Raw genomic sequence first — 57671 nt, 5'->3', positions numbered from 1 at the left:
TCCTCCTGTCTCTCAAGATAGCTGATCAATTCTAAAATTGCTTTTTCTCCATCTACTTTATGATAATCATGGGCAGATGTGAGGATATTGTCATGGAGTTGGATTGCTGGTAGTGGGTTTTCTTCTGCCGACACCTCCAACTCTGCTTCTTCCTCTGTAGGTGCAGGGCCTGTGAAAAGCCCCAATTGTTCACTGACTTTTATCTTCGGTTTTTTGATGGCTTCGCCAAAAACTCTTTGAGTCAAGGATCTGAATTCCAGTTCTGCAAAGAGTGCTTTTAATTGTTCCTCTTTTGGGCCGTTATACTTTAGGGCTACTTCGTCAAATTCAACTGGCACATCGAGACTAATAGTTGCCAACTCTTTGGAAAGCAAACCTTGTTGTCCGAAATTTTCTACATTTTCCTTTTGCTTCCCTTTCAGTTCGTGGGTGTTTTTCAACAATTCCTCAATCGACCCATAAGCCTTCAGGAGTTTTACGGCAGTTTTTTCTCCAATTCCGGGGATTCCAGGAATATTATCCACAGCATCTCCCATAAGTCCTAAGATATCTCTTACCTGGTCTACATTTTCAATATCCCACTTTGCACAGACTTCCTTAGGTCCCATGATGTCCACGGCGTTCCCCATAAATGCAGGCTTGTAAAGAAAAATATGTTCTTCTACTAATTGCCCGTAATCCTTGTCTGGAGTCATCATAAAGACCTGGAAACTTGTTCTTTCTGCTTTTTTGGCAATGGTACCGATGATGTCATCAGCTTCAAAGCCATCCAATTCCAAAATTGGAATATCAAAAGCTTCTACAATTTGCTTCACCCAAGGGATACCAATTTCAATATCTTCCGGTTGTGCCTGCCTATTTGCCTTGTAAGCTTCAAACTGTACGTGTCTGAAAGTTGGCGCTTTGGTGTCGAAAGCAACAGCTATGTGTGTTGGGTTCTCTTTTTCAAGCACTTCCAAAAGTGTGTTTGTGAAACCAAGCATAATGCCTGTATTGAGTCCTTTGGAATTTATTCTTGGGTTTTTGCTAAATGCAAAATGTGCTCTATATATAAGTGCCATTGCATCAAGCAGAAAAAGCTTTTTATCTCCTTTTGAGGACATGTGAAGGTGGATTTTGAGTTGAAAATGTATTCAAGTTAATGGGAAAGCCCAGGTCAGTATAGAAGGCTAAATTACAAATAATAATGAAAAGGAAAGGTGCAATTTATTATCATTTCAGGAATTAAATTATTACATTTCTCTTCAATTTATTTCCTCTGGTCTAATTTTTGGAAGTAAAACAGGTGACGGTGACATTTGGACCCGTATTTCTAAATTATTTATCAACTTAAACAAATCAACATGAAAAAGATCGCGTATTTTTTATCAATTGTATTTCTGTTTATGGCTTTTGCTCCAACAGCAATCGCTAAAGATTCGAAAAAAGAAAAAGAGGTACTTACTGCTGAACAGCAGGAAAGGCTAGATGAAATCAACCTTAGGGTTGAAGAGATTAAATCTTTGGACTTTGCTGATATGACTAAGGCCGAGAGAAAAGAAGTCAGAAAAGAGTTGAAAGAAATGAAAGTTGAGGCAAAAGAAATGGGAAATGGAGTTTACCTTTCTGTAGGTGCCATCATCATTATACTATTGATTCTGATTTTATTGACATAGGATAGAATTCTACATAAAAAAAAGCCTCACAGTGATGTGGGGCTTTTTTATTGTGAAAAGTTTGAATGAATCAAGACGACTTTCCATTAAGGGCATCGACCAATTCTCTTTTAAGCTTTCGTTCACGATCCAGTGTGTTTTTTCTGTGTTGCTCAAATTCTTCAACAGTTTCTTCAAGATTTTTTCGCGCTATTGAGATGACTTTGTGGCTTTTGCTGTATTTATATAAGAAAAATAAGAAGGCAATCAGCAGTCCAAAGACGATTGTCCACATGATCGTATTGTATGCGTTTTTGTGGATTGGGATTCCAAGAAAGAAAAAACTATCTCTTGCCTCCAATGCAGCATCCAAATCATCATGAGTGCTTTTTATGTCCTCCTCAAGCTCATTGATTTTTGCTTGTTGATCTTTGACTGTAGCATGAATATCAATCAATTCCTTCTTGAACACTTGCAAAGAATCCAGAACATTGGATTTGATTTTATCAAGATTTGTTTTTTTGACTACTTTATATTCTTGAAAATTATTTGAAATACTGTTGATATAATCAAATTGGCTTGAAATAGTTCCGCTGTTTAATGAACCCGTTTCTTCTACATTACTTTCCTGGGCTTGACTGGAATTAATAAAAAATGAAGTTGCGATCAATACAAGTAGAATGGTTTTATTCATGAGGTGATTGGTGTTTTATACGAAATAAAGTTAATATAAATAATTTAGGTTTCTTGATTTTGATGACGAATCAATAACTGTGCCTTTCTACACTCAAAATCAGATTAAAAAACTCAAACGAAAATAGAACGGAATGTTATATGTTAATTTATAAATATCTAAAATTTCAACATTAACAGAAATTCCTATTTTAAAAGATTGAGCTTAAAATTTTCTATAATTGACTTATTCTAAAAGTGGTGTAAATAATGTGTGCTTGCTTTTTTTGAAACAACAGTAAATCTGACAAATGCAGAAAGATTCGGCAAAATAATATTTAACCTTTTTTCGAATTTTTCCGTAGAATAGTACAAAAAAAACAAAAACAAACTATATGCTTTGTTATAGGCTTATGAATAAATTATTAATAACTGTATTTCTAGTCTTTTCCCTTTCAGAAAATTTATTCGCTCAAACAGAACAAGGCATTTGGATGGTAGGTGGTCAGTACACTTTCAACTCCGAAAATACACTCAGACTTGGTTCACAGATTACACCTGACACAAAAATTTCACGCAACGCTTATGGCATTTTGCCACAAGTTGGATATTTCTTTAAAAAAAATTGGGTAATCGGTGTGGATTTCGGCTATCATCATTCAAGGTCCTCCATAACGAATCACCAAACAGGGGAATTAGTAAATAGACAAAATCAATGGACGGGTCGAGGTGGAGTATTTTTGAGGCGTTATTTACCGATCAATGAACAAGTGTATTTTCATTTGCAAGGAGGATTAGCTTACACATTCGGTGATATAAAAACCATTCATCTACAAAATGATGCAATCGTACGGAACACTAGAGCACTCAACATGCATACTCAAGCGGGAATTACTTACTTTCCAAAAAGATGGATAGCCATAGAAGGAAATATTAACCCTATCTCTTATAGCTTTAGCCAATCAAAAACCCCTCAAATAAACGGAGAACAAAAAGAACTTGACCATTCCTTTTCTACGGGCTTAAATGGTGATTTTTTATCTTTAGGGTTTAACTTATTCATAAGTAAACCAAGATGAGGCATATTTTATTCACACTCGCTTTTTTTGTTTTATGGAGTTCCTCCTTGGCACAGGTTGAAAAAGGATTATGGTTTATTAGTGGTCAAGTGAATTTAGACCTTAATAATACCGAAAGATCTGATATTATTTACAATTCAGGATCAAACTATGAAAGCTCCCAGTTTACTCATGCGATAGATTTTTCTCCAAGAATGGGGTATATGTTAAGTAATCATTGGCTTATTGGGGCTGACATCAATTTGGGTAAATTAAAATACTCATCGGATCAATTTCATATTGGATCTTCACCTTCGAACATTAAGCAATGGATAGATTCATATGGATTTGGTTTATTCACCCGAAGGTTTTTTGACATGGATGAAAACTTGCAGATTTTTGCAGAAGGGAGAATAGGATATTATTGGCTCGAAGAACGATCTGGAGTTAATAGCTCACAAATACAAACTAACCGAACTCTTGAAAATTATGGTGGCCATTTGTCTGTAGGACTACATTACTGGATGCTTCCTAATTTATCCTTAGAAATAAACACTCGCTTTTTATCAGTGTCTAACCAAGAAATTGATTTCCCTGAGATTGATTCGCGTCCAATACCTATAAAAGAAATAAATCGGGGTCTCAGATTTTCTTTTGGTCAATCAATCGGTATAGGATTCAATTTTATCTTCTAAAAACTTAAATACCTTTGAAGATAGCTTTTTTGATTTCACTCAAACTTTTGAGGTTTTGCATGCTAAAAAAGTGAAATCTGATTAAACCTACATTGTCAATTTAAGAAAAGAGACAAGGAGTTGGCCAAGGCCAACATCCTTACTTATCTTTAAATCAGGTATTGATAGAGATCGACATTATAAAATTTTAAAATGACCGATAGATAAAAAGCTAAGAAAAAATATGATTTTGAAAACCCCAATTGCATGAGGATGTCGCAGTTGAACTTGATAATGGGGTTAGTCCATTATAGGAATTTTTACAGAGCCGTACCCGATTGACATTTCGCAGAGCCCCATTTTTTTTAAGAGACCTTTTGAAGGTTGAGAAAAAAAGGCAATACGATCCTCCATTGCTGATTTAGAAGAACTCTACCACCGGAACTACAATCACCTTTTTAGTAATCCCCCCATGAACTATTCCAAGATGTTTCATGAGATATCTTCAAGCACTTCGTCGCTTCTTTGAAGCCAGGGAGAAACTACCTTCTCATCGACATAGTAAGATTCCTGAAGAAAGAAAGGAATTCCACATGCGCTGGAAGGTAGTATCTTGGCTGTCTAGGGAAACAGAATAATGATATTTACTGCACTATGAAAATAGCATTGGCCATGATTAGTTTCCCTGCTTCCCAAAAGCTTCTAAACATTGGGTTGTCCACAAGATAGACTATCTTTCCTCTACCTTGATATTCCATTCCATATACCATAGATTGATTCATTTGAGGCTTCAGTTTATTTCCAATAAATCCAAATCTATATTGATCTAAACTCTGAATCGTACCTACATTCACACCGTTTGTCAAGTATGCATAACGTCTTCCATTATTTTTCAAAGTGTAATAGTTTTCCCCAACTCCAAATGAAAGCGGGTGGGTTTGATCCATTTTGACTTCAAAGATAGCACCTGCTGCTGAAGTAGATATTCCCATTCTCTCACGATCTTGGAAGGAGCTTAATCGCTCAATTTTCTGAATTTCTGCATCTGCTTTTTGCTGCGCTTTTTTCTCTTCTTCAGTATCGAATCTGCTCAAGTTAAATCCTTCTTTATCAGAAAACATTCCTACAGATCCTTCGATGGCAATAGCTTTTCCGCCTGCTTTTACCCAATCCATTACTTTTGTGAAGTTCCCTCCATTCAGGTAATTGCCAGATGGCAATATCAACACATCATATTTGCTCAGATCGTATCTACCCAACATATCTGCCTCAAGTATGGTAACAGGATAATCTAGCTCCTGCTCAAAGAAATACCAGATTTCCCCGAAATTCAATGATGATGTTCCAGAACCTCCTACTACAGCGACATTTGGTGCTTTGATCACTTTCACGTCCGATGAGCCAAAGTCTTTCCCTTTGTCAACATAAGATGTATTGGAAGTAGTAAGTTTGATTTCAAACTTATTGGCCAGATCGACTACTTTTTTATCATAATCAGCTACCCACTGATTGCCATTTCTCATGATCAAAAGTGTTCCGGCATTGTAAGACTGCCCATTGATTTCAAAAGGATATTCCGCAACTCTTGCTCTAATACCAGCCTTTAATAATGCCCCAAGATACTTTGCATGTTTGGTAGCATTCCAAGGTGCAATATATGCCAATGGCGTACCTTCCACAATATTTACCTCAAAAGCAGATTTCTCAAAAGACTTTGCAGCATCTAGCTTCGTCTCCAAAGCGTAAGCCTGAAGTCCATAAGCATAAGGTAATGCCCAACTTGTAATATCATAAGTGATGCTGTCCTCCAAAGTAGCTTCAGGTTCAAATAAAACCTGAGTAAGGACTGATTTTGGCTGATATGCATTGACAATGATGTCTTTGTCAGTGGTGGAAAAAGATGCAGATTTACCAGTATTATAATCCAAGCCTCTCAGTCCGGACCTGTTTCCAGCAAATCCATAGCTAATTTTATTTTTATCCAAAAGTTTCAACAAAGCAGCCAATCTATCAGGTTGACCTTCTCCTTTGATTACAAAGCTTTTATACTTTGCACGTGGGTTTGTACTATTGCTTTTGAAGTAGTTTGTGAATTCCTCGGCTAATCTTTCTGCATTCTTTGAGGTAACTTCTACAGCGGAAATACCCGCAGTATGCTGATGGATGATCCTTTCTTCCAAAGTAACTGTGTCGCCCAGTGCATTGAGCATCCCTAGACCCGCACGACCTGAACCGCCTTTTTCGATGGTCATACCAATGGCACCATTGTACATCGGGTAGGTATCCCCATAAGATGGATACAGTAAATCAAATCTTTCTCTTGTGAAATACTGCCAGTTATTTGCATCAAACTTCGCGGCAGTATTTCTTCCATAAATCTCTTGGAACTCATGCTGAAATGGTGAAACTTGCTCGTGAACTGGCTTGGCAGCAGGTGCAAAGTAAAATGGTTCGTTGATACCTTGTTCGTGATAATCTACGAATAAATGTGGCATCCATTCGTGATAGAGCTTGATTCTTTGTTCTGTTTCAGCTTGCGTTTGCCAAGCCCAATCCCTGTTGAGGTCCATCATGTAATGATTTGGTCGACCTCCAGGCCATGGCTCAGAATGTTCTGTTGACTGCGGATCCGGCTGAAGGATCTTATTGGCTTTTTGGTTGTACCATACTGTATATCTATCTTTTCCATCTGGATTTGCACATGGATCCACGATTAGAACTTGATTTTTCAACCATTCTTTGGCTTCAGAATTGTTTGGATTTGCCACTTCCCAAAAAGTCATCATAGCAGCTTCTGTTGCTACGGCTTCATTGCCATGAACATTGTACTGCATCCAATTGATCGCCACTTTGGTGCTTGGACTACCTTCCAACATTCCTGTTCTCTTGAGGTTGTCAGTCCTGATTTGGTCAAGGTTTTGAATATTCTCTGCAGAGGAGACGATCGCTACAAACAAAGGTCTGTGTTCTACCGATTCTCCATAATATTTTATTTGTACATTAGGTAAAGTACTTGCCAAATGTTCGAAATAATCTACTACTCTGTGATGAGGAGTAAATCTTTCTCCTGCTTTATAGCCCAAAAATTCATCTGGACTTTGTTGGGCCAATGCAAACCCGGATATCAAAAGCGATAAGAATAGGGCGTAAATTTTTCTCATAAATAAAGAATTAAGCTGAATTAAATTTGTGGACGGTAATTTACACTCTTTGGATTAAGGATTCAAACCGTCCTTGGAAATCTATTACTGTTACTTTCTGATTCTGCTCCAAAGTTTGGTAGTAAACCTTGGCCTGTCTTCCATTACGTTCAACTCGTCTTCGCTAACTCTTTTGACACTTTCTATGGTATAGAATGCTTTGTCATTAAAGGATTTTACTTTTCCGACGAATTCAGTAAGAGCATCTCTTTTCATTACTGTAAAAAGTAGATTTACTTTTCCAAACCTTCCCTCAGCACCAACAGAAGTGAATCTAAAATTCTTTTCTTTCATATATTCTATCAATTCCGGCATTGGAGTAGGAGTAATGACACGAACCAAAACCCTTCCAAGAGCCAATTTCTCCTCAATAGTCATCCCTACAAAAGTCCCCATCGCAAAACCTCCTGCATATGCAAGGTAAGACATTGGATTGTTGATGTTTTGAAAAATTTGCCCAATTGCCAAAAGCCATATCAAGGCTTCAAAAAAACCTAAAATTGGAGCAATTTTCTTTTTGCCATTAAGCATAAACATAATCCTAAGGGTATTGATGGACACATCCATGACTCTTGCGAAAAAGATCATAAGCGGCATTATGACATAATTGAAGATTTCTACGGATATTCCAAATGACTCTAAGTATTCCTGCATCTTGGTGATTTTTTTTTTAATTTATCACAAAGGTAATGAAAAAGCCCTCAGGACGTAGGAGAATTTGGTTATTCAAATACCGATTATCTTATATGATAGACTTATTTTTAATTTATTTATTTTTGAAAAAGCAGTTAAAAATTGTAGTTTGACTCAATAATTGATTTTTAGATTTTTAACTATAATCCTACAAGCTAACAAGTTTTATGTATTCAATACTCAAATAATTTAACCATGAAAAACTTAATTATTATCTATTTAGTGGGTTTTATTCTCTTTTCCTGTAGCCCAAAGGACAAAACCCCATTCAAAAACATCAGTACTGAATACCCTGTACTAAAAAGCGTATTAGAAAATAGTGACACTTATCAAGTGCAAATTATCTACTCTCAGATCGACCGTGATAGCCTAGGGAAACCTGTTTTAAAAGATTATGAATTCAATTTGGATGACACAAAATATTATTACCCTGCAAGCACGGTAAAGCTTCCTGTAGCAATTTTAGCTTTGGAGTGGTTGCATAAGCAAAAAACGGAAGGGCTTTCTGCAAATACAATTATGCTTACAGATTCTGTTCGAGAATCCCAAATCCCTGCTTTGTATGACAGCACTTCACAAAACTTGATGCCAAGTATTGCTCATTACATCAAAAAAATTCTGTTGGTTTCAGACAATGATGCCTATAACCGTTTGTATGAATTGCTTGGGCAGGAGTACATCAATGAAAAACTAAAAGAAAAAGGACTGAAAAAAACAATTATCAATCATAGGTTGAGCATTTTTATGAGTCCCGAAGAAAACAGAAACTTAAATCCTATTAGATTTATTGGGGACAATGGAGAAATGGTGTTGGAAATCCCGGCAAGAGTCACTACCAAAATCTATCAAAACGAAGATAAGCCTAGCTTGGCAAAAGCTTATAAAAACAGCGGAGAATTGATCTCTGAGCCTATGGATTTCACGTTCAAAAACAGGTTTCCTTTGTCAGATTTTCATGGGGTAGTAAAGAGGATAGTATTTCCAGAGCTTTTTGCAGAATCAGAGAGATTTCAGATTTCTGAAGAAGACCGGGAATTTATTCTAAGATATATGTCAATGTTGCCGGGTCAAAGTGATTATCCAAAATACGAGCTTCCGGAGTATTATGATAGTTATTCCAAATTTTATATGTTTGGAACAAGTAAAGAACCAATACCTGATGAATTTGTGATCTATAACAAAACGGGGCAAGCATATGGACACCTTCTTGATGGTTCCTATTTTGTCAATACATCAGTAGGAATAGAGTTTTTTGTGTCTGCGGTGATCTATGTAAATAAAAACAATACTCTCAATGACAATAACTATGAATTCGATGAAGTTGGATTTCCTTTTTACAAAGAGTTGGGAGAATATTTGTACGATTTAGAAAAAACCAGAAAACAATAAAAAAACAAGAGGCTATCATTCAAAAATGACAGCCTCTTGTTTTTTTGTATCCAAATTAAAGGAACCACAAATAACTTTTTATTCATTACTGGAAATCTCTAATCTTTCTTCGCTGTTTTGAAAATAGATTTTACCTGAAAGTCTAAGCAACTCGATTTCCATTTCTTTTATATTAAAAAGTGCAGAAATCAACCTGTCTTCCGCTGTGAGCAAATTGACTTGGGCATCCCTAAACTCAAGATAATTGGCAATCCCAAGCCTAAATCTTTCCAAAGCAATATCTGTATTTTCAACAGCTACCTCGTAATTTTTCCTTTCGATTTCCAACAGCCTCTTATTGTTTTCATATGAAGTAAATGCCCGATGTAGATCTGATTGCATTTGAATTTCATATTGCTGAAGGGCAAGCTCAGAGTTGTATCGTTGTACTTTTGCAGCCTGAATGCGCTTGTTCAAAGTAAAGCCACTGAATAAATTCAATGTCACACCAGCACCATAATTGTATCCTTTTCTTTGATTAAAGAGAAGAAAGCCAGCCTGAGAAGTCAATGTATTATTGACATATGCTGCATTTAAATTAACTGAAGGTAACCGCTGAGCTTGTAGCTCTCTCATTTGAAGAAACGCAACATTTTCCTGCCTCTGAGTCACCAAAAATTGTTTATTGTTCAAATATGCATTTTCAATCAAATCTTCCAACCTCAAGTTATCTGTAATGACGATTGTGTCCTTTACAGTAAATTGTTCTGAGGGTGATAGTGCAAGTAGCTCATTTAGATTGATTCGTGCTGTCCTGATAATTTGCTCTTGATTTACCGTAAGTGACAAATCAGTGTTGTAATCGACTTGAGCTGTCAAGAAATCCCTTTTCCCTGCCCCTCCAAGTTCATACCTAGCCTCAGCTATTTCAAGCCTTGATTTGGAGAACTCTAATGTTTTTTCCAAAACCTTCTGCCTTTGTAGCTCTAAAACCAGTCTATAATACGAAGAAGAAACTGCTGCTACCAAATTTTCAACAGCTACCTTTGCATCCAACTCACTAATCTCCGCTAATTTTCCCAATCGCCTCATAGTTACGATTACCTCTGGATTGAATCCATAAATAGCAGTAACAGTAAAGTTTTCAGTATCGGAGGTAGCGCCAAGGATCTCATTTGGAGCTGATGATGTAGCAAATAACTGCTCCACATCTTCGATACTATAATTTTGAGCATAGATAGCATCAATTACAGGTAGGTATGAAGTTCCAAAACCAATTTCCTTGTCATAATTTGCCAACTGCACATTATTGACTGCTATTTTTACATCATAATTTTTCTCAAGACTAATCATTATAGCCTTTTCCAAATTCAGCATTTCACTCTCCTGAGCAATCGTGAATAAAGAAAATTGAGATAAAAAGAATATTGTTAAAAGATATTTTTTCATTGCACTCTTGCTAATCTTCCTTTTTTGGATGTAAGGAAAGTATAAATTGCCGGAATAATAAATAATGTAAGCACTGTAGAGAAAGCCAATCCTCCAATCACTGCCACACCCATAGGAACCCTGCCTTCAGATCCTGCTCCCAAAGCCAAAGCAATAGGAAGAATGCCGAGAATAGTGGATAAACTTGTCATCAAAATCGGTCTAAACCTCGCACTTGCAGCTCCTATGATGGCCTCATCTACTGACATCCCCTGTGCTTTTCTTTGGTTGGCAAACTCTACAATCAGGATACCGTTTTTCGTCACCAATCCAATCAACATAATAATACCAATCTGACTGAAAATATTCAATGTAAAATCAAATATCCACAAAGAAGCCAAAGCTCCAAACAATGCCAAAGGCACCGTAAACATAATCGTCAAGGGGTCCAAGAAACTTTCAAATTGAGCTGAAAGTACTAGATAAATCAAAACCAAGGCAAAAATAAATGCAAAGATCAAACTATTGGAGCTTTCTCTATACTCTTTGGAAAGTCCTGCTACATCAGTGCTGAATGATTCATCCAAAACATCCGCTGCAATCCTATCCATCTCTTCCAATCCTGAACCAATAGTATATCCTGGAGCAAGGTTTGCAGAAACTGTAGCACTTACAAATCTATTGAATCTGTAGAGTTGCGGTGGTGTACTGTTTTCCCTTATTGTTACCAAGTTATCCAATTGCACCAAACTTCCATTTTCAGCCCTGACGTAAAGAGTCCGAAGGTTAATCGGTTCATTTCGATCCTGAATCTGCATTTCACCGACAACTTGATACTGCTTCCCATTCATGATAAAATAGGCAAAGCGCTGACCTGAATAAGAAAGCTGTAAGGTTCTTGCTATTTCCTGAACCGACACACCTACATTTCTGGCTTTTTCACGATCGATTTCTACCTCTATTTCAGGCTTTGTGAATTTCAAATTGATATCTGCATAGCTAAATATTGAACTTTGATTTGCCTGCTCCATGAATTTTGGAATGACTTCTTTCAGCTTGTCCAAAGTAGGTGCTTGTAGTACATATTGGACAGGCAATCCTGCCCTTCTATCTCCTATCGAAGGAGCTTGGGTAGCAAAAGCCCTCACTGAAGTGAATTTCGTCAATCTCTTCGATACCTCATCATAAATCTCCTGCTGCGTACGCTCTCGGTCTGCTGCATCTGTCAAGATCAATCTTAAGAATCCTGAATTGGTACTTGCCGTTCCAAAGCCAGGAGAGGTAACGGTGATGATCCCTACTCTTTCTTCATCAGGGATCTCTGTCATGAATTCCTCTGTCATGTCATCCAAAACCCTATCCATAAACTCAAAAGTAGCTCCTTCAGGCCCACTTAGATTGACCCTCATCTCTCCTCGATCCTCTATCGGCGAAAGTTCTGTTGGGATGATTTGAAACAGTTGATAAATCCCAAAAGCCACCAAAACTACAACCAAAAAGCCAACCCATCTTATTTTCATAAATGACTCTAATGCAATGCTGTATTTATCATTCATCCAAAGGAAAATCGGTTCTGTCTTATTATAAAACCAATTCTGCTTTTCTCTCTTCTTCAACAACTTGGAACTCAACATAGGAGTCATCGTCAATGCAACGAAAGACGAAATAATAACTGCACCAGCTACAACAACACCAAACTCTCTAAACAACCTACCAGTCGTGCCTGTCAGGAAAATCACAGGGAGAAACACTGCAGCCAAAGCTACTGTAGTAGCGATAACAGCAAAGAATATTTCTTCTGCACCTTTTTCTGCTGCCGTATCAGGGTTTTCTCCCTTTTCAATCCTAGAATAGATATTTTCCAATACTACAATGGCGTCATCCACAACAAGACCAATGGACAATACGATCCCTAGTAAGGTCAGGACATTGATGGAAAAATCCATCAAATACATGATAAAGAACACCCCAATCAGAGAAATAGGAATTGTCAAAACAGGAATAAATGTGGTTCTCCAATCTCTCAAAAAGAGAAAAATGATAATGACAACTAGGAAAAAAGCAAGTACAATCGTCTCTTGAACCTCTGCTATCGAAGAACGAATAAAACTTGTAGAATCAAAACCTATATCCAAAAGTATATCATCAGGAAGGTCCTTCTTGATAGATTCTAATCTTTTGTAGAATTCATCTACGATTTCAATATTGTTGGACCCAGGCAAAGGAATAAGTACTACACCCACCATAGGGATGCCGTCTCTTTTTAATACAGTCCTTTCATTGAGTGCTGCAAGTTCAGCTTTTCCTATATCTTGAAATTTGACAATATTATTTTGATCATCTTTGATAATCAAATCATTGAATTCCTGAGGTGAACTCAACCTACTCTTTGTCCTTACAGACAATTCTATGGTGGATCCTTCTATTCTTCCCGAAGGCAATTCTACGTTTTCACTTTGTACTTTATTCAATACATCCAATGGAGTCACTCCATAGGAAGCCATTCTCAAGGGATCCATCCTAAGCCGGATTGCATACTCTTTTTCACCCCAAATCTGAACCGTACTTACTCCAGGGATTGTTTGAAGCCTTTCTTTGAAAATGTTGTTTGCCAATTCTGAAAGCTCTAGCAGCGTCCTTCTATCACTTTGTACATTCAAAAATACAATTGGCTGAGAGTCAGAGTCTGCTTTTGCAACCACTGGAGGATCAGTATCTGGAGGCAAATTTCGCTGTGCACCAGCTACTTTATCTCTCACATCATTTGCTGCTGCTTCCAAATCAGCCCCTACATCAAATTCTACGGTAATATTACTAGTACCATCATTACTCGTTGAAGTCAATGACTTGATACCGGCAATCCCATTGATTGCTTCTTCTAATGGCTCGGTGATTTGCGCTTCAATCACATCCGCATTTGCTCCTACGTAAGTGGTCCTTACATTGATAATCGGCGGATCAACACTTGGAAACTCCCTAACACCCAAAAAACTAATACCGATAATCCCAAACAAAGTAATTGTAAGGGACATCACTATTGCCAAAACTGGCCTTCTGATACTTATGGTAGATAAACTCGCCATGCTTAATTAATTTTGGTAGGCTTCAATGCTGATCCTATCCTTACTTGCAAAATTCCCGTAGTCAATACAAGATCACCTACTTCGACACCTTCCAAAATCTGGACTTCTTTCTCTGTACGGGTCCCGATTCGCACTACCCTTTCTTCTGCTTGATTTTTTTCATTTACAACATAAACTTTATACCCATTTAGTTCAGGAATTACAGATTCAGAAGGAACCATCAGCGCATTTTCTTCTATTCCTAAGGTATACTTTATCCTGATAAACATGCCTGGGAGGAATCTTCTTTCTTTGTTTGGACTGGTAGCCCTAAGTTTTAGAGTTCTTGTAGAAGCATCAATGGTAGGCTCGTATGCGTATACAACACCCACTCCATTTTCTCCTCCACCATCATTGGAGAAAGAAATCTTCGAGCCGATTTCTACTGAATTCGCGTACCTTTCAGGTATAGAAAATTCGATTTTGATGGGATCAATATTCACTACATTGGCGATGACATCCCCAGTTCCGATTACAGAACCTTCCGAAATCTGCCTTAGTCCAACTACCCCATCAAAAGGAGCTCTAATGACTGTCTTATTCAATTGTGCTTCGACCAATTTCAAATCGGAAAGATTTGTGTTAAATTGATTGAGAGATATATCGTATTCTTCCTGACTGATTGCCTCTCGCTCCAAAAGTTGCTTTTGACGATTCTCTTGGCTCTCGTATAATTTTTTGGTATAATCCAATCTCTGGTATTGTGCTTCCAATTCATCATCATTGAGATATAGAAGTGGCGTTCCCTTTTTGACAAATTCACCTTCTTTGAAAGTAATTCTCTCTACCAAGCCAGATATTTCAGATCGAAGGCTTACCTCTTCGTTTGGAATTACAGTCCCTGTGATATTCAGATTGTTTTCCAATCTTTCTGACTTGACTTCTATGACATTTACAGGTATCTCGTTCGATTGAGCTTGGGCTCCTGAAGTGCTTGGTGTTTCAGCCTCTTTTGAAACAAATAAATCAAGTCTTGGGTAGATAAAAATGACTGCAACCACTACTAATATGGCTACGATTAAAATTGTTTTGGTTTGCTTTTTCATTACGATTGCTCCAAGGAATTTTGAAGTTGATTATTTTGGCTCTTGAGCCATTCTAAAGAAAGTTTATTAAAGATTTCAGGTTGTTCTACATTCACAACATGACCACAGGCATCAATTACTTTGAGAAAAGATTGCTTATGTGATTTCACTATATTTTTGACTGATTCCAAAAACATCACATCTTCCTCTCCCATAATGTACAAAGTAGGAATGGAAAGATCCTTTTCTTTGAAATACCTCAACAAGGGATTGATGTCTTTGGTAAGCTTGAACCAACGGATAAATTCCTTTTGACATAGTCTTTTCGCTTCCCTAATAAATAGGTTTCTGGATTCGGCGTGATGTCCTCTTGGCATAATGATAAATGCAAAAAGGCTATAAAGCCACATATAAGGCAATACACTTTTGAATGCATTTCCCAAAAAGACCAATATTTGGGAAGTAAAGTTTAGTCTTGTAATAGCTCCTGCCATTACCATTGATTTCACTCGCTGCGGTTCCATTTCCGCTAATTGTCTTGCCAATATTGTCCCGAGAGATACCCCCATGATGTGTGCAGGCGGGATTTTCAAGTGATCCAAAACTTCAATGATGTCTTTCGTCACATTAGGAAATGTGTATTTTTCATTCCAAAGATTTTTGATTGAATTGGCTGATCGGCCATGCCCTCTCAGATCAATCAAAAGCAAGTTAAAATCCTCCTTGAACTCACGGATTTGCTTATACCAGATGGACGAAGAACCGCCAGCTCCATGTATAAATACAACCCACTCCTCACTACTCGAGTGCTTATAGGTTTTGTAATACAACATTTCTTGTTTCGCCATAGTCTTGGTATAACCGAAAAGAATCAAATAAAGTTACCCGATTCAAAATTAAAACTAATTGCCCCTGAAAAAAATGAAATAAGATATAGATGGTGACTGTAATCTATCAGTGGTTTTTCATCATCTCCATCCAAAAAATAAATTCAGAAGGTGAGGTATTTGAAACTTTACCTCTCAACTATAAATACATCTTTTTTAAACTCTAAAAAAAGCTCAATAAAAATCATTGTAAAGTTTTATGTGTCTGTTTTTTTCTCTTTTTTCCAAAAATAGCAATGATCAAAATTCCCACTCCTAACCCGAAACATATTCCGGTGAAGAATTTGATCATTTCAATGTCAAAAAGAGGTTTTGAGGCTGACATGAAATTATTAATAATTATGGCAGAAAGGATCAATAAGACACCACTGAAAATAACGATTGAATTTTTCATAGCAAATATTTTATTTGGCGAAGATCTGACTTGGATCTTGAAATGACTTGAACTCCAGTGCGTTTCCAGAAGGATCCAAAAAGAACATGGTAGCCTGTTCACCAACTTCTCCTTGAAATCTAATATAAGGATCTATAACAAATTCAGTCCCATTCTCTTTGAGCTTATCTGCCAACTCATGCCACTCTTCCCAAGGTAAAATCGCCCCAAAATGCCTAACAGGGACATTTTTGCCATCTACTTCATTCTTATGGGCAGCAGCAAGTTCATCTGGCTTGACATGTGCAGAAAGCTGATGACCAAAAAAATTAAAATCTATCCACTTTTCTGTACTCCTACCAATCTCGCATCCAAGAAGTTCTCCATAAAACGCCCTCGTTTCTTCAATATCTCTGATTGGAAAAGCAAGGTGGAAAGGCTTAAATTGATTCATGGTATTTGACTATTTTTGTTGAAGTTAATTTACAAATATAAAAATTTATGTCACTTTTATATTATGCGCAAAAAAACAGTATCATTGGTTCTTTCGAGTGGTGGAGCTAGAGGGATGGCACACATTGGCGTAATCGAGGCTGTAGAAGAGGCTGGTTATGAAATCGTCTCAATTGCTGGATCATCTGCTGGCGCATTGATCGGGGGAATCCATGCTGCAGGACACCTGCCGGTTTTCAAGGACTGGATTTGCAACCTTGACAAGATTGATGTGTTTTCTTTGATGGATTTCACTTTGTCAAGCAAAGGGTTTATAAAAGGAGACAAAGTATTCAATGAAATCAAAAAGTTTATCCCCGATTGCCAAATCGAGGAACTTCAAGTTCCATTTATTTGCAATGCTGTAGAAATCCCGCTTGGAAAGGAAAAAATATTTGACAAAGGTTCTCTTTTTGATGCCATCAGGGCATCGGTTTCGATCCCAACTGTCCTTACTCCTGCCAAGATTAATGGGAAGGAATTTGTGGACGGTGGAATCATCAACCCTATCCCTTTAAGCTTACTGCCAAAAAGAAAAAGGGGAGATTTGGTAATTGCAGTAGACTTAAATGCTTCTAAAGACAAACTTGTAACTCCTGTACCGGAAATAAACTTCAAAAAAGAATCTGAAAGCAGAATCAAAATTCCGCAATGGGTCATCGAGTATCGCTCAAAATTCTCCAAATATTTTGATTCGGAAGAAAAACAGGAGAAATACAAAGGAATGAGTTCCTTGGAATTGATGAATTTTTCCTTTGATTTGCTTCAAGACAAACTTTCTTCCATCACGATCAATCAAAACAAGATCGATGTTTTGATTGAAGTTTCTAGAATTCAGGCTAAGACGCTTGAGTTTCATAGAGCTTCTGAATTGATCGAAATAGGCAAAAGCAAAACTATCGATGCGCTTAAAAAACTAGAAAATGGAAATCAATAAGCTGAATCAACTTTTGGGAAATATTGACATTTATTTGTTGGACCAAATCCTCAAAGGAAGATTTACCAAAGAGATGAAAATCCTTGACGCAGGATGTGGAGAAGGCAGAAACTGCATTTATTTTTTGAACCAAGGCTACCAAATTTTTGGAGTAGATGCCAATCCCATTGCTGTGCAAATGGCAAGGATTTATGCACAGACGATTCAGCCGGACTACGATGTTTTCAGATTCCAGACAGCTACTGTACAAGACATGCCTTTCCATAAGGAGGCATTTGATGCAATTATCAGTTCAGCAGTATTACATTTCGCCAATGATGAAGCTCATTTCTTCAAGATGATGGATGAAATGATGAAAGTGCTGAAAGTCGGCGGGATATTTTTCTTGAGAATGACAACAGGGTTTGGAGGAATTCAGGATATATCTCCAAATCTAGGTGATGGAGTGTACGCTCTTCCTGATGGAAGTGAGCGGTTTATACTAACTAAGGAGTTGATGGAAAAAATTCAGTTAAAATATGGCCTAACGAACCTTGAAGCCCCTAAAAGTGTGTTGGTTCATGACCAAAGAGCTATGGGAGTATTTGTGTGGAAGAAAGCTGAAAATTAGGAATTAGAAAATTGCAGATTTTAAAATTAGAAAATTACGGATGGGGAGTTCGCTTTTAAAATTGAATTAAAAGTTTGAAAGGTTGGAAAGTTGGAAGGTTTTGGAATATCTATGAAAATCACATCTATTTGGCAAATAGCCAATTTTTTTGGTTTTATATTGACAAAAAAAAGTCCGATATCAATTGTATATCAATTAATATCGGACTTTGGGTTAAATAATTGACCCTGAAAATTCAAAAGAGTTAGATCACTTTATCTCAATAACCTTAAACTCAGTCCTTCTGTTGACTTGGTGCTCTTCTTCTGTCGTTGCATTTGTTATGATCAACTGACGCTTACCATATCCTTTGGCCACCAATCTCTCAGCATCTATGCCTTTGGACACGATATAAGCTACCGCAGATTCAGCTCTTCTTTGTGAAAGCGCATCGTTGTAGGCATCTGTAGCACGTGCATCCGTATGTGAACTCAGTTCTATTGAGATGGTAGGGTTGTCTTTCAAAATTGTCACCAATTTATCCAACTCCTCCGCTGCATCCGGCCTGATATCAGCCTTGTCCAGGTCATAGTAGATGTTATCCAAGACAATGGATTTTTCCAAAATCAATGCATCCAACACGATTGTGGTATCCAAAGTAATATTTGTGACTTCTTGAATCAAATCTTCTTGCCTTGGCGTTTTCCCTCTCGTATCATAGGTGATACTTTTAGAGAAATATCCGCTTTTGGAAGCTATCATAGAGAAATTTTGGTCTGGAGCTAAAGTAAATCTCACACGCCCATTTTGGTTTGTAAAGTCTCCTCCAGTCATTTTATTGGCAGAGTCATATAATGCAACCCTTGTCTGTGGCAAAATCTCCTCGGTGCCATCGTCTTTCTTCTCTTTGGTGGTCACATTTAGGAATACATTGACAACTTTTGGCTTTGGAGTTTTATCCTCAAAATAATAAATATCATCATCACCTTGTCCGCCTTCCCTGTTGGAAGTGATGAAACCATCTTGTGGATATCTTGTAAAATAAATCCCAAAATCATCGGCTACTGAATTGATTTTTGGCCCAAGATTTTTGATAACCAAGCCATCTTCTGATGGTTCGGCTACAAACAAATCGAGCTTACCAAACCCAGGATGACCATCGGAAGCAAAGAAAAATTTACCATCTGACATCATTCGAGGGAACATTTCATTGCCTGATGTATTGATTTGGGGACCCAGATTGACAGGATTTCCAAAATCTCCGTTAGCAAGTTTTGTAGCTTTATAAAGATCGATTCCTCCATACCCTCCAGGCCTGTTGGAAGCAAAATAAAGCTCTGATCCATCTGGGCTAAAGGCAGGCGTACTATTCCACCAAAATTCATCTTCATTCAAAGGCATCCAAATAGGTTGCGTGAACCCACCTCCCCTAAAATAGGAAGCAAATAAATGAACATCAGGAAGGTCTTTACTTGAAGTAGAATTTCCCCTTGCATAGATTATTGTGTTCCCATCAGGACTTATCGCTATCGAACCTTGGTTCAAACCTTCCTCATTTTTGAATTCTGGCAATGCTTGAATATTCTGCACATCCACTTTGATCCCGTCGGCTCTTGTTCTGAAAAGCTTCGTGTAAGGCACTCCAGTAGCTGAATATATCCCTGTAGCTTGCCGGGAACTGGTAAAATAGAAAAAACCTTCATTGACAATCGGAGCATAATCAGGCCCCGGTGTATTCAGCAAGGTGAAATTTTCCAATTCAATGTAAGGCCAATAATCTTCTATTTGATCGATTTTCTGAAGGTTTGAAATTTCCCTATCCAATTCATTCAAATTCCCATCTTCCAATGTAAGCCCTTTGGCTTGCTTGAATGCCTCAAGTGCTTCATCTGACCTTCCTTGATTCCTGTAGCTTTGTCCAAGGCGGTAATAATTCTCAAAAGTCCCATCTTCTTCAACCAATTTCTCATAATATGCTGAGGACTTCTCTATTCTGTTGGAAAGTCTATAGCTTTCGGCCACATAAAAATTCGCCTCTTTGTTATCTGGATCTTTTTCCAAAACTTTAGAAAAAGTACTGATAGCGTATTGATATTCACCAGAAGAGAACTGCTTTTGGCCCTTTTTGAATAAACTCGTACAAGAAACGCCGAGTAGTCCAATAAAAATGATAAATATGAAACTTCGCTTCATTTGCTATTATTAGTCGAATTAGGTCTTGAATCTTAAATATAGGATAATTATAATAATTAATTTTGAAAGTATTTGTTTAACCAACTCTCTTTAGCTGGAATTAGCCAATTATTCTCCAAATCTGCCTTTTCCCTAACGAGTGGATTGAGTATTCGCGTTTCTGGCCTCACGATACCTGATTGTACACTTTCTTTGATACCAAAGACGGAATTAATAGCCAAGTTGTCCTCTGAGTTCAGAAAACCAACTTTTCCTTGATCTAGCAAATTCACACCAAATTTTTGCTCAATATCCCTAAGCGTACGAACCGAGCTATCAATCGAGCAACCACTGGCACCCAAGTTGCTTTCATCCACAGAAAGGATGATAACCTGATCAAATTTGATCTCAAAAGAAGTAGGCATCAAAGCTCCATGGGTATTCCATTGCTCACAGAAGGATTTCAAATGTGATTTGATCCAGGTCAGCTCTTCAGAATCAAATTTCCTATCAGATTGATAAACCCAAACTCGTGAATGAGCCGCTATATTTTCAAATTCTAGATACATCTCAATGTGATTTTATTGTTCCTAAGGATAAGGACTTTCATCATACTTTAGTTCTTTTCCTTAACGGAAAAATATAATATTTGGGTATATAAAAATATCTTTCTGTAATATTTAAATTTGATCCTCCACGAACATCTGAGCGTAAACTCCAATTTTTGATCCTAAGTAATACGGAAGGTTCAGCAGTATGTATGGCTTTCCACTTGGCGTAACTGCCTCTTCTTTCAATAATTTTCCACCATAAACCCTGATGGCAAAATGATGGTCAGCAGCATCGATAAATTGATGCAATGACCTCAACGAACCTGTCGGGCCAGACTTGATTTCAACTGGAATCAACTTATCCTCAAAAACATAGACCAAGTCAACTTCGGCAGTCGACTGCTTTTTCTCCCTTACCCAAAAACTTGGCTTTTGGTCTCTAATATTTTGGACTGACAGCAATTCTTGTATTACCAAATGTGGGATCAATGCACCTTTGAATGCAGGACTCAAATCTTCCATTTTCAACAACTGCCCTTGAATTCCTAAAGAATAATTTACCAAGCCATAATCCAAAAATTGCAATCTAGGGGATTTTTTTAAGTCGTATTGAACAGGTGGTTTCAAATCTGTCGTAGGGTAAATCAGTTTGATAACCCTTGCATCATCCAAAATCCTAAAGCACTCTCCAACTTCCCTTGATTTATAATTCGAATTGCCAAAACCTTGGAACTTGACTCTTTTATCTAGCTCCAATGGTGCTGCATTCATAATGTGTTTAATAATCTTTCGCTCCGTTTCATTCGAAGTATATTTTTCAACATCGTATTTATATGTACCCCAAATGCTTTCATAGGTTGCCGTAAGATCCGCAAGGTTTTTTTTCTCAATATCTGTCTTGATTATTTCCGGCATACCCCCAATTATCGCAAACCTGTGAAACAGGTCCATCAAAACCTTGTTTGCAGCTGGCCTAATGGGGAACAGATTCAGTTGATCCACTAAGGTGTTTTGGCCAATGGCTTCAAGGTATTCAGGGAAATTCATCGGATGAAGATACAGGAATTGAACTCTGCCAACAGGAAAGCTTGAAACTTCTTTCATAGCAAACTCCAATAAAGAACCTGCAGCAACCACATAGAGTTTTGGCATTTCCTCATAAAAATACCTAAGCAACCTAATCGCTTTTGGCGACTCTTGAATTTCATCTAAAAAAAGTAGCGTTTCTCCTAAATGCTCAATCTTTAAATTGTTTGTCAAGAAAATTGCTTCCACAATGCTTTGGACATCATCAAAATCATCAAAAAAAGATTTTGATGATTCCTTTTCCAAATTCAATGAAATAAAAAATGGAAACAATTCTGAAAACTGCTTGATTAAAGTGGTCTTCCCCACTTGTCTGGCACCTCCTATTATTAATGGCTTTCTATCTATATTCTCTTTCCAGCTTTTTAAATGACTGAAAACATGTCTTTTAAAACCCATATTTCTCCATATTTATAACAAAGTAAGGGCATTTTTTTTCAATTTATTGTAACAAAGTCAGGGTAATTTTTACATTATTTGTCACAAAGTCAAGGCAAATTTCATAGATTCTTGTAACAAAGTCAGGGCAACTTGAGGAATCAAACGCTGATTTTCTACCGAAGGGATAGTGTAAAGACACCTTTTGATCATCTTTTTTTTATGAAAAATAAAAAGACCTGGCAGGTTTTAAAAACCTGGCAGGTCTGAACATCCAATCCAAATACGCTCAAATCAAATGCCCATATCCTTGGCGATCATCTCAGCCAAATCATAGACTTGGACATCATGCTCGCGCTCTTTATTTTTTACCCCATCAGTCATCATCGTCAGGCAGAACGGGCAACCCACTGCAATCGCAGATGCCCCTGTAGCCAAAGCCTCTTCCGTCCGCTCTACATTAATGTCTTTTTTGCCATTTTCAGGCTCTTTGAACATCTGTGCGCCACCTGCACCGCAGCAAAGACCTTTTGTTTTGCAACGCTTCATCTCTACCAACTCCACATCCAAGGCTTTGATCACATCTCTCGGAGCTTCATAGACATCATTTGCACGACCTAGGTAACAAGAATCGTGGAAGGTGATTTTCTTTCCTTTGAATTCTCCACCACCTTGGAGTGCTACTTTGCCTTCATTGATGAGTTGTTGGAGAAATTGGGAGTGATGAATCACTTCATAATTTCCTCCCAATGCAGGGTATTCATTTTTGATCGTATTAAAGCAATGAGGGCAAGCTGTGACTACCTTTTTGACTTCGTAGCCATTCATCACCTGAATATTGGCAACAGCCTGCATTTGGAAAAGGAATTCATTGCCTGCTCTTCTTGCAGGATCTCCGGTACAAGCTTCCTCTGTACCCAATACGGCAAAGCTCACTCCTACTTTATTGAGTATCTTGACAAAAGCCTGTGTTACGGCCTTGTATCTATCATCAAACGAACCTGCACAGCCTACCCAAAAAAGGATTTCGGGACTCTGTCCAGATGCGGCCATCTCGGCCATGGTTGGTACTTTATATGTTGACATGTGTGGAATTTTAGATTTTGAATTTTAGGAGAGTTGAATTTGGTTTTGGTTATTTATAGAAGGTTTTAAGGTTATAAAGTTACAAAGTTAGCTGGCGCACGACAGAAGCCCATATCTTATCTCTATTCTACACTGCATAATTCGAAGTTTGACATTCAGGGTTAGACATTTTTTTAACTTACATCCTGGTTTTATAACCAAGTCATATCGACCGCAAGAAGCCTGTTCCGCAGAATTGCGGGGAGATATCTCACTTCGTTCGATATGACCCTATCACATTTCAGGACATTCGCTTCTTTGGCTCTCGCATCTTGCTTCTCGTCTCTTGCTTCTCCTTTCTACTTAACTTCTTCATCCTTGATTTTCTCAGCCCAGTTGAACCTATCGGTTGGGGCAAATTTCCAAGGGGAAAAGCTAGTTTCCATATTTTGGAACATCGCATTCCATTGTGCAGGAGTACCCGACTCTTCCATTGCGACGTATCTTCGCATCTGAAGGATAATCGATAATGGATCGATATTTACTGGACAAGCTTCTACACAGGCATTGCAGGAGGTACAAGCATTGATTTCCTCTTTGGTTGTATAGTCACCCAAAAGTGACTTCCCATCTTCCAATCCTGGCCCACCCGCATCTATGCTTCTACCAACTTCTTCCGCTCTATCACGAACATCCATCATGATTTTTCTGGGTGATAGCTTCTTCCCAGTGATATTGGCAGGACACTCTGCTGTGCATCTACCGCATTCGGTGCAGCTGTAAGCATTCATCACATTGACCCAACTCAGGTCATTGATGTCTTTTGCCCCAAATCTACTGATTTCAGCAGGAGGCTCTTGATTGCCCTCTACAGGGATTCCAAGCATCATATTTACTTCATTCGTTACTTCAGGCATGTTGCTGATTTCACCTTTTGGCTTCAGGTTCGAATACCAAGTATTTGAGAATGCCAAGAATATATGCAAATGCTTGGAGTAAGTCACATATATAGCAAATGCCAAAATCCCAACAATATGGAACCACCAAGCAAATCTCTCAATGAATACCAAAGCAGAATCACTCATATTGATAAACAAAGGTTGTATCAAATCACTGAAGAATAATCCATTCAGCAGCGTGTAACCTTCCACTCCCCTTGTTGCAAGTATCTGATCGGTGGCGTTCATCGTCAAAATGGCAAACATCAATACGATTTCAATAATCAAAATCAGATTTGCATCCATTGCAGGCCATCCTTTCAGCTCTGACTTGGTCAAACGATCTACTCTCATGATATTTCTTCTAATCAAGAAAGCAAAACAGGAAACCAAAACAGCTATGGCCAGAAATTCAAAGATATTCATGGCAACACCATAAAACCCTCCCAAGAAAGGAGCAAAGATTCTATGACTTCCGGTAATCCCATCGATCACAAATTCCAAAACCTCCAAATTGATGACAATAAATGCCACGTAAATCAATAGATGAAGAAATGCTGGAATGATTCTTTTAAACATCTTCTTTTGACCTAAAGCGACCAAAAGCATCGTTTTCCAACGTTCATCTGGACGATCATTTCTAGATTCTGCTTTGCCGAGAAATATGTTTCTTTTGAGATAAGAGATTCTCTTGAAGAGAAAATAACCTGCTACGGCAAAAATCAGAAGAAAAACTATCTGAGGTAAAATGCTCATATTGTATGTATTAGTGTATTTGGACTGAAATATTTATATTTTTTTTGGTCGATTCATTTGCAAGAAAGCAACAAATATCTACCTTTGCATCACTTTAAACGGTAAACGGTGATGTAGCTCAGTTGGTAGAGCATCGGACTGAAAATCCGTGAGTCGGTGGTTCGAATCCACTCATCACCACAAGTCCCGAATTTTTCGGGACTTTTTTTATGCCTTGTATTTTTTCAGTATGTTGATTTCTTGGGCTCATTGTTTCTTTTGTTGACAGTGCAAAATAATAAATAGTAGGCATGCATACTATTTATTTGAATAATTTAAATTGAGTCTAAGTTGGTATTTTTTTTCAAATTGCTGTAACATTTCCCAAACTCATGCATCACCTACCTGAATGAAGACATTTTTTGAAGCACATATTTGGCCTCTAAAAAGCAAGCTATACCGCATGGCATATCTCTGGGTAAAAGACAGAGATGTCGCCAATGATGTGCTACAGCAGGTTTTTGAAAAAGCATGGCTCCAAAGAAATGATCTTCAAAAAATGGAAAACCCTACAGGCTGGATGGTAAGAAGTCTGAAAAACGAAAGCTTGCAACATTTCCGCTCCACCAAAAGACTAGAGTCACTCGGGGACAAAGAGTTTGAGGAAGAAACGAAGGAGTATGATGACGAAAGCCCAAAGAGGCTGCGATTGGTATTCAAATTCCTGGAGAAATTACCAGACAAACAGCGGGAAGTATTTCAACTAAGAGAAGTAGAAGGTTTGAGTTACGAAGAAATCTCCGATTACCTGGAGGTAAGCTTAGACCAAGTCAAGGTCAACCTCCACAGAGCCAGAAAGTCATTGCGGGATTACTTAATGCAACAGAAATGAAAGAGGAATTAGAAATATTATTAGATAAATACTGGGACGGTGAGACTTCATTGCATGAAGAAAAAAGGCTACGCCTTATCCTTTCCCAAATCGAAGGATATGAATCCGAAAAAGCCTTTTTTCTTGGAATTGAAGAGCTATCAAACCTAAGTGAAAAACCATTTTCACTCCCAAATCAAACACCAAAATCAAGACTTCCAATCTGGATGAATATCGCTGCTGGATTGATCATCCTTTTTGTATCAGGCATAGCAATTTGGCAATACCAACAAAAAGAAGCTGAAAAACAAGCCTATCTGGAAGTCATGCAAGCTTTTGCATTGATCAATGCACAGCTGGAAAAAGGAACAAGTAGCATGCAGGTGATGGAGGACTTCAAGCATTTGAACACCCCTCAAGAAATATTTCAATCAAAAGAAGAAAAATAAATATTATGAAAAGAGTTACTTTAATCCTGTCACTATTCCTGATCGTCTCAGGTGTACAGGCACAAGACGATGCTATCGTCAAGTTTTTCTCCAAATACATGGATGATGACCGCTTTTCAAGAGTATATATCAGTCCAAAGATGATGCAAATGGCTGGAGGCTTTCTCAAATCCAATGATGTCAAAACAGATAAAGAAGCCGCAGACCTTGGTGAATTGATCACCAAAATCCGAGGTATCAGAATTCTTACTGCTGAAAAAATCAATGGAAAGCCACTTTATGATGAAGCAATGTCCACTTTGACAAAAAACAAATACGAAGAATTGATGGACATCCAAGACAAGGCTTCAAGTGTGAAATTCATGGTACGGGAAGAAGGAGGCAGAGTCAGGGAACTATTGATGCTCACAGGTTCGGTAGAAAACTTCACGCTGCTCAGCATGCTTGGGAATTTCACCTACGAAGACCTCAACATCCTCGCAGACAAAACCAATATCCCCGGAATGGAGAAGTATAAAGGAGGCAAGTGAGGAAGAAGCGTGAGGTAAGAAGTGAGAGTCTAGAAAAAAACGAGTGTGCCTTTTACGACTACGTCACCTCGATCCAGAAAGCATTTGGGAGAGAGGTCTCCTTCCGTCTTTGTACAAAGAAGTGGGAACAATAAAAGTATATATAAATTTAAGTTCGAGATTTCTCTCTACGTTCGAAATGACCACCAGGTCACCTCGATCCCGAAAGCATTCCAGAGAGATGTCTTTTTACTTGGAGAAAAAAGAGGCAAGTAAATCCTAGAAATTAAAATAAAAAGAAATTAATAAAGTCTTAGCGGTCTTTGCGCCTTTGCGGTATTGCGTAATTCTATGTGAGAGGATTTGCGAGAACACTAAAAAAATAGAATCTCATTTACAAAACACACTAAACAAATAATTCCATCATTATGAAAAAGTACCTTATAGTATTCGCAGCATTCTTTATGCTTATCGCCCAAAACACTTTTGCACAAAGCAAATCGGTAGAGGCATTGTATCAAAAACACAAAGGCAACCCTGACTTCTTCCACATGGATCTCGGTGGAAACTTTATGAATTTTGCCAAAGGTTTCAACATCAACTTGGACGAAGACCAATCCTCTTTGCTTACAAAATCTCTCGAAAAAGTAAAATTCTTTAAACTCCCAGCTGTTGCCAGCTCAAAAGCTGAGTTTATGGGGCTTCAAAAAGGCTTGGAAAAAGAGAAGTTTGATCTGATGATGGAAGTGAGCGAAAAAAACAACAATGTCATGATCTACACCAAAGGCAATTCAAAAATCAATGACATCGTACTGATGGTGAATGACAAAAATAGTGACTTTATCATTATTGAACTCAAAGGTGACTTTGATTCGAAGATGCTTTCTGATGTAGGAAAATCAGTTGGTAAGTAAACTTGAGGAATATGCTACGAAGGCATTAAGGAACAAAACTCCGACCCAATGGCTTATGTCCCTACAAGCCATTTCTCTTTTTAACACAGTACAAGTTTTAACATAAAAAATCTGAAAGACATATTCTTATGAAAAGGCCTATGAGGACACAGACCTTGGAGTGGCACTAAAGAACAAAATACATGTTTGTGCCTTCGTATCAAAAGCCATCATTAACTCAAATTATCAGACTTATCTAAGTAAGATTGACTTTTTCAATGGTATATTTCTAACCAAAGGGTGTATTTTTGGTTCTGAAAAAGAATTCTTCTCGTATATACCTTCATTATGACTAAAAATAAAGCAAAAATAGGCGTCCTATTAGTAAACCTTGGAACACCCGACAGCACCGCTACTGGGGATGTTAGAAAATATTTAAGGGAATTTTTGATGGATGGAAGGGTGATTGACTTTCCATTTATTCCGAGATGGATGTTGGTGAATTTGATCATTGCTCCTTTTCGCGCTCCCAAATCAGCAAAAGAATACCGCAAACTGTGGACGGACAGAGGATCACCATTGCTTTTCCACACGCAGGATTTGAAAGATAAACTGATCCCTAAATTAGATCCTGAGAAATATATTGTAGAAATGGCGATGCGGTATCAAACTCCAAGCATAGAGGATGGGCTAAATAAACTGAACAAAGCCAATGTTCAAAAAATCATCGTATTGCCTCTTTTCCCTCAATACGCATCTGCTACAAATGGTTCTGTGGCCGACCGGGTGATGGAAATAGCCAGAACATGGCAAATAATTCCAAATATCACTTTCATCAACAATTTTGTCGAGCACCCCTTGTTTTTGGAAGCTTGGGCTGAGTTGGGAAGGGATATGATGGCGAAAGATGAATATGACATGTATCTTTTCTCATATCATGGCCTCCCTGAAAGACAAATCCGAAAAGGATCTGTCGATGGATACTGCCAACTTTCTGATAAGTGCTGTAGCAACTACACCAAGAAAAATCAATTCTGCTATCGGGGACAGTGTTTCCACACGACGAGACTGCTTGCAGCGAAGCTTGGCCTTCCTGAAGAAAAGGTGATGACATGCTTTCAATCAAGACTAGGAAAAGACCCTTGGATCAAGCCATACACAGAAGACGTGATCAAAGAATTGGCAGAGAAAGGAATCAAAAAAGTGCTTGTATTCTCTCCAGCTTTTGTAGCAGATTGTCTAGAAACCACCGTAGAAGTAGGTGAGGAATACAAAGAAGAATTTGAGGAGTTAGGAGGCGAAAAATGGGACTTGGTGCCAAGCTTGAATTCAAATGACACTTGGGTAGCTTGTGTGAAGGATTTGGTAGAGACGAATAGTTAAACAGTCGACGGTCATCCGACAACAGCAACAGTTGACGGTTAACAAAAAAGCTCTTAACAACAATAAAGGTTCGTGAATGAAGGAAAAACCTTCGCACGAACCTTATTTTTTTGCAAATTGCGAGTCAAATACAAATCATGTCAACAAAACAAGCTTCACAACCTCTTTACAAAAATTCTGGATTTCTATTTCTTGGAATTATGTTGGTTGCTTTCAACCTTCGTCCGTCCATCACTGCTGTGGGCCCATTGATTCCATTGATCAGAGAAGACCTTGGTTTGTCCAACGGGTGGGCTGGTTTTTTGACCACATTGCCATTGTTGACTTTTGCTACATTTTCACTGTTTTCAGCCGCTATTGGCAAAAAACTAGGTAATTCTCAAGCGATTTTATTAGCGCTATTCATCTTACTGATAGGATCGATTGTAAGGGTTTTGGGAGGATCACATTGGTTGTACATTGGGACAGGACTGACTGGAATTGGCATTGTAATCTGCAATGTGCTACTGATTCCATTGATCAAAAATAGACTCCCCCAAAAAATTGGAATCGTAACAGCATCTTATACTACTGGAATGACATTAACAGCAGCCATCGCTTCGGGGATCAGTGCTCCATTGGCTATTGACTTGAATCTTGGATGGCAGGGCTCTCTTTTATCTTGGGGGATTTTGATCTTGATAGGGATTCTTGTTTGGGCACCACAAACGAAATTCCCTAAACCAATAATAGATATCCATGCAAATGAAATTAAAATCAATGTTTGGAAATCCAGGTTGGCATGGCAGGTGAGTTTATTTATGGGGATTCAGTCGTTGCTATTTTTCACGTTGCTAGCTTGGCTGCCTGACATGATGATTTCCAGAGGGTTGAGCCCTGTAGAAGCGGGACTTTTGATATCATTGATGCAAGTAGTGGGTTTACTCGGTACATTTATTTCTCCAATTATTGCAGTGAAATTCAAGGATCAAGTTGGAATCATCTTGGTATTGGGAAGCATGTATATGATCGGATTCAGTTCCTTGTTTATCCATACCCTGTGGGTAAATTATGTGGGTTTGACATTGGTAGGATTGGGTTTAGGTTCGAGTATCTCCTTGGCCTATACCCTTATAGGCTTGAGGACAGGTTCAGAAAAAGTGACTGCCTCCTTATCAGGAATGTCTCAGTCAGCTGGCTACTATCTAGCTGCCCTAGGCCCTTTGTTGTTTGGTGTTGCTTTCGATATTTTCGGCAATTGGGACCATCTAATCTACTTGATGCTCGTTTGCACGCTTCTATTTACATTTTTTGGGATAAAGAGTGGAAGGGCCAGAGTGATTGGCGATTAAGGGAAATATAAATGATCACTAATTTAATTTCATCAAAAGGGAAATCGGGCACTGAAACCAAGAACACCATATTTGGATTCCACTAGATTCCAAACTCAACATAAAAATTTAATAACGCTATCAATATTAAATCAACTTCTAAATAGAATAATCTCACAACTTATATTTTCAGTATATAATTTAATGTTTCGATGAGCGTTTCATAATTGTAAAGTTGTTGGTTTATACAATTTAAATGTAATACACAAATGAATTTGAAAACTGATAGCTAAACATTTGGAATTTGACTTAAATTTAAATTCCTTTGAGTAAAGGAAACCCGACAAAATCAATAAATAATGCAAAAAAAATGGATAAGTGCTAGTCTAATCACACTAGTACTTGGAGGAGGTTTATATCATTTCTGGGATCAAATAGGCTTCAATCAAAACGAAGAAAAAGTGTTGGTGGAAGATTTTAAGGAAGAAATGAAAGAAGATCTTGTTCTATACGGAATCAACATCAATGACCTGGATGTAATAGAAGGTGTTGTAGGAAAAAACCAAACATTATCGACAATCTTGGCTCCCTTCAATGTCTCCTATCAGATCATCGACGAAATTGCCAAGAAATCCAAAGACATTTTTGATGTACGAAAAATCGCTTTCAACAAAAAATTTACCGTTCTGACCGGTCGCGATTCCTCAGAAGCTCAATTTTTTATATACGAGCCAAACCCATCAGAATACGTAGTTTTCAAGTTAGATGAAGTTTCCATCTACAAAGAAGAAAAACCTGTGGAATACAGAGATGTAGAATTGGGTGGAGAAATTTCAAGCAGCCTTTATGTAAACATGACCCAATTGGGGATTACACCAGATCTGATAGATCAGTTTGCTGACATGTATGGTTGGGTAGTAGATTTCCAAAGACTTCAAAAAGGAGACAAATTCAAAGTAGTCTACAAAGAAAAAGTAGTGGATGGTCAAGTTGTCGGCATTACAGATATAGAAGCAGCTTATTTTGAGCATATGGGATCTCCTTACCATGCTATACCTTTTGAGCAGAATGGAGAAGTGAGTTTTTTTGATCAAGAAGGAAACAGCTTCAAAAAAGCATTTTTGAGAGATCCGCTGAAATATACAAGAATCAGTTCAAGATATAATCTCAATAGGTATCATCCTGTACAGAAAAGATACAAGCCACATCTAGGCACAGATTATGCTGCGCCAACAGGAACTGAAATCAGATCTGTGGGCGAGGGTACAGTAGTAGAAGCAAGATTTACGAGTGCCAACGGTAATTATGTAAAAATAAAGCATAATGGAACTTACACTACACAATACCTCCATATGTCCAAAATCGCTTCTGGGATGAAGCCTGGCGCAAGGGTGAAACAAGGTCAAGTTATTGGTTTTGTGGGAAGTACTGGCTTAGCCACTGGACCACATCTTTGTTTTAGATTCTGGAAAAATGGCAAACAAGTCGATTGGCTTCAGGAAAAAATCCCACCATCAGATCCTATTTTGCCTGCAAACAGAATGGCCTTTGATCAAGTGAAAATTGATAAACTCCAGTTACTCGCCAATATCCCAATAAGCTCTCCTGTGGAGAGATTGGTAGCAGAGAAGTAATCTCCATAGCATATTCCTATGTAGAAGACTGATTTCAATAATCTCAGACTGGGAAATTACTAAGCTACATAGTTAAAAAAGGAATGATTTGATATGACTTAAATAACCATAAAGTCTTGTCAGTCATTCCTTTTTTTTGTTTAACTTAAACCTAATTAAGTAATCATAAACAAAATGGATGAATCATTAATAGAATTAGAAATATCAAAAACTTTCTCCCTACAAAAATCCAACTCAATAAGATTGAGAGAGAGCACTTCTGATTACAGAATTAAGCAATTAGAAAACCTTTTGGATTGGATAAAAACCCATCTTGATGACATAAGAAAGGCTATTCACGCAGATTTCAAGAAACCATATTCGGAAATAGACATTTCGGAAATTTTCACAGTAACATCTGAAATTAAGTATGTAATCAAGAACCTCAATGATTGGATGGAGCCAAAAAAAGTGTCAAGGTCACTCGCCCTTCTCGGAACAAGCTCGTACATCCAATATGAACCCAAAGGTACATCTTTGATAATTGCTCCTTGGAATTACCCATTCAACTTGGCAATAGGACCATTGGTCTCTGCCTTGGCAGCGGGATGTACTGCTATTATCAAACCCTCAGAAATGACACCTCATGCCTCTGCATTGATTAGAAGGATGATTGAGGAGTTATACGAGCCTGACACAGTGGCTGTGTTTGAAGGTGAGGTAGAAATATCACAATACCTACTTTCCAAACCGTTTGACCATATATTCTTTACAGGAAGCCCTAATGTGGGTAAAATAATCATGAAAGCAGCTGCCGAAAACCTCTCTTCAGTTACATTGGAGTTGGGTGGTAAATCTCCTGCAATTATTGATAAAGATGTAGATCTACTAGATGCTGCTTCAAAAGTTATTTGGGGGAAATTTGTCAATTGTGGACAAACTTGTATCGCTCCCGATTATGTATTAGTTCATCAAGATATACAATTACCCTTTGTTAACGCTCTTAATGATGAGATAACAAAAATGTACAATCCAAAGAACAAGGGTATCGAGCATTCAAACGATTATGCTAGAATAGTAAATGATAAGCATTTAGTCAGATTGAATTCTTTACTATCGGACGCTATATCAAAAGGCGCAAAAGTTGAATTTGGCGGAAAGATAAATGTAAATGAGAATTTTTTTGAACCTACTATCTTAACAGAGGTATCAGAAAACATGGACGTATTAAATGAGGAAATATTTGGCCCGATTCTCCCAATTGTTAATTATGTAGATATTCATGAAGCAATCCGTTTTGTAAATTCCAAACCCAAGCCCTTAGCTTTGTATGTCTTTTCAAATAATGAAAATTCTATCAACACTATCCTTAATAAAACGTCCTCAGGAGGGGCCGTTACAAATGATTGTGTGATACATTTCCTTCATCATGAACTCCCATTTGGAGGGATAAATAACTCAGGAATTGGGAAAGCACATGGACATCATGGCTTTCTTGCCTTTAGCAACGAGAAAGCGGTGCTCAAGCAAAGGGTAGGCCTTACTTCTTCCAAATCTCTCTACCCTCCTTATGGATTTACAGGAAAGAAAATTACATCGTTTTTATTAAAATGGTTTTAACCCTATGAAACATTATCTAATTATTTCCATAATCGTATTTTTCAGCGCAGTACCTTGTTCTTTTTCTCAAGGCAAGCTTCGTAGTCATGGTATAGAGATCGGTGTAATGAGTCCTGGAAGCAAAAACTCAATTCTTGATGTCTCAGGAGTGCGTGTAGGGCACTTGACTAAGATAGAGGGCGATGATATTAGAACAGGTGTCACCGCGATTATCCCTCATCAAGGAAACCTTTTTCAAAATAAAATTCCTGCTGCTGTTTTTGTGGGAAATGGTTTTGGGAAACTAGCAGGCTCAACCCAAATTGATGAACTTGGGAATATAGAATCCCCAATTATATTGACAAATACACTAAGTGTTGCAGCAGGAATAGAGGGAGTAATACAGTACACACTTAGCCAAGATGGGAATGACAAAGTTCAGTCTGTCAATGCTGTGGTAGGAGAAACAAATGATGGGATGTTGAATGATATTCGTGGCATGCACATCACCAAACAAGATGTATTACAAGCTATCAGCAATGCAAATGATGTGTTTGTAGAAGAAGGCAATGTAGGAGCAGGTACCGGCACAGTGTGCTTTGGATTCAAAGGTGGGATAGGTACCGCTTCACGAAAACTCCCAACTTCCTTAGGTGACTATACTGTAGGTGTACTTGTCCAAACAAATTTTGGAGGTGTTCTACAAATCAATGGTACTCAAATAGGAAAAGAATTGGATCAATATTCTTTTCGCAACCAATTGGAGTCAGCGGATGGCTCATGCATGATCGTAGTCGCTACCAATGCGCCTGTTGGCGAAAGAACCCTCAAAAGAATGGCACAAAGAGCAATGATGGGCCTGGCAAAGACTGGTGGAATCGCATCCAATGGCTCAGGAGACTATGTCATTGCTTTTTCAAATTATGAAAAAAACCTAATTCCACATCAACAAAAAACATTGACCCTATTAGAGAAAAAAGAACTTGGGAATGACGACGTGACAGCTTTGTTTCTGGCAACGATAGAGGCTACTGAGGAGGCAATTTTGAACTCCCTGTTTGCAGCTGAGGACATGAAAGGCAAGGATGGTCGAACCATCAAGTCCCTTCCAAAAGAAAAGGTTCTTGATATCATTAATAAGAGATGATTTGGTTTGTCATGAATAACACTTATATAGCAAACCAATCAATTACAAATTCTCCAAATTATCTAGATAAGATTCCGCCTGCTTGAGTATTGCTTCCTTGTCTTTCATTTTCGCCAAAGTTCTATAAGCCATTCCAATCCTTGGGTTTTTTGCCAGCTTGTCTTCATTTCTAGCGTAGAAATGCCAATATAGACTATTGAAGGGACAGGATTTATCACCTACTTTTAAGTTTTTCTTATAAAAGCAGCTCCCACAATAATCGCTCATTTTATCAATGTAATTTGCAGAAGAAACATAAGGTTTTGTGCCCACAATTCCGCCATCTGCATACTGACTCATACCGCGAGTATTGGTGATTTCAACCCACTCAATCGCGTCAATATATATTCCCAGATACCATTCATCAACCTGATCTGGATGAATTCCTGCCAATAACATAAAATTGCCAGTAACCATAAGCCGCTGTATGTGGTGTGCATAAGCAGAGTCCAAAGATTGACCTATAGCGTGCTTCAGGCAATTCATCTTTGTCTTTCCATTCCAAAAATACCCCGGCAAATCTCGGTCATGACCAAAAAAGTTGAGCGATTTGTATGTAGGCATTTTGGCCCAATAAACTCCTCTCATGTATTCCCTCCATCCTATTATCTGCCTAACAAACCCCTCAACTTGGGAAATCGATATTGAATCTTGATGCTTCAACCAAAATTTTTCAACTTCCTGAACCACCTCTAATGGAGAAATCATTTTGGTATTTAAAGCAAAACTGAGACGGCTATGGAATAGAAACTTATCCCCTGTGTACATAGCATCTTGATATTCCCCAAAGTTTGAAAGCAATTTTTGACAGAAATAAGTAATCAGACTCAAACTCTCAGTTCTACTTGTTGGCCATTCAATTTGGCTTTTATCAATCTTACCGATTGTCTCTACTTTATTGTTTTCCAGTAATTCAATGATTTCAGAAACATCCTTACCAAAACTTTTGGCAGGCTGTAAAAGTAACGGATCTTTAAACTTATTTCTATTGCTATGATCGTAGTTCCATTTTCCAGTCATTGGTTCTTTTCCATCCATCAAGACATCATACTGCTTTCGCATTTCTCGATAGAATGTCTCCATTAAATATGTTTTCTTTCCTTTGAAAAAATCCTTTAAAAAATCTCTACTTGTCAGGAAGTGTTCTGTATCAAAACAGGATGCCTCCACTTCTAGCTCTTTGCATATTTCCAACAATTGCTTGTCTAGGCGATATTCGTCAGGTAGCTGGTATTGAAACTTGTCAAATTCATTTTCACTTAATAAATATTTAATGTTTTTGGATAAATCTTGTTGGTTGCTATTATTGTCTAGTGTTAAGTAAATCACCTGATGACCCAAATCTGAAAGCGCTTCAGAAAAATTTCTCATGGCAAGAAAGAAGGCTACGACTTTCTGAATGTGATGCACCACATAGTCTGTCTCTTGCTTCATCTCCATCAAGACATAGGTCACTTCAGGTTTGACTTCTTTGAACCAAGAATGGTTGATATTTAACTGATCGCCTAATATTAGTCGTAGTATTTTTGACATGTGATCTACTTTTTTATTAAAAAGCCAAAGTATTGACTATTTGTTTATAGATTTCAAAAAAACACTTCTTAAAGGAGATCAAGAAATGGTAAATCAATGCTAAAATCTTGTCGCCATTATATTACTTATCTTACAATGTCAAAACGAGTAATCATCTATATCAATATTTGAAACAAGGCATACTACTCGCTCTTCGGCCCTTTTGAGCAGAGTCTCCAGCCAAAAAGGAAAATCTCATAGATATCTCATGTGCCCCACCAGTATTGGCTTGTCCAAGTTGAGAAAGTGTAAAGTCATAACTGTATCCAATATCCAAGCCTGAATTTAGAGAGATACCAAAAAGTCCTATTATTGACTCACTGTTTGGTAAAGCATCGCCTGTAGTAGGTAATCCTCTATACCACAAACCAAAAACTATAGGCTGCAAATGAATTTGGGCTCCCAAATCCAATTGATTAAATAGATCTTGCCTTTTATAATTAAACGCTAAAACTAATTCTCTGACGCCTTCTGAATTATTGTAAAAATTTTGGGATGTTCCACCAGACAAATCAAATTTCAATCCTCCATGAGCGGAGAGCTTCATAGGAAGTTTGCTAAACTCATTTTGGACAAAAGACAAACTAGGCTGAGTAATATGGTGGGCAGAAACCCCTAACCAAGCGACTTCATTGTGATACAGAATCCCGAAGTTATAATCAAGAAATCTGTGTTTAGAGTCAAAATCAAGGCTCTCACCACTAAAATCCCCTATTGTTCCATCACTGTCAATTTGACTACCGAAAACCAAGTTATCAAAATTCGCATCTCTAGACACAAAGCTAGCTTGGCCCCCAAATCTTACGAAGCTATTGAAACCCAATTGCAATCTGTAGGAATAAGCTGCGCCAACTTCCATTGTGCTGAGATTAGCCATAGATTCTTGTGTACCATTGACTATTAGGCCAATTCCACTATTTAAATTAAAAAGATAATGGTCTATGTATGCTGAATATGAATTGAGGGTCTGTCCCATTCCGGGCCATTGATTTCTGTAGTTGATACCAACTCTCGTCATTTCAGATGCTCCTGCAAATGCAGGGTTCAAATAAATTGGAGCTGCATAAAATTGCGAAAACTGAATATCCTGAGCTTCTGCAGCGTGTATTACAAATAAAAAGGCGATAATGATCCAGATGCATTTCATATAACTACCTAATAAGGGTGACACCACCTGTTTTGTCGACTACAACACCTTCTGTTGTAGTATAAGTTATTTTGTATATGTAGTTACCTTTAGGCAACAATTTACCCTTGTAAAAGCCATCCCAGCCTTGAAGGTCGAGTCCTGATTCTTTATAGACATGTTCTCCCCAATGATTGAAAATATTCATTTCAAAATTAGAAATCCCTTTCATAATGGGGACAAATCTATCATTCAAGCCATCTCCATTGGGTGTGAAAGCATTTGGCAAAACCAGAACTTCAATAATTTCCTTTACATAGATAATATTTCTTTCAATAGACGAGCAACCAAATATATCATACCCCACAAGTTGAACTTCAAATTCACCTCCCGTTGCAAATAAATGTATGGGATCTTTTTCTAGACTTGTAACGCCATCACCAAAGTCCCACTTCCAACTGACATATTGATCTGGAATAAAAGCTTCAAATTGTATAGGCTCATTTGTGAAAACATCTAAATCAGAACTGATCTTAAGTTTTCTAAAGTCAAAATCTAATTTCGCATTGTCCTTGTTGTCGGGGAAACTTACTTTCAACTCACTGAATACTTTACAACCATTTGCATCTATAATTTCAGCACTTAAAAGTGTATTTGAGAAAAAATTGATTTCTCTAGAATCTTCTCCTGTATTCCATTTGATTTTGTATGGAGGATTTCCTCCTGAAATATTTACCCATGCGACACCCTTTTTATCTCCAGAATCACAATCAACTTCTAATGTATTATCAATTTGAACATTAAGAGCATCAAACTCCCTAACAACGACCTCTTGGGATATCATACAACCAAAAGAATCTCTAACAACCAAGTTGTAAACACCAGCAGACAAACCGCTTCTTTTTAATAAACCTTTGGTTCCATCAGACCAGGAGATATCGAATGGCGCTAATCCACCATTTATTTCAAACTCAACACTTCCTTCACTCAATCCTGAGCAACTCACATGACTGACTTCCAACAAGTCTAAACTCAAAGGTATTGGAGCTGCACTCTGATTAACGGAGTAATTTTTAGTAATTGTACAGCCTTTTGAGTCATGTATTTGGACACTATATTCTCCTTTTGCAAGGTTTGAGATATCTTTGGTAGTCTGACCATTCGACCATCTATAAGTATAAGGCTCAACTCCCCCCGAGATATTTAGCTGAATACTACCATTTGATTCTCCCCCACAACCAACATGCGTTATATTTTCGACTGCTTGAATACTAGCACCTTCAGAAACAATTGAAAAGTAAATAGTCTTACTACAGTTAAATAGATCATAAACTGTAACACTATATTCGCCACCTGGTAGATCTTTTGCCTCCATACTATCCATCAAACCATGACTCCACTCAACTCTATATGGATCTCCTCGCCCTATTTTCACCTTGATCTTAGCCGAACCTAGATTGTTATTGGCACATGATCCATGCTTTATTTCATCTAGCTCTACTATAAGTGGAAAAGGTGGTTGAATGACTATTCTTTCTACATGTTCTGTACCTCGGCTGTCTTTGATGAATACAGTGTATGTTCCAGCAAACAAATTGTACCTATTTTGGTCGGTAGCATTATTGTTCCAAAGAAATGTATATGGAGCAACACCACCTTTCACATCCAAAATTATTTCACCTTTATCTTCATGGCTACATAAGGCAAGCTTACCAGACACATCTACTTCAATCTTACCAAAAGATGCTGATTGTGAATGTTGAGATTGCGTTTGTTGAAAAACCCCCTCAGAATAATGTGTAAAAACATCAATCGAAGGCAAAGCATAGGAATACCCGACCAGAAACCAAATTATGGTACAAGTCAAGAGACATTTTCCAAATTTCCTTTTTAAAACCTTCATCAATAAATAATTTTGAGAAATGAAATTGAGATGAGTTAGAATCTGGAAATTTGCACTTTAAACACATCTTTTTGTTTTACAAAATTTAAAACAATATTTTATGCTTTTCAAATTTATCAAAATGATATTCCCTCAATTCATTCTATTCAGATAATAAAAAGAATATTTTATGTATTTCCAAAATTTTATACATTATTATAAATAAGAATTTAATCTAAAAAAAATACTATTTTTCTTATTTTAATACAATGTCCAAAAATATAGTGAAGAGTTGCTTTTTTAATGTGTCAAAATACTATCTGGAATAAAAGTTATTTGTAAACTAACTACAGCTTTGAAAAAAAGAGTTAATAAAAAGATATCAAAACAGAACCTGATTGAATCAAAAAAACCCGATAAAATTATCGGGTCTTTACAAATTAATTACTACTACTAGGGATTATAAATTTAGGATATTCACCCCACACAAATATACTAATTATAACATTTGGTTCAAAAGGTAAAATCTAAATTAAATTTACAACTTTACTGATGATAAGATACTTATATCAAATCCCAATATCTACTTGATTCTTTAATATATCATCGAAAGTTTCCCTTTCTCTAATCAAATAATCCTTTCCGCCCAAAATCAAAACTTCAGGTGGTCTTAATCTAGAATTGTAATTGGATGACATACTAAACCCATAAGCACCAGCATTTTTGATAGCTATGGTATCCCCTTCTTTGACATCGTTCATTTTTCGGTCAGTAGCGATCGTATCAGTCTCACATATATACCCAACTACACTATAAATATGCTGATCTCCTGTTGTATTAGAAACATTTACTACACCATGGTAAGCATCATACATCATTGGGCGAATCAGGTGATTCAATCCAGAATCAACCCCCACAAATGTAGAAACGGGTGTTGATTTGATCACATTGGCTTTAACCAAAAGATACCCACTTTCACTTACTAGAAACTTCCCGGGTTCAAACCAAAGCTCCAAATCACGTCCATATACTTTACAGAATTCGACAAAAGCTGCCGACACTTTTTTTCCGATGTCCATGATATCAGTAGCGATATCCCCTTCTTTGTAAGCCACCTTGAATCCTCCTCCAAAATCCAAGAATTTCAAATCATTAAACTCCCTTGCGGCATCAAAGAGTATTTTTGCCCCCTTTAAGAATACTTCAGCTTCCAAAATATCCGAACCAGTATGGACATGCAGACCTATTACATTTAGGTTATATTGCTCTACTACACTTAGTATGTTTTTTAGTTGTAATATAGAAATACCAAATTTGCTATCAATATGCCCAACCGATATTTTAGCATTTCCTCCCGCCATGATATGCGGGTTTAATCTGATACAAATAGGAACAGTATTTCCATATGAATTACCAAAATGTTCCAGCATTGGGATATTATCAATATTTATCATGACCCCTAAGCTTACAGCTTCTTGAATCTCTTCGAAAGAGACACAGTTTGGCGTGTACATTATGTCGCTCGGTTCAAAACCAGCGTACATCCCAAGCTTAACTTCTTCTATGGATACTGCATCGATTCCAGACCCTGCCTTCTTCAAGAGCTTCAGGATATTTATATTGGAAAGAGCTTTGGTAGCATACTTTATCTTAAGGTTTACACTTGAAAAAGCTTCTTGCAAAAGTTTGACCTGGCTCAAAATCTTTTCCCCATCATATACATAAACTGGGGTTTGATATTTGCTAGCCAATTCGGTCACTTCAAGACCTTGGATTTGATAGGTTTGATTGATAAGTTCCATAACGATTATTTGAGTCGCAAAGATAAGAATTGATAAACAATAAAAAAGGAAGGCTTGAGCCTTCCCTTTCTGGTATATTAAAAGCTTTCGCTTTATTTAAGAAACAATTAAACAACGATCAAAAATAGTAAAGGTTTTTTTGAATTAAGCTTTTTTCACAAATAATTCGCTGTTAAAAGATGTTAAGCTTTCCTCAGACTTCATTATTAACTTTAAATTTGCAACATGTCCAAGTCAAAAATGAAGTTGATCATTATACTCATGTCACTCGCAAGCTTTGGCTTGATCGGGTTTCAATTCTATTGGGTAAGTAATGCTCTTCGAATCAATGAAGAAAGATTTGAACAAAATGTTTATCAATCCTTAAATGCAACTATAGAACAAATAGACAAAGGAGAAACAAGCGACATCTTTTTGAGACATCTTGCAAAAGACACTTTATTGCAACAATCTTTATTTGAAAAGATTGACCCTATAGAAATACAAGTTCTCCAAAAACCTATCATGCGGAGAAGGCCCTCATTGGCAGACACGGTAATGCAGCAGCCTATCCCTCAATTCAGCCCGAGGTTCAAAAGGATCATAGAAGCTACAGGATTCAGTATTGATATTTTGGCAGATTTAGATAATTTTCTAAATAATCTAACTGCCGAAACTGCATCCACAATTCTAACACCGGATGAAATGCAGGTATTACTACAAGAACGCGAAAGACAATATGCCTATTTAAATCAAATTGAGATTACTTATAGAGGACGAAGACCTGCCAGAATAGAAACCGAAAGGGAATATGAAATCCCAAAAGATTTTTTTGAGAAAATCAGAAGAGCCAACGAAAAAATTGAGGCAATGAACAGGGCGATGGAAGAACTTCTGGAGGGACAGAAAGATGTATTCAGCAGAATGGACACAAGTCAAGTTAGAGTTTTTTTGACCTCTATACTTAAAGAAAGGGGAATTGAACAGTCTTTTGATTTGGCTATACGAAATGATCAAGGAATGATAATCCCAATTACACCTATTAATGATGTATTTAAATTAATCAAAGATGGTCAGCAAGCCAGGTTATTTCCAAGCGATATTGTAGGTAGAGAAAATTACCTTTTCATTAATTTCCCCAACAAAAAAATATATGTTTTACAACAAATTTGGCTTCCTGTATTAAGTTCTTTGTTATTTATCGGGATCATCATTTTCTGCTTTATTTATGCCATCAGAGTTATAATCAAGCAAAAAAACCTGTCAGAAATCAAGAATGATTTCATCAATAATATGACACATGAGTTCAAAACCCCTATTGCCACAGTTAGCTTGGCTATAGAAGCACTCCAAGACCCAGAACTTGCCAATAGGGATACATTCAGAAATAGGTACCTTAGTATCATCAAAGATGAAAACAAAAGACTCGGAGCACAGGTGGAAAAAGTGCTCCAATCAGCCGCTTTGGACAAAAAAGACTTCAAACTTAAAATAGAACAAATCAATATTACTGAACTTTTACAGTCAGCGAAAAAACAATTTGAGCTTCAAATTGAAAATAAAGGTGGTGAAATTAAATTAATTAATGAGTTGGAAGAACCATATTTAGATGGGGATCACTTTCATATTTCCCACATGATCAACAACCTATTGGATAATGCCAATAAATACGCAAAAGAAAACCCTAAAATTATCATCAAAACTTGGGACAAAGCAGAATCAATATACATATCCATTCAAGACAATGGGATTGGTATGTCAAAGGATGCTGTAAAAAAAATATTCGACAAATTCTATAGAGTACCCACAGGAAACCTACACGATGTGAAAGGTTTTGGCTTAGGACTATCTTATGTCAAAACAATGCTAGAAGCACATCATGGAGAAATTCAAGTAAATAGCGAGTCAGGAAAAGGAAGTACTTTCACCTTAAAATTACCAAAGAAACAATGAGCAAGCCTAAACTTTTGATCGTAGAAGATGACCCAAATTTGGGTGATATCCTCAATGAATACCTTACCATGAAAGGATATGACACCACTTTATGCAGAGACGGAGACGAAGGATGGTCTAAGTTCAAAAAAGACAAATTCAACCTCTGCATCTTGGATATAATGATGCCAAAAAAAGATGGGTTTACTCTTGGAAAGGAAATTAAGAAAGTACAAGAAGATCTTCCGATCATCTATCTATCCGCAAAAAACCTCAAAGAGGATGTAATAGAAGGTCTCAAAATCGGTGCTGATGACTATATCACAAAGCCGTTTAGCATGGAGGAACTTTTGCTAAGAATCTCAGCAATCCTCAAAAGAACGCTAAAAAGTGAGGAAACAAATAATTTAAAGACGCTAACATTCGGAGACTTCACACTGCACTACGATGAGCAACAAATAGAAGGCCCTTCAGGTAAACACAAACTGACCTCTAAAGAAAATGAATTGATCAGATTACTTGCTGCAGAAATGAACAAGCTAGTCAACAGAAGCCACGCCCTCAAACAAATATGGGGTGATGACAGCTACTTTAATGCTCGAAGTATGGATGTCTATTTGAGCAAAATTAGGAAAATACTGAAAGAAGATCCAAAAGTACAGATCATCACCATCCATGGCGAAGGTTTCAAAATGGTGGTGACTGAATGATCTCCATTTTGAACCGAAACAGTAAAAGGAAAAACTGCGAACCTTTTATATTTCTTTCAAGATTTTTTTTCTATTTAGAAAAGTCGAGAATACCTAATGCTGCCCTTCGAAGATAAGGAGTCTTAGAAGGGCAGCTTTTTTACTATCATATAGACAACAAGGGTTAATCTTCCTTACCAGCGCCTTTAAAATGGTCTTTTTTGTCAGCAAAAAGAACATTGAATGTCGTCAATGAACCATAAGCTCTAGTAATATACTGTTGGAGATGAATCCGCTCCTCATCATCAAGCTTGGGGTGATTATTGATATTTTGTTCCAAAACACGAAGGCGCTCTCTTACCATCACGATTTTGTGAAAAAATGTTGAAATAGGAACCTCCTTTGTACTCAAGTCTTCATTAAAGGGATGCATGACCAAATTCCCCTTGATCCATTTTTGAGCCATTTCCAATTTCGGAAGATCCTCTTTTGGCTGATTTCTCTTGACTACATTTTCCACAGCTTTTTCAATGTCTGTAATGGAAATCGGCTGATATTCAGCTTCTTTTTTCTCTACCAATTCAAACCCTGAGTAGTCCCGAGCAATTGTCTTGACCTCCGCTATAAAATTGAAATATATTTTATAAAAAGAAGCGTCAGATTCTACGACTACTCCTTTCCCAAACTTTGGATGTCTGATTTGACTTCCTATACCCAAATCCAATAATGACATAATTTTAAGTTTAAATAAACAATCATCTAATTCATACTGCCAAATTAGCAAACCCAATTATAAATACAAGTCAAACTATACTTATTCTAAGGCAAGGTTTCATCTATCTAAGGGATTTTTCACCTAAGGACAATTTAGAACAAAATTTCCCCCCAATGGAATGATATTTGTTATTTTAGATAGAAAAGTGAAAAAATATGATTTTATAAAATTAAATTTTGAAAAATATAAATTCATTTTATTCATTATCAATCTTCTCATCAAACCACAAAAACATGCACTCTCTAAAGCTTCTCATCAAATATGGTGGGAATGCCATGATCAATCAGGAACTCAAACAACAAATTGCTCAAGCACTTTTCCTTCTCAAAAAGGCCGGACACCAAATCACCTTAGTCCATGGAGGTGGACCATTTATAAACAATGCACTGGAAAAGGCACAGATAGCCTCCGAGTTTATTGAAGGTCAACGCCAAACTAGTCCTGAGGCTCTTGAAGAAATCCAAAAAACTCTTATTGGGGAAGTCAATTCAGACTTAACTCACCTTTTTTCACAGCACCAACTTTCAGCAGTAGGCCTATCTGGTCTTGATTGTGAAATGGTGCGGGTAGAAAAGAAAAAACTCCAAAAAACTACCGAAAACGGAATGATCGACGAAATTGATCTCGGTAGGGTCGGACAAGTTAAGTCAGTTGATACCTCACTAATCAATACACTTTTAAATCAAAATTTCACTCCAGTCATCGCTTGTCTCGGTGCAGACGAAGAGGGTTTAGTGTATAATATCAACGCAGATGATTTTGCCGGAGAAATCGGCGCAGCCCTTAATGTTGATTACTATGTCTCCCTGACGGATGTGGATGGCCTATATGGAAATTATTCCGACCCTGCATCTTTGATTTCAAATATTTCTTTGGAAGACCTTCCTAAGTATTATGGATCAATTATCAAAGGCGGCATGATTCCAAAAATCCAATCTTGTGAACTCGCCTTGAAAAAAGGGGTAAAAAATGCCTTGATTCTCAATGGCACCAAACCCAAGCAACTATTGGATTTTTTCGAAAACAAACTTAAACCAGGAACAACTATTTCACATAAATAAATGGAAAATAAAGACTTACATCTTATTGACAAACAATACTATCTACCAACTTTCAACAGAATCCCTATCACTTTTGTGAGGGGAAAGGGAAGCAGGTTATGGGACATTGAAAACAAAGAGTATATCGATATGCTTGCAGGAATCGCTGTGACAAATGTTGGACACTGTCATCCGAAAGTTGTAAAAGCAATTCAGGATCAAGCAGCGGAATTAATGCACATCAGTAATTTTTTCGTCAGCCCAATTCAAGTGGCCTTGTCGGAGTTGCTTGTCAAAATATCCGGCTTAGACAGGGTGTTTTTTACCAATAGTGGGGCAGAATCTGTAGAAGGAGCAATAAAGATCGCAAGAAGATATGCCCACAGCATAGGAAGAGGAGGAAAAATCATCTCTATGAAAAACTCCTTTCATGGCAGAACACTCGCCACAATCGCTACAGGGCAACCGAAATACCAAGAAGGTTTCGGCCCTATTCCACATGGCTTCTCACAAGTACTCTTCAATGATCTGGATGCAATCAAAGCAGAGATTTCTGATGAAGTTGCGGGAATCATCGTCGAACCAATACAAGGTGAAGGAGGGATTAGACTTGCTGACAAGACCTATTTGGAAGGCTTGAGGAAGATTTGTGACGAACACAACATCGCTTTGATATTTGACGAGATCCAATCTGGAATCGGAAGAACTGGCAATTGGTTTGCCAAAGATCATTACGAAGTACAGCCTGACATTCTGACTTCTGCCAAAGGGCTTGGAGGCGGAATGCCTATTGGAGCTTTCCTTTGCAATGAGAAAATCGCCGGAGCTATTCAATTCGGTGATCATGGAACTACTTTTGGAGGCAATCCTTTGGCCGCATCCGCTTCTATGGCTACACTAAAAGTTATTGTAGAAGAAAACCTTACCAAAGCTGCAAAAGAGAAAGGCGAATGGCTTATGGACAAACTTAAGCATCTGAAGGAAAAATATAATACTATCAATGAAGTCCGTGGAATGGGCCTTATGATAGGGATAGAACTAAATGAACCCGCTCTCCCATTCATGCAGCTTCTGCTCAAAGAAGGTTTTGTAGCCAATGCGACAGCTGTAAATGTTCTGCGCTTGGTTCCTGCATTGAATATTAGCCAAGAAGAACTAGAATCTTTCCTCCTTGCTTTGGAAAAGGTATTCATTATCAAAAAAGAAATGACAAATGCATAATAAGAAATATAGAATTGGAATAATTGGAGCAACAGGATTTACCGGATCTGAATTGGCCCGATTACTCTGTCAGCACCCTGAGATTACGATCAAGCATATCACTTCAGAAACCCATAAAGGAAAGTTGTTTTCTGACCTGCACCCGCAGTTTCTTGGTATTTTGGATCAGCAATTGGAGAGTGCTGATGTTATAGAAAATTCAGAAGTGGATGTGCTATTTTTAGCGCTCCCACATGGTGTTTCAATGGATTTTGTGAAAAAATGGGAACATAAAAATTGCAAAATCATTGATTTATCTGGTGATTTCAGACTTTCCACTCCTGCAGTGTACAAATCTTGGTATCAGAAAGACCATGTATTTACAAAGGGTTTTGAAAATGCAGTCTATGGACAACCGGAGCTGTTTGCAGATCAGATCAAAAATAGCACGCTAGTCGCCAACCCTGGCTGCTACCCAACAGCTTCTATCTTGAGTCTTGCCCCTCTTTTTCAAAGCGGACTGATCGTGGAAGATTCTGTGATCATTGATGCCAAGTCAGGCTTGACTGGAGCTGGTGTGAAAGCAAGCGATACCACACATTTCTCCAATGTAAATGAAAACTTCAAAGCTTACGGGCTTGGAGTACATAGACATACTGTGGAAATCGAGGAGCAATTTTCCATCCTCGGCAAACAAAACATCCAAGTCCAGTTCACTCCCCATTTATTGCCAGTAGATAGAGGGATTTTGGTGACAGCTTATGCTAAGACCAACAAAAAACTTGATCAAGAAAGCATCACCAAAATCTATCAAGATTGCTATAAAGAAAAGCCTTTTGTACGCTTGCGCAAAATGGCACCTGGAATCAAAGATGTCCGAGGAAGCCACTATTGTGATATTTTCCCATTTTGGGATGAACGTACGCAGAGGGTGATAGTCGTTTCGGCAATAGACAATTTACTGAAAGGTGCTGCAAGTCAAGCTGTGCACAATATGAATCTCATGCTAGGATTCGAAGAAAAAACAGGTTTGGAACAAATACCACTAAGACCTTAATAAAAAGTTATGATTAAGAATATTACAAATGTAAGAGGAATCAAATGCTGGGGTGCACACACTGGTGTGAAATCCATGCGAAGAGATTTGGCAATTATTTATTCTGAGGTTCCTGCTGCGGCGGCTGCGGTATTTACCCAAAATAAAGTGAGAGCAGAACCGGTAGAGATCAGTGAAAAAAACCTGATCAATAAACAAGCTCAAGTAATCGTATGTAATGCAGGAAATGCCAATGCATGTACTGGAGAACAAGGCCGATTGGGAGCTGAAGCTATGATGAAAGTCACTGCAGAACTACTAAATATACCAGAGGATGATGTGATCATTGCCTCCACAGGATTGATCGGAGAACCATTCCCGACCGAAGATGTGGTGGAAGGAATCAGGAATAATATCCACAAGCTCAGTGATGAACCCAAAGCAGGTTCATTTGTAGCAAATGCAATCCTTACTACAGACACTTTTGCAAAAGAGGGTTTTGTTGAGTTTGAGCATGACGGAAAAGAAATCAATATGGGAGGAGTAGCCAAAGGCTCTGGCATGATCCATCCAAATATGGCTACCATGTTGAATTTCATAGTAACTGATCTTAAAATTGAAAAAAATCTCCTAGATCAAGCTTTGCGATATTGTGTAGATAGAACCTTCAATATGATCACTGTCGATGGTGATACCTCCACAAATGACATGGTAGCAATCATGGCAAATGGCATGGCAGAAAACAAGATAATCTCTACAGAAACCGATCCTGGCTATGTTATTTTTCGGGAAAAATTACTGGAATTGATGACGCATCTAGCCAAATTGATCGTCTCAGATGGTGAAGGTGCTTCAAAATTCATCGAGTATAAAGTGACCAAAGCCAGAACAGAAGAGACAGCCAGAAAACTAGTAAGAGCAATTTCCGATTCTACCTTGGTGAAAACAGCCATGTTCGGAAGAGACCCTAACTGGGGAAGGATTATCGCTGCTTGCGGCAATGCAGGAATAAATTTCAATTACAAAAAAGTAAATCTGTTTATCGGCGATTCAGAGCATTTGATCCAAGTTTTGGAAAAAGGACAGCCCCTTCCTATAGATAAAAACTACATAAAAAAGCTACTAAGGGAATCTCAGATCAGAATCCATCTAGAAGTCAACAATGGAAGAGAAGAAGGCATGGGCTGGGGTTCTGACCTCACTACAGACTATGTCCTTTTCAATTCTGTATATACGACTTGATCAAACACTGGTACTATGTCAATCTAGAATTTACATATAAGTTATGTCTGGATTCTCAGCAAGTATCTGGACGGAATGTTCAATATTAAGCGTTAAAACGTTAAGCGTGCTTCACGTTTAACGTTTTAACGCTTTAAAAAGCACTAGACTATCCAATCAAGGTAATTATCCTGATGGATCACCTGAAAATCCGCATTTGGATACGCTTTGGCCCATGCTGCTGGCGGTTTTACTTTTTTGCTTAGCTTATACTTAAACTCAAAACCACGAAGCAGATCACCGTCTTCTTCTACCCAATCAAGCTCTTGCTGATCATAAGTTCTCCAAAAGTAATTGTTGTAGTGAAGCTGATGATAGCTTTGGTATTTGAGCCTTTCAGAAGCCAAATAGTTTTCCCACAACTCACCTACATCCATCCTCATATCCAATTTATGGAAGTTTTGGATGATTGCATTTCTGATTCCGTTATCGTAAAAATACCACCTACTGCTTTTGGAAACTTCCTTGCGAAGATTTTTGCTGAAACCGCCTACTTTATACACTACAAAAACCTTTGACAAAAGATCCAAGTAGCGCTCTACCGTATTCTTTGACATTCCCAATTGTCGCCCAATCTCATCCAGAGAAACTTCCTTACCTACTTGGAAAGCTATCAACTTCAACAATGAAAAAAGCTTATCAGAATTCCTCAAACCGTCATAGATTAAAATATCCTTCAGCAAATAATCATTCATGACTTCATTGAGATATGCTATTTTATCTTTCCAGTCAGGATATTGCTCTATTTCCGGATAAGACCCAAATATCAATCTTTCTTCCCTTTTGGCTACTGTTGAGCGAAAATCTTCCTGCTTTCCGATTTCCATTTGTGCCAAAGGGTAAAGGTAAAGTGTACTTTTCCTGCCAACCAATGGTTCTCCAACTTGATGATAGAGATCAAAAGCAGAAGATCCAGAAGCTACCACTTTGATTCCATCAAAGGCATCGACAATCAACTTTAAGATCATTCCAATATCAGGAATGTGCTGTGCTTCGTCAATTATCAAATATTCTTTTCCATCCAAAAGCCGCTGGTAATTGGGTACAGACCTTTCTTTCAACAATGCCACATCCAAGACATCATCCCCGTTCAGGACAAGACATTTTTCTTTTGGTAGAGAATCCAAAAAGCTTTTGATAAACACAGTCTTTCCCACCCTTCTTGGACCTATTAGTAATACGACCTTATTGGGTCGAAGCTTTTTTTGAAACAATGACAATATCGCTCTCGGATAATTCATTCAATAGGCTGTTTATCAACACAAAGTAAGTTCAATTTTGAAAATTTAGCAAGCATATTGACTGAATTTAGATTAATTACGTCAATATAATGACTGTATTTATATTAATTGAGTCAGTTAAATGACTGTATTTAGATTAATTGAGTCAATTATATCTTTAGGAGTATAAACATGCGATTACAAAATTTTCTTCAAACTCAAACTTTTAAAAGGATATAAAGTTAAATATACATGATCGAACACTTTTTCTTTTGCCCATATTGCGCAGCAGAGATATCCATGTTGCTGGATCAATCTGTTACAAAGCAACAATATATTGAAGATTGTGAGGTTTGTTGCAACCCAATAAATGTGGATTTTGTGGTAGAAGAAGGTGAACTAGTTTATTTTGAAGCCAATTCAATAGAACAATAATGTTATTTCACGACCAAGAATCCCTTTCAGAAATATTTCATACCGTCAGGCATGAATTGCACAGAGGTGTTTTGGATAGCAAGCATCCCTTTAGATATGTTTCATTAGCGACTCAGACCGACGAAGACCTAGATTTGAGATGTGTGGTATTGAGAGAAATAGATGATGATCTGAATTTTTATATATTCAGTGATGCTAGGACTAGAAAAGTGTTGCATGCTGACACAAATCCAAAAGTTGCATTGCTAATGTACCACCCTTCAAAACGAGTTCAGGTTAGGATCAAAGGATTGGCGACAATTCACAGAAAAGATGAATTGAGCAGTAAGATGTGGTCAAAAGTCCAAGGTGAGGCAAAAAAAGCGTACAACCCCCAAATTGCACCTGGAAGCAGAATAGCAAATCCAGAAGCCGCCCATCAATGGCCAGAAACAATGGATGACGAAAATTTTACCGTCATCAAGATCTCCCCATACTACATAGATGCCCTGCAACTCAATGCACAGGAGCACCTACGTGTAGAATTTTCCAAATCAGAAGGAGAGTGGGACATGAATTGGATAGCTCCGTAAAAATTTGTCTAGAAAATATATACAAAATACATTATCGACTAAAAACAAAAAAATCAAACCCTCTAAAAACAATAGGATTAAGCCCTCAGTTATAGAATCCAAAAGGATTTCGTAAGAAGCCACTGACCTCTTCGAGTGCTCATTTAGTTTAGGAGAAGGTGAAATATCAAAGTCGACTAGATAAAAAGACAACTAAACTTGAAAAATACCCTACCACAACAATCCCATCTACTTGGGGACTAAAATGAGTAGAAGGCTAAAACCTATATTCAAAAACCCATTAATCAGAATTGATTGAGGAGTTTTATATTCTTTTACAAGGATAGTTGATACAGATAAAATACAAATAAGTTCTTGACTACTATTGTTGATCTAATATATATTAAGTTTCACCTTTTCCAACAATTCACTAGATCTAGCAAGATCAACCCCAGAAAACACCTCCTAGTAGGTGTTTTTTTTTGAAATTATTTGACTAATATTAGAAAACTAAAATATATAATATGAAACTAATATTTACTCCCCCCCCCATTATGAACTTGGTAGGCTTGTAGTCAAGGGTCACTTACTTTTGTTGTTTGTACTCGTATTTGCGGGCTGTGTGCAAGAGGAAGATGTAGTGAAACAACCACAGCAGAAGCTCTCTCAAAAGGAACTCCTAGCCAAAGCCAAAGATTATTATGACCTGAACAGTACTTTTGGAAAGCCTGAAAGCAAAACTGGCAGAGTCAGCAATTATGGCGATTACTTTCCTGTATGGGAAAAGTCAAAATTGGTAGAAAAAAAAGCCACATTTCTTGTAGCTCCATATCACAGGCGGATGAATAGGGAATATGGAGATCAGAATTATATTCGTAGATTGGTATTCGAGTATGGTACAGAAGGTGAATTACTCAGAGCTGGAGTCATAGAACTTATCTCTGGCACACTTTCCCTAAGACAACTTGCCGAAAGACATGAAGCCGTCATAGATCAATACCTCATAGGAAACCCCTCTGAAGGAATCGGCATAATCTGGTCCGATATCAACATGAATAAATTGGAAGCAATGGCAGAAATTGGTTATGAAGTAGGTATTAGCTCAGATAGCAATGCTTCCGCTCGATTAGCAGATGCGAATTGTACTTATTATTTCTATGTATTGATTGATCAGGCTACGGGCATGATCATTTCCGCTACTTTTCTTTACAAAGAGTGTCCACCACCAAACTTCTCAGACATCATCCCATGTGACAATGGTGGTTTGAGATTATCTTGGGATCCAGATAACGAAGGTGATTATCTTCTCTGTCCTGATCTGGATGGTGGCATAGGTGGAGAAATCCCAACCCTTGAAGATTGTGAGTTTCTGCAAATGATGGGGTATGATTTGGAGTGTGTTCTTGAGGAACAAATCGACATGGATAACTTAACAGACTGCCACAAAAATATCATTAGAGACCTAATAGGCTCAACTCAGCAGGAATTCAAAAGAATTTTTGAAAAATTCAATGGAAATCAACCTGTACCAGCTAACTACAATGTGAAATTTCAGTATGGCAATTGTCCACAGGGAGCTACCGCTTGTACGACTAAAAATTTGGACAACGGATGGGCTACTATCACCATCAGCCAATCCGTGAACCAAAATGCCACTGATCTATCATTTGCTAGGACTGTTCTTCACGAGAAGTTACATTCATATTTGTTTTTTGAACAGAACTACCCGTCAAATTGCGATCTTAACTGCCTACTTACCAGTTATATAGCCGAATATGGCCCAGACCCCAATGATGTTCATCATAACCTGTATGTCGAAACAAAGTTCCTGAACGATATTGCGACTGAGCTAAGAAACTACGCTGCAGGTGTGGGATATAACGTAAATGCTCTGGGGGATCAATACTTCAAGGATATGGCATGGGGTGGTCTCCACGAAACGAACCTGTTTAAAGCAAAACCAATGTCTGAGCAAAATAGAATCAATGCCAGAGTAAAAGCTGAATTAACGGGAGGATCTCAAACCTATGGGAGTAGTAGTGCATCGCCAATGGGTATTACAGCATGCGATTGAATTTGTGTTTTATGAAAAGATTTATATTCATGGTATTTCCTCTGTTCTTAATGCTTTCATGCACTGACAGGGAATCGAAGGAGATCAGACTCCTAATGAAGTCCTTGATAAGGGATGAAGTGCGATACAGTGTTGAAACAATACTTGTCTCAAATCGAACCGTGACTGACTGGGTTAAGAGAGCGGGTATGGATACTTGCATTATCGAGGATTTGATAACAAACAACAAATTGGGATTGCTTAAGTCTGAAAGTTTCAATCCAGACTTTTTGAACGAAATAAATTACGAGAAGTTATGCAGGGAAAGCGTAGCCGATTTCCGTTTTAGCCAGAAGCATTTTCCCGAAAATGTATCGGTCGTCCCCTATGAATATATCCAGATGCTTCTTAAAGAGTTTAAAGTTGACGGGCAGACACCAGAGATTGGAAGAACGGATTGGTATAGCTTGTCAAAACCCGTGTTCTTTCAGGGCTACAAGTATGCGTTTGTATATTGCGAAAGGTTTACCATCTCTGCTCCAATGATCGATGGTGGGACAACACTTTTGTTTTTTGAAAAATGCGATGATGGAGAATGGAAGTGGATTTTATCAAAGATGTTAACAATGACATAGACCAAGATGGGCTAATAACGATCATAAAGCTATTGTGACAAAAGTGTGCTGGCAGATTGCACCGTCTATTGACAAATTGCTGATATAGCCGGTGCATTACCTAGCTTGGTACAGAAATTCCCAATAGATGGACTAGATAGCGATCAGTTTTTCAAGGATATGGCATGGGGAGGGTTATCTCAAACGGACGTATTCAACAGTTTATCTGCGTCAGATAAAACTAGAATAATTAATAGGCTAAATGCAGAGAATACTTGAGAACCAAAAGGAAATGTTGCACCACAAGGAATTAAAGCTTGCAATAATTAAACTATTATGAAAACACTTTCTGTGGTGTTTATACTTGTTATGACTGTTTCCTGTGGAATGGACAGACAGCGGGATTGGGAAATGGATCTGATTGAGGCGGTATTGGAAACTGCATCTAGAGGGAAACCAATTCATCTGCTTGATGAATCAGATCCCAATTGGTGTAGGACTATGGATGAGTATATTTGTACGCTAGATCACCTGGTGGCTTATCAAATGCATGGTAACCCAAGGTATAAGTCTCCAGAACTCAGAGATATTTTCAAACCTGATGAATTCGATTTTATCACTAATCAGTTCAAAAGGCGTATTAGCTTTATAGATTTGAATTTCACAAGTGATATCCAGCTAGTAAGTCAAAAAGAATTGGACAACAAGAGTGAATTTGAAAAATCCTTTTTCCCTTATTTCTCAGTGTCGGCTCCAGCATTTTCGGAAAATAAGGAATATGCGCTTATCTATGTTTCCGAGTTCTGCGGAATTGAATGTGGGGGTGGAGATTTGATGATCTACAAGAGGGAGAAGGGAAAATGGGAAAGAATTCTGATAGTGGGCATTTGGTTATCCTGAAAACTGATAGGAATGTAGTTGAAGCCCTCAGGCTCCTTTTGTTGAAACAAAATTCCTCAACGATATCGCTACCGAACTGAGAAACTATGCTATAGGTGTGGGGTATAATGTAAATTCCTTGGGAGATCAATTTTTCAAGGATATGGCTTGGGGTGGCTTGACTCAAACAGAGGTTTTTCTAAACGGGAAAAGTCAGGTTGACAAGAATAGAATTATTGAAGTAAATTGGGTAGAAAATACGCTAAGCAATCAATATAGTGTTTCACCAAAAGGAACAAAAGCATGCGATTAATTGGTCTAATTTGGATGGCCCTGTTGGCGACAGCCTGTCACCAAGAAGGGAATTTAAAAAGAAGTCATGAAATGATTTCGGTTGTCGCAGAAAATGAAAAAGCCATACATTTCGAAGTCGTCTTATTAGCAAAACAGACGGACACTTTATGGGTTGGTTTTTGGGAGAATAGTCTTAAGGGTGACTGGATTGATAGAAATGGAAAGACAATAAAAATAACGGAAGTATTTAAAGGGGTTGATTTGAGCTATTTACGGGATCAGTACAAGACACCTTTTCTCATAGATAAATCTTTACTTTCGGGAAATATTGAAATAACAAATCCTGCAGTAGACTTTATAGATCAGATAGATTACCAATACTACAAAATTTCCACACCGGCTTTTACAAGAGACAATATATATTGTTTGATCTATTGGGAAGATGTATGCCATATGGATTGTGGAGGTGGGGGATTCTTTGTTTACAGGAAAAATGAAAATGGAAAATGGGAGAGATTTCTAACAAAACATCTATGGATGTCATAAATCTAAAATTATGGTAAATTAATAAGGTACAAGAGATTCTATTTATCAAAAAAATATATGATTTAAAATTGAATAAATAGTATATATACAAAACTACCTTCATGTTTATGACCTGAAGGTGGTTTTATTTTTATATCAATTTTCCAATAGTCAAGCTATTATAACCCCTTATTAGAACTACAGTTATTTTTTTGAATTCTTCAACTCTGTTACTTCTAAGCGGATTTCCTGAGCAGTTTTTTTCAGGTTATTCATACTATTTCTCACGCAAGTTCCAGCAGCTTTATTACCGTTTTCATAAAACTTGGAAAAGTCTTCCTCCATTTCGGAAATCATGTTTTTGATAGATTCAAATCTGTTCATTGTGTTAAGACTTAAACTAAAAACACCTTAAACTGGGTGGTTTTTAGTTTAAAATGATTTTTTAACATTGAAAAACTAAAATATAATAATATGAAACTAAAATTCACCCCTCCCAATTTTTATCTCGGACTTCCTTATGGGCAGTCCTAATCGGTGCTCTGATATTCATCGTAGCATGTCAAGAGGATGCTGATCAGCTACCTGTTCAGATGCATTCTGAAAGAGAATTTCTTTCAAAGGCTCAGGACTATTTTGACCTGAACAGTACTTTTGGAAAGTCTGAAAGTGCCTCTGCTAGAACTATTAATTATGGAGACTACTTCCCTGTGTGGAGAAAGGCTAAGCGAGTAAGAAAAGAAAGAGATTTTCTGATTGTTCCTTTTCATAGGAGAATAAACAGAGAATACGAAGATCAAAATTATATCCGTAGATTAGTATTTGAATATGATACAGAAGGTGAATTAACAAGAGCTGGGGTAATAGAACTTATCTCTGGCACACTTTCCCTAAGACAACTTGCCGAAAGACATGAAACCATCATAGAACAATACCTCAAAGGAAACCCTTCAGAAGGCGTTAGGATAGTTTGGTCAGATGTCAATATGAATGAGCTAGAGGGAATAGATTTAACAGGAAGAGGAGTAACTATTCAGGAGCAGAGCGAAGGGATAGGTTCTAGGATTTTAGATGATGGATGTGTCTATTATTTTTATATCCTACGGGATAAAGCTACCAATAACATCATTTCAGCAACATATCTTTACAAACAATGCCCTCCTACCTATGGGGATAATGATCCTTGTGCAGGGATTGAGGAGGTGACCCAGGAGATATGGGTGATTATCTTCCTTGCCCAGATTTTGATGATGGTATTGAAGGACCAGAACCAACTTCTGCCGATTGTGCATTATTACAAATAATGGGATATGATGTGGAATGTGTTCATTATGAAGATCCTGCAGATTTTTGTGAGCAAATACAACAACTTATCGCAGATAATGACTTCAAAATGAAAATGGGCGATTTGAAAAGTGCAGCCAATAATTTTAATTATGAAATTGGCTACAAAATGAACAGATACGAAGATGGGACTTTTGGATATGAATATGTTCAAGGTCTTCCAAATTCAGGCTCACTTGACGGATTAACAGTCAATTCCCCAATTGATGGATTAATCCATAGTCATAACCTAGGAACTGATATGCTTTCTATCTTTTCTTTATCTGATATTTTTGCTTTAGGAGCAATGGTTCAAGAGAATCTGATTAACAATATTGAAAATTTCGTTTTTGGCGTAGTCACTTTTGGAGGAACTTATCAATTGAGCATTAATAACCTAAATGATTTTATGAATTATTTTTCAACTAACCAGATAGACCCTTTTAGTGAAGGAGATTTGATTTTACATGATTTTGGATACGGGCTTTACGTAAATCCCTCAAATATTTTTTCACAAAATGAAATAGGCTTATTAAATTTTATTGAAAGTAATAATCTTGGAATTAGTTTATT

At 37.5% G+C, this 57671-nt stretch carries 53 protein-coding genes and 1 tRNA gene (1 of these 54 running past the window's edge); 32 read left to right on the top strand and 22 right to left on the bottom strand.

What is annotated here, in order from left to right; genetic code table 11:
- Positions 1-1103, bottom strand: the 5' portion of a protein-coding gene (polA, locus tag MM213_RS15370; RefSeq protein WP_241413681.1) for a DNA polymerase I. The gene continues 1720 nt to the left of window position 1, outside the view; 1103 of the gene's 2823 nt are visible here — the first part of the coding sequence; the start codon lies at positions 1101-1103; the stop codon falls past the left edge of the window.
- Positions 1104-1343: 240 nt separating this feature from the next.
- Here polA and MM213_RS15365 point away from each other — a divergent pair, with 240 nt between their 5' ends.
- Positions 1344-1655 (top strand): hypothetical protein, encoded by a 312-nt coding sequence (locus MM213_RS15365; RefSeq protein ID WP_241413680.1) that lies wholly within the window; start codon positions 1344-1346, stop codon positions 1653-1655.
- 70 nt (positions 1656-1725) lie between these two features.
- Here MM213_RS15365 and MM213_RS15360 read toward each other — a convergent pair whose 3' ends face one another.
- Entirely contained in the window at positions 1726-2328 is a 603-nt protein-coding gene (locus MM213_RS15360) for a hypothetical protein (protein WP_241413679.1), read from the bottom strand.
- A gap of 391 nt (positions 2329-2719) precedes the next feature.
- Between MM213_RS15360 and MM213_RS15355 the strand changes: the two genes are divergently transcribed.
- The 3 genes from MM213_RS15355 to MM213_RS15345 all read left to right on the top strand — a co-directional run bounded on the left by MM213_RS15355 (position 2720) and on the right by MM213_RS15345 (position 4676).
- Entirely contained in the window at positions 2720-3385 is a 666-nt protein-coding gene (locus tag MM213_RS15355) for a hypothetical protein (protein WP_241413678.1), read from the top strand.
- A complete protein-coding gene (locus tag MM213_RS15350) occupies positions 3382-4059 on the top strand; it encodes a hypothetical protein (RefSeq protein ID WP_241413676.1) in 678 nt (225 codons plus the stop codon). The genes MM213_RS15355 and MM213_RS15350 overlap by 4 nt, the downstream gene beginning before the upstream one ends.
- A gap of 473 nt (positions 4060-4532) precedes the next feature.
- A complete protein-coding gene (locus MM213_RS15345; RefSeq protein WP_241413674.1) occupies positions 4533-4676 on the top strand; it encodes a hypothetical protein in 144 nt (47 codons plus the stop codon).
- A 6-nt stretch (positions 4677-4682) separates the two neighbouring features.
- Here MM213_RS15345 and MM213_RS15340 read toward each other — a convergent pair whose 3' ends face one another.
- A complete protein-coding gene (locus tag MM213_RS15340) occupies positions 4683-7199 on the bottom strand; it encodes a M14 family metallopeptidase (RefSeq protein WP_241413673.1) in 2517 nt (838 codons plus the stop codon).
- A gap of 90 nt (positions 7200-7289) precedes the next feature.
- A complete protein-coding gene (locus tag MM213_RS15335) occupies positions 7290-7892 on the bottom strand; it encodes a DUF2179 domain-containing protein (protein WP_241413671.1) in 603 nt (200 codons plus the stop codon).
- 234 nt (positions 7893-8126) lie between these two features.
- Here MM213_RS15335 and MM213_RS15330 point away from each other — a divergent pair, with 234 nt between their 5' ends.
- Positions 8127-9320 (top strand): serine hydrolase, encoded by a 1194-nt coding sequence (locus MM213_RS15330; RefSeq protein WP_241413669.1) that lies wholly within the window; start codon positions 8127-8129, stop codon positions 9318-9320.
- A gap of 78 nt (positions 9321-9398) precedes the next feature.
- Here MM213_RS15330 and MM213_RS15325 read toward each other — a convergent pair whose 3' ends face one another.
- The 6 genes from MM213_RS15325 to MM213_RS15300 form a co-directional block, all read right to left on the bottom strand.
- Positions 9399-10748, bottom strand: coding sequence for a TolC family protein (locus tag MM213_RS15325; RefSeq protein ID WP_241413667.1), 1350 nt, complete (start codon positions 10746-10748; stop codon positions 9399-9401).
- A complete protein-coding gene (locus tag MM213_RS15320) occupies positions 10745-13810 on the bottom strand; it encodes an efflux RND transporter permease subunit (RefSeq protein WP_241413665.1) in 3066 nt (1021 codons plus the stop codon). The genes MM213_RS15325 and MM213_RS15320 overlap by 4 nt, the downstream gene beginning before the upstream one ends.
- Positions 13811-13812: 2 nt before the next feature.
- Positions 13813-14895, bottom strand: a complete 1083-nt coding sequence (locus MM213_RS15315) for an efflux RND transporter periplasmic adaptor subunit (RefSeq protein ID WP_241413663.1) — start codon at positions 14893-14895, stop codon at positions 13813-13815.
- The gene (locus MM213_RS15310) at positions 14895-15707 is read right to left on the bottom strand and encodes an alpha/beta fold hydrolase (RefSeq protein ID WP_241413735.1); all 813 of its coding nucleotides are present in this window, start codon (positions 15705-15707) and stop codon (positions 14895-14897) included. The genes MM213_RS15315 and MM213_RS15310 overlap by 1 nt, the downstream gene beginning before the upstream one ends.
- A gap of 238 nt (positions 15708-15945) precedes the next feature.
- Entirely contained in the window at positions 15946-16155 is a 210-nt protein-coding gene (locus MM213_RS15305) for a hypothetical protein (RefSeq protein ID WP_241413661.1), read from the bottom strand.
- Between the two features lie 10 nt (positions 16156-16165).
- Complete coding sequence (locus tag MM213_RS15300) at positions 16166-16588, bottom strand: VOC family protein (protein ID WP_241413659.1); 423 nt, start codon at positions 16586-16588, stop codon at positions 16166-16168.
- Between the two features lie 63 nt (positions 16589-16651).
- Here MM213_RS15300 and MM213_RS15295 point away from each other — a divergent pair, with 63 nt between their 5' ends.
- Together MM213_RS15295 and MM213_RS15290 are read left to right on the top strand one after the other, a co-directional pair.
- Positions 16652-17563 carry a patatin-like phospholipase family protein gene (locus MM213_RS15295; RefSeq protein WP_241413657.1) on the top strand — a complete coding sequence of 304 codons (912 nt, stop codon included), beginning with the start codon at positions 16652-16654 and terminating at the stop codon, positions 17561-17563.
- On the top strand, positions 17550-18173 hold the full coding sequence (locus MM213_RS15290; protein ID WP_241413655.1) for a class I SAM-dependent methyltransferase: 624 nt from the start codon (positions 17550-17552) through the stop codon (positions 18171-18173). Before MM213_RS15295 ends, MM213_RS15290 begins: the two co-directional genes overlap by 14 nt.
- Positions 18174-18422: 249 nt before the next feature.
- Here the strand turns inward: MM213_RS15290 and MM213_RS15285 are convergent, their stop codons facing one another.
- The 5 genes from MM213_RS15285 to MM213_RS15265 all read right to left on the bottom strand — a co-directional run bounded on the left by MM213_RS15285 (position 18423) and on the right by MM213_RS15265 (position 25098).
- On the bottom strand, positions 18423-20345 hold the full coding sequence (locus tag MM213_RS15285) for a CHU_0125 family OmpA-like outer membrane integrity protein (RefSeq protein WP_241413653.1): 1923 nt from the start codon (positions 20343-20345) through the stop codon (positions 18423-18425).
- Between the two features lie 56 nt (positions 20346-20401).
- Positions 20402-20893 (bottom strand): hypothetical protein, encoded by a 492-nt coding sequence (locus tag MM213_RS15280; RefSeq protein ID WP_241413651.1) that lies wholly within the window; start codon positions 20891-20893, stop codon positions 20402-20404.
- A 111-nt stretch (positions 20894-21004) separates the two neighbouring features.
- Positions 21005-22360 (bottom strand): ATP-binding protein, encoded by a 1356-nt coding sequence (locus tag MM213_RS15275; protein ID WP_241413649.1) that lies wholly within the window; start codon positions 22358-22360, stop codon positions 21005-21007.
- 273 nt (positions 22361-22633) lie between these two features.
- The gene (locus MM213_RS15270; RefSeq protein WP_241413647.1) at positions 22634-23425 is read right to left on the bottom strand and encodes a (Fe-S)-binding protein; all 792 of its coding nucleotides are present in this window, start codon (positions 23423-23425) and stop codon (positions 22634-22636) included.
- Positions 23426-23763: 338 nt separating this feature from the next.
- Positions 23764-25098: a 4Fe-4S dicluster domain-containing protein gene (locus MM213_RS15265; protein WP_241413645.1), complete on the bottom strand. Its 1335-nt coding sequence runs from the start codon at positions 25096-25098 to the stop codon at positions 23764-23766.
- Positions 25099-25205: 107 nt separating this feature from the next.
- On the opposite strand from MM213_RS15265, the gene MM213_RS15260 reads away from it, so the two are divergent.
- The 10 genes from MM213_RS15260 (at position 25206) to MM213_RS15215 (ending at position 34851) form a co-directional block, all read left to right on the top strand.
- Positions 25206-25278 (top strand) — tRNA-Phe (locus MM213_RS15260).
- A 208-nt stretch (positions 25279-25486) separates the two neighbouring features.
- On the top strand, positions 25487-25969 hold the full coding sequence (locus tag MM213_RS15255; RefSeq protein ID WP_241413643.1) for a GFO_1088 family ECF-type sigma factor: 483 nt from the start codon (positions 25487-25489) through the stop codon (positions 25967-25969).
- The gene (locus tag MM213_RS15250; protein ID WP_241413642.1) at positions 25966-26397 is read left to right on the top strand and encodes a PG0215 family putative anti-sigma factor; all 432 of its coding nucleotides are present in this window, start codon (positions 25966-25968) and stop codon (positions 26395-26397) included. Before MM213_RS15255 ends, MM213_RS15250 begins: the two co-directional genes overlap by 4 nt.
- A gap of 5 nt (positions 26398-26402) precedes the next feature.
- On the top strand, positions 26403-26927 hold the full coding sequence (locus tag MM213_RS15245) for a DUF4252 domain-containing protein (RefSeq protein WP_241413641.1): 525 nt from the start codon (positions 26403-26405) through the stop codon (positions 26925-26927).
- Between the two features lie 407 nt (positions 26928-27334).
- Positions 27335-27820: a DUF4252 domain-containing protein gene (locus MM213_RS15240; RefSeq protein ID WP_241413640.1), complete on the top strand. Its 486-nt coding sequence runs from the start codon at positions 27335-27337 to the stop codon at positions 27818-27820.
- A 327-nt stretch (positions 27821-28147) separates the two neighbouring features.
- Positions 28148-29182 carry a ferrochelatase gene (hemH, locus tag MM213_RS15235; protein ID WP_241273935.1) on the top strand — a complete coding sequence of 345 codons (1035 nt, stop codon included), beginning with the start codon at positions 28148-28150 and terminating at the stop codon, positions 29180-29182.
- Between the two features lie 137 nt (positions 29183-29319).
- Positions 29320-30513 carry a CynX/NimT family MFS transporter gene (locus MM213_RS15230; RefSeq protein ID WP_241413639.1) on the top strand — a complete coding sequence of 398 codons (1194 nt, stop codon included), beginning with the start codon at positions 29320-29322 and terminating at the stop codon, positions 30511-30513.
- A 338-nt stretch (positions 30514-30851) separates the two neighbouring features.
- Positions 30852-32126 (top strand): peptidoglycan DD-metalloendopeptidase family protein, encoded by a 1275-nt coding sequence (locus tag MM213_RS15225; RefSeq protein ID WP_241413638.1) that lies wholly within the window; start codon positions 30852-30854, stop codon positions 32124-32126.
- A 174-nt stretch (positions 32127-32300) separates the two neighbouring features.
- The gene (locus MM213_RS15220; protein ID WP_241413637.1) at positions 32301-33725 is read left to right on the top strand and encodes an aldehyde dehydrogenase family protein; all 1425 of its coding nucleotides are present in this window, start codon (positions 32301-32303) and stop codon (positions 33723-33725) included.
- Between the two features lie 4 nt (positions 33726-33729).
- Positions 33730-34851, top strand: a complete 1122-nt coding sequence (locus tag MM213_RS15215) for a P1 family peptidase (protein ID WP_241413636.1) — start codon at positions 33730-33732, stop codon at positions 34849-34851.
- 42 nt (positions 34852-34893) lie between these two features.
- Here MM213_RS15215 and MM213_RS15210 read toward each other — a convergent pair whose 3' ends face one another.
- The 4 genes from MM213_RS15210 to lysA all read right to left on the bottom strand — a co-directional run bounded on the left by MM213_RS15210 (position 34894) and on the right by lysA (position 41272).
- A complete protein-coding gene (locus MM213_RS15210) occupies positions 34894-36423 on the bottom strand; it encodes a cryptochrome/photolyase family protein (protein WP_241413634.1) in 1530 nt (509 codons plus the stop codon).
- 160 nt (positions 36424-36583) lie between these two features.
- The gene (locus MM213_RS15205; protein ID WP_241413632.1) at positions 36584-37609 is read right to left on the bottom strand and encodes a PorP/SprF family type IX secretion system membrane protein; all 1026 of its coding nucleotides are present in this window, start codon (positions 37607-37609) and stop codon (positions 36584-36586) included.
- A 4-nt stretch (positions 37610-37613) separates the two neighbouring features.
- Entirely contained in the window at positions 37614-39491 is a 1878-nt protein-coding gene (locus MM213_RS15200; RefSeq protein ID WP_241413630.1) for a T9SS type B sorting domain-containing protein, read from the bottom strand.
- A 548-nt stretch (positions 39492-40039) separates the two neighbouring features.
- Positions 40040-41272 carry a diaminopimelate decarboxylase gene (gene lysA, locus MM213_RS15195; RefSeq protein WP_241413628.1) on the bottom strand — a complete coding sequence of 411 codons (1233 nt, stop codon included), beginning with the start codon at positions 41270-41272 and terminating at the stop codon, positions 40040-40042.
- A gap of 225 nt (positions 41273-41497) precedes the next feature.
- On the opposite strand from lysA, the gene MM213_RS15190 reads away from it, so the two are divergent.
- Positions 41498-43204, top strand: coding sequence for a sensor histidine kinase (locus MM213_RS15190; RefSeq protein ID WP_241413626.1), 1707 nt, complete (start codon positions 41498-41500; stop codon positions 43202-43204).
- Entirely contained in the window at positions 43201-43893 is a 693-nt protein-coding gene (locus tag MM213_RS15185) for a response regulator transcription factor (protein WP_241413624.1), read from the top strand. The genes MM213_RS15190 and MM213_RS15185 overlap by 4 nt, the downstream gene beginning before the upstream one ends.
- 163 nt (positions 43894-44056) lie before the next feature.
- Here MM213_RS15185 and MM213_RS15180 read toward each other — a convergent pair whose 3' ends face one another.
- Positions 44057-44605, bottom strand: a complete 549-nt coding sequence (locus MM213_RS15180) for a DUF8685 domain-containing protein (RefSeq protein WP_241413621.1) — start codon at positions 44603-44605, stop codon at positions 44057-44059.
- A 275-nt stretch (positions 44606-44880) separates the two neighbouring features.
- Between MM213_RS15180 and argB the strand changes: the two genes are divergently transcribed.
- The 4 genes from argB to argJ are packed head-to-tail and all read left to right on the top strand — an operon-like array spanning position 44881 to position 49165.
- On the top strand, positions 44881-45708 hold the full coding sequence (gene argB, locus MM213_RS15175) for an acetylglutamate kinase (RefSeq protein WP_241413620.1): 828 nt from the start codon (positions 44881-44883) through the stop codon (positions 45706-45708).
- Positions 45709-46908 carry an aspartate aminotransferase family protein gene (locus tag MM213_RS15170; RefSeq protein ID WP_241413619.1) on the top strand — a complete coding sequence of 400 codons (1200 nt, stop codon included), beginning with the start codon at positions 45709-45711 and terminating at the stop codon, positions 46906-46908.
- Positions 46901-47944, top strand: a complete 1044-nt coding sequence (gene argC / locus MM213_RS15165; protein WP_241413617.1) for an N-acetyl-gamma-glutamyl-phosphate reductase — start codon at positions 46901-46903, stop codon at positions 47942-47944. Before MM213_RS15170 ends, argC begins: the two co-directional genes overlap by 8 nt.
- A 9-nt stretch (positions 47945-47953) precedes the next feature.
- Entirely contained in the window at positions 47954-49165 is a 1212-nt protein-coding gene (gene argJ / locus MM213_RS15160) for a bifunctional glutamate N-acetyltransferase/amino-acid acetyltransferase ArgJ (protein WP_241413616.1), read from the top strand.
- A gap of 143 nt (positions 49166-49308) precedes the next feature.
- Here the strand turns inward: argJ and MM213_RS15155 are convergent, their stop codons facing one another.
- Positions 49309-50445: an ATP-binding protein gene (locus MM213_RS15155; protein WP_241413615.1), complete on the bottom strand. Its 1137-nt coding sequence runs from the start codon at positions 50443-50445 to the stop codon at positions 49309-49311.
- A 231-nt stretch (positions 50446-50676) separates the two neighbouring features.
- Here MM213_RS15155 and MM213_RS15150 point away from each other — a divergent pair, with 231 nt between their 5' ends.
- From MM213_RS15150 to MM213_RS15120, 7 genes are all read left to right on the top strand, one after another.
- A complete protein-coding gene (locus MM213_RS15150) occupies positions 50677-50859 on the top strand; it encodes a zinc ribbon domain-containing protein (RefSeq protein WP_241413614.1) in 183 nt (60 codons plus the stop codon).
- The gene (locus tag MM213_RS15145) at positions 50859-51431 is read left to right on the top strand and encodes a pyridoxamine 5'-phosphate oxidase family protein (protein WP_241413613.1); all 573 of its coding nucleotides are present in this window, start codon (positions 50859-50861) and stop codon (positions 51429-51431) included. Before MM213_RS15150 ends, MM213_RS15145 begins: the two co-directional genes overlap by 1 nt.
- Before the next feature lie 574 nt (positions 51432-52005).
- Positions 52006-53484: a hypothetical protein gene (locus MM213_RS15140; protein ID WP_241413612.1), complete on the top strand. Its 1479-nt coding sequence runs from the start codon at positions 52006-52008 to the stop codon at positions 53482-53484.
- Positions 53485-53495: 11 nt separating this feature from the next.
- Positions 53496-54098, top strand: coding sequence for a hypothetical protein (locus MM213_RS15135; protein ID WP_241413611.1), 603 nt, complete (start codon positions 53496-53498; stop codon positions 54096-54098).
- A gap of 315 nt (positions 54099-54413) precedes the next feature.
- The gene (locus tag MM213_RS15130; RefSeq protein WP_241413610.1) at positions 54414-54977 is read left to right on the top strand and encodes a hypothetical protein; all 564 of its coding nucleotides are present in this window, start codon (positions 54414-54416) and stop codon (positions 54975-54977) included.
- A 97-nt stretch (positions 54978-55074) separates the two neighbouring features.
- Positions 55075-55269, top strand: a complete 195-nt coding sequence (locus MM213_RS15125) for a hypothetical protein (RefSeq protein WP_241413609.1) — start codon at positions 55075-55077, stop codon at positions 55267-55269.
- The gene (locus MM213_RS15120) at positions 55260-55796 is read left to right on the top strand and encodes a hypothetical protein (protein WP_241413607.1); all 537 of its coding nucleotides are present in this window, start codon (positions 55260-55262) and stop codon (positions 55794-55796) included. The genes MM213_RS15125 and MM213_RS15120 overlap by 10 nt, the downstream gene beginning before the upstream one ends.
- 183 nt (positions 55797-55979) lie before the next feature.
- Here MM213_RS15120 and MM213_RS15115 read toward each other — a convergent pair whose 3' ends face one another.
- Positions 55980-56159: a BF3379 family histone-like protein gene (locus MM213_RS15115; RefSeq protein ID WP_241413605.1), complete on the bottom strand. Its 180-nt coding sequence runs from the start codon at positions 56157-56159 to the stop codon at positions 55980-55982.
- A 209-nt stretch (positions 56160-56368) separates the two neighbouring features.
- On the opposite strand from MM213_RS15115, the gene MM213_RS15110 reads away from it, so the two are divergent.
- Both MM213_RS15110 and MM213_RS15105 read left to right on the top strand, forming a co-directional pair.
- Positions 56369-57079, top strand: coding sequence for a hypothetical protein (locus tag MM213_RS15110; protein WP_241413604.1), 711 nt, complete (start codon positions 56369-56371; stop codon positions 57077-57079).
- The coding region (locus MM213_RS15105) for a hypothetical protein (protein ID WP_241413603.1) at positions 57079-57671 on the top strand (593 nt) is incomplete at its 3' end. The genes MM213_RS15110 and MM213_RS15105, both read left to right, overlap by 1 nt.

The sequence above is a fragment of the Belliella alkalica genome, from assembly GCF_022549785.1.
Lineage (GTDB): Bacteria > Bacteroidota > Bacteroidia > Cytophagales > Cyclobacteriaceae > Belliella > Belliella alkalica.
Note: the sequence above shows the minus strand (reverse complement) of the source record. Positions and strands in the feature narration are given on the sequence as shown.

Bases quoted from the DNA above. Each gene is read 5' to 3' on its own strand.
- MM213_RS15280 (WP_241413651.1), bottom strand. From the start codon at position 20,893: ATGTATCTAGAATTTGAAAATATAGCGGCTCATTCACGAGTTTGGGTT.
- MM213_RS15365 (WP_241413680.1), top strand. From the start codon at position 1,344: ATGAAAAAGATCGCGTATTTTTTATCAATTGTATTTCTGTTTATGGCT.
- MM213_RS15315 (WP_241413663.1), bottom strand. From the start codon at position 14,895: ATGAAAAAGCAAACCAAAACAATTTTAATCGTAGCCATATTAGTAGTG.
- MM213_RS15305 (WP_241413661.1), bottom strand. From the start codon at position 16,155: ATGAAAAATTCAATCGTTATTTTCAGTGGTGTCTTATTGATCCTTTCT.
- MM213_RS15180 (WP_241413621.1), bottom strand. From the start codon at position 44,605: ATGTCATTATTGGATTTGGGTATAGGAAGTCAAATCAGACATCCAAAG.
- argJ (WP_241413616.1), top strand. From the start codon at position 47,954: ATGATTAAGAATATTACAAATGTAAGAGGAATCAAATGCTGGGGTGCA.
- MM213_RS15190 (WP_241413626.1), top strand. From the start codon at position 41,498: ATGTCCAAGTCAAAAATGAAGTTGATCATTATACTCATGTCACTCGCA.
- MM213_RS15220 (WP_241413637.1), top strand. From the start codon at position 32,301: ATGGATGAATCATTAATAGAATTAGAAATATCAAAAACTTTCTCCCTA.
- MM213_RS15360 (WP_241413679.1), bottom strand. From the start codon at position 2,328: ATGAATAAAACCATTCTACTTGTATTGATCGCAACTTCATTTTTTATT.
- MM213_RS15255 (WP_241413643.1), top strand. From the start codon at position 25,487: ATGAAGACATTTTTTGAAGCACATATTTGGCCTCTAAAAAGCAAGCTA.
- MM213_RS15225 (WP_241413638.1), top strand. From the start codon at position 30,852: ATGCAAAAAAAATGGATAAGTGCTAGTCTAATCACACTAGTACTTGGA.
- MM213_RS15240 (WP_241413640.1), top strand. From the start codon at position 27,335: ATGAAAAAGTACCTTATAGTATTCGCAGCATTCTTTATGCTTATCGCC.
- MM213_RS15230 (WP_241413639.1), top strand. From the start codon at position 29,320: ATGTCAACAAAACAAGCTTCACAACCTCTTTACAAAAATTCTGGATTT.
- MM213_RS15215 (WP_241413636.1), top strand. From the start codon at position 33,730: ATGAAACATTATCTAATTATTTCCATAATCGTATTTTTCAGCGCAGTA.
- MM213_RS15155 (WP_241413615.1), bottom strand. From the start codon at position 50,445: ATGAATTATCCGAGAGCGATATTGTCATTGTTTCAAAAAAAGCTTCGA.
- MM213_RS15285 (WP_241413653.1), bottom strand. From the start codon at position 20,345: ATGAAGCGAAGTTTCATATTTATCATTTTTATTGGACTACTCGGCGTT.
- argB (WP_241413620.1), top strand. From the start codon at position 44,881: ATGCACTCTCTAAAGCTTCTCATCAAATATGGTGGGAATGCCATGATC.
- lysA (WP_241413628.1), bottom strand. From the start codon at position 41,272: ATGGAACTTATCAATCAAACCTATCAAATCCAAGGTCTTGAAGTGACC.
- MM213_RS15300 (WP_241413659.1), bottom strand. From the start codon at position 16,588: ATGAATCAATTTAAGCCTTTCCACCTTGCTTTTCCAATCAGAGATATT.
- MM213_RS15355 (WP_241413678.1), top strand. From the start codon at position 2,720: ATGAATAAATTATTAATAACTGTATTTCTAGTCTTTTCCCTTTCAGAA.
- MM213_RS15275 (WP_241413649.1), bottom strand. From the start codon at position 22,360: ATGGGTTTTAAAAGACATGTTTTCAGTCATTTAAAAAGCTGGAAAGAG.
- MM213_RS15110 (WP_241413604.1), top strand. From the start codon at position 56,369: ATGCATTCTGAAAGAGAATTTCTTTCAAAGGCTCAGGACTATTTTGAC.
- MM213_RS15330 (WP_241413669.1), top strand. From the start codon at position 8,127: ATGAAAAACTTAATTATTATCTATTTAGTGGGTTTTATTCTCTTTTCC.
- MM213_RS15210 (WP_241413634.1), bottom strand. From the start codon at position 36,423: ATGTCAAAAATACTACGACTAATATTAGGCGATCAGTTAAATATCAAC.
- MM213_RS15295 (WP_241413657.1), top strand. From the start codon at position 16,652: ATGCGCAAAAAAACAGTATCATTGGTTCTTTCGAGTGGTGGAGCTAGA.
- MM213_RS15265 (WP_241413645.1), bottom strand. From the start codon at position 25,098: ATGAGCATTTTACCTCAGATAGTTTTTCTTCTGATTTTTGCCGTAGCA.
- MM213_RS15245 (WP_241413641.1), top strand. From the start codon at position 26,403: ATGAAAAGAGTTACTTTAATCCTGTCACTATTCCTGATCGTCTCAGGT.
- MM213_RS15335 (WP_241413671.1), bottom strand. From the start codon at position 7,892: ATGCAGGAATACTTAGAGTCATTTGGAATATCCGTAGAAATCTTCAAT.
- MM213_RS15290 (WP_241413655.1), top strand. From the start codon at position 17,550: ATGGAAATCAATAAGCTGAATCAACTTTTGGGAAATATTGACATTTAT.
- MM213_RS15115 (WP_241413605.1), bottom strand. From the start codon at position 56,159: ATGAACAGATTTGAATCTATCAAAAACATGATTTCCGAAATGGAGGAA.
- MM213_RS15130 (WP_241413610.1), top strand. From the start codon at position 54,414: ATGAAAACACTTTCTGTGGTGTTTATACTTGTTATGACTGTTTCCTGT.
- argC (WP_241413617.1), top strand. From the start codon at position 46,901: ATGCATAATAAGAAATATAGAATTGGAATAATTGGAGCAACAGGATTT.
- MM213_RS15310 (WP_241413735.1), bottom strand. From the start codon at position 15,707: ATGTTGTATTACAAAACCTATAAGCACTCGAGTAGTGAGGAGTGGGTT.
- MM213_RS15170 (WP_241413619.1), top strand. From the start codon at position 45,709: ATGGAAAATAAAGACTTACATCTTATTGACAAACAATACTATCTACCA.
- MM213_RS15270 (WP_241413647.1), bottom strand. From the start codon at position 23,425: ATGTCAACATATAAAGTACCAACCATGGCCGAGATGGCCGCATCTGGA.
- MM213_RS15200 (WP_241413630.1), bottom strand. From the start codon at position 39,491: ATGAAGGTTTTAAAAAGGAAATTTGGAAAATGTCTCTTGACTTGTACC.
- MM213_RS15145 (WP_241413613.1), top strand. From the start codon at position 50,859: ATGTTATTTCACGACCAAGAATCCCTTTCAGAAATATTTCATACCGTC.
- MM213_RS15205 (WP_241413632.1), bottom strand. From the start codon at position 37,609: ATGAAATGCATCTGGATCATTATCGCCTTTTTATTTGTAATACACGCT.
- MM213_RS15350 (WP_241413676.1), top strand. From the start codon at position 3,382: ATGAGGCATATTTTATTCACACTCGCTTTTTTTGTTTTATGGAGTTCC.
- MM213_RS15325 (WP_241413667.1), bottom strand. From the start codon at position 10,748: ATGAAAAAATATCTTTTAACAATATTCTTTTTATCTCAATTTTCTTTA.
- MM213_RS15340 (WP_241413673.1), bottom strand. From the start codon at position 7,199: ATGAGAAAAATTTACGCCCTATTCTTATCGCTTTTGATATCCGGGTTT.
- MM213_RS15320 (WP_241413665.1), bottom strand. From the start codon at position 13,810: ATGGCGAGTTTATCTACCATAAGTATCAGAAGGCCAGTTTTGGCAATA.
- MM213_RS15150 (WP_241413614.1), top strand. From the start codon at position 50,677: ATGATCGAACACTTTTTCTTTTGCCCATATTGCGCAGCAGAGATATCC.
- hemH (WP_241273935.1), top strand. From the start codon at position 28,148: ATGACTAAAAATAAAGCAAAAATAGGCGTCCTATTAGTAAACCTTGGA.
- MM213_RS15135 (WP_241413611.1), top strand. From the start codon at position 53,496: ATGAAAAGATTTATATTCATGGTATTTCCTCTGTTCTTAATGCTTTCA.
- MM213_RS15120 (WP_241413607.1), top strand. From the start codon at position 55,260: ATGCGATTAATTGGTCTAATTTGGATGGCCCTGTTGGCGACAGCCTGT.
- MM213_RS15345 (WP_241413674.1), top strand. From the start codon at position 4,533: ATGAGATATCTTCAAGCACTTCGTCGCTTCTTTGAAGCCAGGGAGAAA.
- MM213_RS15250 (WP_241413642.1), top strand. From the start codon at position 25,966: ATGAAAGAGGAATTAGAAATATTATTAGATAAATACTGGGACGGTGAG.
- MM213_RS15185 (WP_241413624.1), top strand. From the start codon at position 43,201: ATGAGCAAGCCTAAACTTTTGATCGTAGAAGATGACCCAAATTTGGGT.